Origin of the sequence: Nocardioides immobilis, assembly GCF_003515065.1 — a bacterium.
In the GTDB taxonomy this organism is placed as follows: Bacteria; Actinomycetota; Actinomycetes; order Propionibacteriales; family Nocardioidaceae; genus Nocardioides; species Nocardioides immobilis.
Map to the genome: position 1 here is coordinate 1 of NZ_QXGH01000043.1, position 56,900 is coordinate 56,900.

The 56,900-nt window shown below is 67.1% G+C and carries 50 protein-coding genes; 10 read left to right on the top strand and 40 right to left on the bottom strand.

Translation table 11 applies throughout. The features are described 5' to 3' along the window. The first annotated feature begins 499 nt into the window (after positions 1–499). Complete coding sequence (locus tag D0Z08_RS31780) at positions 500–1,021, top strand: hypothetical protein (protein WP_147381570.1); 522 nt, start codon at positions 500–502, stop codon at positions 1,019–1,021. Positions 1,022–1,128: 107 nt separating this feature from the next. Here the strand turns inward: D0Z08_RS31780 and D0Z08_RS28640 are convergent, their stop codons facing one another. Together D0Z08_RS28640 and D0Z08_RS28645 are read right to left on the bottom strand one after the other, a co-directional pair. Beyond that, positions 1,129–1,887: a S1 family peptidase gene (locus D0Z08_RS28640; RefSeq protein WP_182481554.1), complete on the bottom strand. Its 759-nt coding sequence runs from the start codon at positions 1,885–1,887 to the stop codon at positions 1,129–1,131. Between the two features lie 376 nt (positions 1,888–2,263). Further along, the gene (locus D0Z08_RS28645; RefSeq protein WP_118928706.1) at positions 2,264–2,761 is read right to left on the bottom strand and encodes a P-loop nucleotide/nucleoside kinase family protein; all 498 of its coding nucleotides are present in this window, start codon (positions 2,759–2,761) and stop codon (positions 2,264–2,266) included. 814 nt (positions 2,762–3,575) lie between these two features. On the opposite strand from D0Z08_RS28645, the gene D0Z08_RS28650 reads away from it, so the two are divergent. The 5 genes from D0Z08_RS28650 (at position 3,576) to D0Z08_RS28670 (ending at position 10,206) form a co-directional block, all read left to right on the top strand. Continuing rightward, complete coding sequence (locus D0Z08_RS28650; RefSeq protein ID WP_118928707.1) at positions 3,576–4,073, top strand: SigE family RNA polymerase sigma factor; 498 nt, start codon at positions 3,576–3,578, stop codon at positions 4,071–4,073. Beyond that, the gene (locus tag D0Z08_RS28655) at positions 4,070–5,098 is read left to right on the top strand and encodes a hypothetical protein (protein ID WP_118928708.1); all 1,029 of its coding nucleotides are present in this window, start codon (positions 4,070–4,072) and stop codon (positions 5,096–5,098) included. The genes D0Z08_RS28650 and D0Z08_RS28655 overlap by 4 nt, the downstream gene beginning before the upstream one ends. A 30-nt stretch (positions 5,099–5,128) precedes the next feature. Continuing rightward, positions 5,129–6,166: a hypothetical protein gene (locus tag D0Z08_RS28660; RefSeq protein WP_147381571.1), complete on the top strand. Its 1,038-nt coding sequence runs from the start codon at positions 5,129–5,131 to the stop codon at positions 6,164–6,166. Between the two features lie 390 nt (positions 6,167–6,556). Then, positions 6,557–7,054 carry a hypothetical protein gene (locus tag D0Z08_RS31785; protein ID WP_147381572.1) on the top strand — a complete coding sequence of 166 codons (498 nt, stop codon included), beginning with the start codon at positions 6,557–6,559 and terminating at the stop codon, positions 7,052–7,054. Between the two features lie 1,226 nt (positions 7,055–8,280). Then, complete coding sequence (locus tag D0Z08_RS28670) at positions 8,281–10,206, top strand: S41 family peptidase (protein ID WP_182481555.1); 1,926 nt, start codon at positions 8,281–8,283, stop codon at positions 10,204–10,206. An 800-nt stretch (positions 10,207–11,006) separates the two neighbouring features. On the opposite strand, the gene D0Z08_RS28675 is transcribed toward D0Z08_RS28670, so the two are convergent. Genes D0Z08_RS28675 through D0Z08_RS28690 form a run of 4 tightly spaced genes read right to left on the bottom strand, consistent with a single transcriptional unit; the run spans position 11,007 to position 15,872 of the window. Continuing rightward, entirely contained in the window at positions 11,007–11,384 is a 378-nt protein-coding gene (locus D0Z08_RS28675) for a universal stress protein (protein WP_118928712.1), read from the bottom strand. Between the two features lie 46 nt (positions 11,385–11,430). After that, the gene (locus D0Z08_RS28680; RefSeq protein WP_118928713.1) at positions 11,431–13,494 is read right to left on the bottom strand and encodes a tripartite tricarboxylate transporter permease; all 2,064 of its coding nucleotides are present in this window, start codon (positions 13,492–13,494) and stop codon (positions 11,431–11,433) included. Positions 13,495–13,504: 10 nt separating this feature from the next. Then, positions 13,505–14,704, bottom strand: a complete 1,200-nt coding sequence (locus D0Z08_RS28685) for a Bug family tripartite tricarboxylate transporter substrate binding protein (protein ID WP_118928714.1) — start codon at positions 14,702–14,704, stop codon at positions 13,505–13,507. 58 nt (positions 14,705–14,762) lie between these two features. Then, positions 14,763–15,872 (bottom strand): PrpF domain-containing protein, encoded by a 1,110-nt coding sequence (locus D0Z08_RS28690; RefSeq protein WP_118928715.1) that lies wholly within the window; start codon positions 15,870–15,872, stop codon positions 14,763–14,765. 194 nt (positions 15,873–16,066) lie between these two features. On the opposite strand from D0Z08_RS28690, the gene D0Z08_RS28695 reads away from it, so the two are divergent. After that, a complete protein-coding gene (locus D0Z08_RS28695) occupies positions 16,067–16,984 on the top strand; it encodes a LysR family transcriptional regulator (protein WP_182481556.1) in 918 nt (305 codons plus the stop codon). A 733-nt stretch (positions 16,985–17,717) separates the two neighbouring features. On the opposite strand, the gene D0Z08_RS28700 is transcribed toward D0Z08_RS28695, so the two are convergent. The 3 genes from D0Z08_RS28700 to D0Z08_RS28710 are packed head-to-tail and all read right to left on the bottom strand — an operon-like array spanning position 17,718 to position 19,381. Next, positions 17,718–18,050: a WS/DGAT domain-containing protein gene (locus D0Z08_RS28700; RefSeq protein WP_118928717.1), complete on the bottom strand. Its 333-nt coding sequence runs from the start codon at positions 18,048–18,050 to the stop codon at positions 17,718–17,720. Beyond that, a complete protein-coding gene (locus D0Z08_RS28705; RefSeq protein ID WP_118928718.1) occupies positions 18,010–18,660 on the bottom strand; it encodes a CoA transferase subunit B in 651 nt (216 codons plus the stop codon). The genes D0Z08_RS28700 and D0Z08_RS28705 overlap by 41 nt, the downstream gene beginning before the upstream one ends. Position 18,661: 1 nt before the next feature. Then, positions 18,662–19,381: a CoA transferase subunit A gene (locus tag D0Z08_RS28710; protein ID WP_245994607.1), complete on the bottom strand. Its 720-nt coding sequence runs from the start codon at positions 19,379–19,381 to the stop codon at positions 18,662–18,664. A gap of 137 nt (positions 19,382–19,518) precedes the next feature. Between D0Z08_RS28710 and D0Z08_RS28715 the strand changes: the two genes are divergently transcribed. Next, positions 19,519–20,268: an IclR family transcriptional regulator gene (locus tag D0Z08_RS28715; protein ID WP_118928719.1), complete on the top strand. Its 750-nt coding sequence runs from the start codon at positions 19,519–19,521 to the stop codon at positions 20,266–20,268. A 157-nt stretch (positions 20,269–20,425) separates the two neighbouring features. On the opposite strand, the gene dmpG is transcribed toward D0Z08_RS28715, so the two are convergent. Genes dmpG through D0Z08_RS28730 form a run of 3 tightly spaced genes read right to left on the bottom strand, consistent with a single transcriptional unit; the run spans position 20,426 to position 23,207 of the window. Next, positions 20,426–21,451: a 4-hydroxy-2-oxovalerate aldolase gene (dmpG, locus tag D0Z08_RS28720; protein WP_118928720.1), complete on the bottom strand. Its 1,026-nt coding sequence runs from the start codon at positions 21,449–21,451 to the stop codon at positions 20,426–20,428. Continuing rightward, complete coding sequence (locus tag D0Z08_RS28725; RefSeq protein WP_118928721.1) at positions 21,448–22,395, bottom strand: acetaldehyde dehydrogenase (acetylating); 948 nt, start codon at positions 22,393–22,395, stop codon at positions 21,448–21,450. The genes dmpG and D0Z08_RS28725 overlap by 4 nt, the downstream gene beginning before the upstream one ends. After that, positions 22,392–23,207 (bottom strand): 2-keto-4-pentenoate hydratase, encoded by an 816-nt coding sequence (locus D0Z08_RS28730; RefSeq protein WP_118928722.1) that lies wholly within the window; start codon positions 23,205–23,207, stop codon positions 22,392–22,394. The genes D0Z08_RS28725 and D0Z08_RS28730 overlap by 4 nt, the downstream gene beginning before the upstream one ends. A 70-nt stretch (positions 23,208–23,277) precedes the next feature. On the opposite strand from D0Z08_RS28730, the gene D0Z08_RS28735 reads away from it, so the two are divergent. Beyond that, positions 23,278–24,048, top strand: a complete 771-nt coding sequence (locus D0Z08_RS28735; protein ID WP_118928723.1) for an IclR family transcriptional regulator — start codon at positions 23,278–23,280, stop codon at positions 24,046–24,048. A gap of 20 nt (positions 24,049–24,068) precedes the next feature. On the opposite strand, the gene D0Z08_RS28740 is transcribed toward D0Z08_RS28735, so the two are convergent. The 26 genes from D0Z08_RS28740 to D0Z08_RS32440 all read right to left on the bottom strand — a co-directional run bounded on the left by D0Z08_RS28740 (position 24,069) and on the right by D0Z08_RS32440 (position 53,880). Then, entirely contained in the window at positions 24,069–24,539 is a 471-nt protein-coding gene (locus D0Z08_RS28740; RefSeq protein ID WP_118928724.1) for a h domain protein, read from the bottom strand. Next, entirely contained in the window at positions 24,536–25,057 is a 522-nt protein-coding gene (locus tag D0Z08_RS28745) for a hypothetical protein (protein ID WP_118928725.1), read from the bottom strand. The genes D0Z08_RS28740 and D0Z08_RS28745 overlap by 4 nt, the downstream gene beginning before the upstream one ends. Next, positions 25,054–26,379 (bottom strand): MCE family protein, encoded by a 1,326-nt coding sequence (locus D0Z08_RS28750; protein WP_118928726.1) that lies wholly within the window; start codon positions 26,377–26,379, stop codon positions 25,054–25,056. The genes D0Z08_RS28745 and D0Z08_RS28750 overlap by 4 nt, the downstream gene beginning before the upstream one ends. Then, positions 26,376–27,596, bottom strand: coding sequence for an MCE family protein (locus D0Z08_RS28755; RefSeq protein ID WP_182481558.1), 1,221 nt, complete (start codon positions 27,594–27,596; stop codon positions 26,376–26,378). Before D0Z08_RS28755 ends, D0Z08_RS28750 begins: the two co-directional genes overlap by 4 nt. Next, positions 27,593–28,663, bottom strand: coding sequence for an MCE family protein (locus tag D0Z08_RS28760; protein ID WP_182481559.1), 1,071 nt, complete (start codon positions 28,661–28,663; stop codon positions 27,593–27,595). The genes D0Z08_RS28755 and D0Z08_RS28760 overlap by 4 nt, the downstream gene beginning before the upstream one ends. Before the next feature lie 8 nt (positions 28,664–28,671). Beyond that, positions 28,672–29,661, bottom strand: coding sequence for an MCE family protein (locus D0Z08_RS28765; protein WP_118928729.1), 990 nt, complete (start codon positions 29,659–29,661; stop codon positions 28,672–28,674). Continuing rightward, positions 29,658–30,683 carry an MCE family protein gene (locus tag D0Z08_RS28770; RefSeq protein ID WP_118928730.1) on the bottom strand — a complete coding sequence of 342 codons (1,026 nt, stop codon included), beginning with the start codon at positions 30,681–30,683 and terminating at the stop codon, positions 29,658–29,660. The genes D0Z08_RS28765 and D0Z08_RS28770 overlap by 4 nt, the downstream gene beginning before the upstream one ends. Next, a complete protein-coding gene (locus tag D0Z08_RS28775) occupies positions 30,680–31,864 on the bottom strand; it encodes an MCE family protein (RefSeq protein ID WP_147381573.1) in 1,185 nt (394 codons plus the stop codon). Before D0Z08_RS28775 ends, D0Z08_RS28770 begins: the two co-directional genes overlap by 4 nt. Positions 31,865–31,880: 16 nt before the next feature. Continuing rightward, complete coding sequence (locus D0Z08_RS28780) at positions 31,881–32,717, bottom strand: MlaE family ABC transporter permease (protein WP_425454079.1); 837 nt, start codon at positions 32,715–32,717, stop codon at positions 31,881–31,883. A 1-nt stretch (position 32,718) separates the two neighbouring features. Beyond that, positions 32,719–33,606 carry an MlaE family ABC transporter permease gene (locus D0Z08_RS28785; RefSeq protein ID WP_245994608.1) on the bottom strand — a complete coding sequence of 296 codons (888 nt, stop codon included), beginning with the start codon at positions 33,604–33,606 and terminating at the stop codon, positions 32,719–32,721. Then, positions 33,603–34,853 carry a CaiB/BaiF CoA transferase family protein gene (locus D0Z08_RS28790; RefSeq protein WP_118928732.1) on the bottom strand — a complete coding sequence of 417 codons (1,251 nt, stop codon included), beginning with the start codon at positions 34,851–34,853 and terminating at the stop codon, positions 33,603–33,605. Before D0Z08_RS28790 ends, D0Z08_RS28785 begins: the two co-directional genes overlap by 4 nt. A 3-nt stretch (positions 34,854–34,856) precedes the next feature. Next, positions 34,857–35,777 (bottom strand): enoyl-CoA hydratase/isomerase family protein, encoded by a 921-nt coding sequence (locus D0Z08_RS28795; protein WP_220454428.1) that lies wholly within the window; start codon positions 35,775–35,777, stop codon positions 34,857–34,859. Beyond that, a complete protein-coding gene (locus tag D0Z08_RS28800; protein WP_118928733.1) occupies positions 35,761–36,585 on the bottom strand; it encodes a beta-keto acid cleavage family enzyme in 825 nt (274 codons plus the stop codon). Before D0Z08_RS28800 ends, D0Z08_RS28795 begins: the two co-directional genes overlap by 17 nt. Positions 36,586–36,657: 72 nt before the next feature. After that, positions 36,658–37,482, bottom strand: coding sequence for an alpha/beta fold hydrolase (locus D0Z08_RS28805; RefSeq protein WP_118928734.1), 825 nt, complete (start codon positions 37,480–37,482; stop codon positions 36,658–36,660). Between the two features lie 223 nt (positions 37,483–37,705). Then, a complete protein-coding gene (locus D0Z08_RS28810) occupies positions 37,706–38,320 on the bottom strand; it encodes a response regulator transcription factor (protein ID WP_118928735.1) in 615 nt (204 codons plus the stop codon). Further along, positions 38,317–43,089, bottom strand: coding sequence for an AAA family ATPase (locus D0Z08_RS28815; protein ID WP_118928736.1), 4,773 nt, complete (start codon positions 43,087–43,089; stop codon positions 38,317–38,319). The genes D0Z08_RS28810 and D0Z08_RS28815 overlap by 4 nt, the downstream gene beginning before the upstream one ends. Positions 43,090–43,209: 120 nt before the next feature. After that, a complete protein-coding gene (bphC, locus tag D0Z08_RS28820) occupies positions 43,210–44,091 on the bottom strand; it encodes a biphenyl-2,3-diol 1,2-dioxygenase (RefSeq protein WP_118928737.1) in 882 nt (293 codons plus the stop codon). Between the two features lie 103 nt (positions 44,092–44,194). Beyond that, positions 44,195–45,028: a cis-2,3-dihydrobiphenyl-2,3-diol dehydrogenase gene (gene bphB / locus D0Z08_RS28825; RefSeq protein WP_118928738.1), complete on the bottom strand. Its 834-nt coding sequence runs from the start codon at positions 45,026–45,028 to the stop codon at positions 44,195–44,197. Positions 45,029–45,041: 13 nt separating this feature from the next. After that, entirely contained in the window at positions 45,042–46,280 is a 1,239-nt protein-coding gene (locus tag D0Z08_RS28830) for an NAD(P)/FAD-dependent oxidoreductase (protein WP_118928739.1), read from the bottom strand. After that, a complete protein-coding gene (locus tag D0Z08_RS28835; protein WP_118928740.1) occupies positions 46,280–46,603 on the bottom strand; it encodes a non-heme iron oxygenase ferredoxin subunit in 324 nt (107 codons plus the stop codon). Before D0Z08_RS28835 ends, D0Z08_RS28830 begins: the two co-directional genes overlap by 1 nt. Positions 46,604–46,611: 8 nt before the next feature. Further along, positions 46,612–47,175 (bottom strand): aromatic-ring-hydroxylating dioxygenase subunit beta, encoded by a 564-nt coding sequence (locus tag D0Z08_RS28840; protein ID WP_118928741.1) that lies wholly within the window; start codon positions 47,173–47,175, stop codon positions 46,612–46,614. A gap of 62 nt (positions 47,176–47,237) precedes the next feature. After that, positions 47,238–48,620 (bottom strand): aromatic ring-hydroxylating dioxygenase subunit alpha, encoded by a 1,383-nt coding sequence (locus D0Z08_RS28845; protein WP_147381574.1) that lies wholly within the window; start codon positions 48,618–48,620, stop codon positions 47,238–47,240. Positions 48,621–48,859: 239 nt separating this feature from the next. Next, positions 48,860–51,172, bottom strand: a complete 2,313-nt coding sequence (locus D0Z08_RS28850; protein ID WP_182481560.1) for an ATP-binding protein — start codon at positions 51,170–51,172, stop codon at positions 48,860–48,862. Positions 51,173–52,099: 927 nt separating this feature from the next. Then, positions 52,100–52,372: a hypothetical protein gene (locus D0Z08_RS28855; RefSeq protein ID WP_147381575.1), complete on the bottom strand. Its 273-nt coding sequence runs from the start codon at positions 52,370–52,372 to the stop codon at positions 52,100–52,102. 54 nt (positions 52,373–52,426) lie between these two features. Then, entirely contained in the window at positions 52,427–52,777 is a 351-nt protein-coding gene (locus D0Z08_RS32435) for a hypothetical protein (RefSeq protein ID WP_182481561.1), read from the bottom strand. Positions 52,778–53,742: 965 nt separating this feature from the next. Beyond that, positions 53,743–53,880 carry a hypothetical protein gene (locus tag D0Z08_RS32440; RefSeq protein WP_182481562.1) on the bottom strand — a complete coding sequence of 46 codons (138 nt, stop codon included), beginning with the start codon at positions 53,878–53,880 and terminating at the stop codon, positions 53,743–53,745. Between the two features lie 806 nt (positions 53,881–54,686). On the opposite strand from D0Z08_RS32440, the gene D0Z08_RS28870 reads away from it, so the two are divergent. Then, positions 54,687–55,454, top strand: coding sequence for a hypothetical protein (locus tag D0Z08_RS28870; protein ID WP_118928745.1), 768 nt, complete (start codon positions 54,687–54,689; stop codon positions 55,452–55,454). A 1-nt stretch (position 55,455) separates the two neighbouring features. On the opposite strand, the gene D0Z08_RS28875 is transcribed toward D0Z08_RS28870, so the two are convergent. Together D0Z08_RS28875 and D0Z08_RS32445 are read right to left on the bottom strand one after the other, a co-directional pair. Beyond that, positions 55,456–56,160, bottom strand: a complete 705-nt coding sequence (locus tag D0Z08_RS28875) for a hypothetical protein (RefSeq protein ID WP_147381576.1) — start codon at positions 56,158–56,160, stop codon at positions 55,456–55,458. Between the two features lie 81 nt (positions 56,161–56,241). Beyond that, positions 56,242–56,595, bottom strand: a complete 354-nt coding sequence (locus tag D0Z08_RS32445; RefSeq protein WP_220454430.1) for a recombinase family protein — start codon at positions 56,593–56,595, stop codon at positions 56,242–56,244. Between the last annotated feature and the right edge of the window lie 305 nt (positions 56,596–56,900).

The window sequence follows — 56,900 nt, forward strand, 5'->3', positions numbered from 1 at the left end:
TCCCACGACCAAGACCCGGAGAACCGGCGGCACCAGCGCCGGCGATCGCGCACGCCCGAAACGGATCCCGATCAGCGCCACGGCACCGAACCGCTCAGCGAGCCGCCCCGTGAAACGTCGAGGCTAGTGGTCATCTGCGGCGGCCACCCTCCTCGTGCAAGTGGCAACCTGAGCGGCCCGTGCGCGTTGTGGAGGACCACGGCTGGCCGCCACTGTCGATTGCCGTTCAGTCGGCTCCATCTCGTGTGGTCACGCACAAGGTGTCAAAGTGGGAGGAAAGAGTCTTTGGTTCGTCCAACGAGGAGCAACGTTGATCACAAAAGAGGCAGAGCAAGGCGCTTGGCTCCGTCAATGGCTCAAGGAGTCATGGCAATCGCTGCGGTCAATACCGGCTCACGTCCCGGGGTGGCTGCCGCTCCTCATAATTTGCTACGCGGCAGTGCACGGTCTCGCACCCAGCAGTTTGGGGCCGATATCCATCGAAGACAATCAGGATGCAATGGTTGCTGTGCTGACCCTTTGCCTATATGTCATCGGCGACGTTATAGACAAGCCGCTCTGGAAATTGTACGACTTCCGCTTCGGGTCGAAGAGGTTTGAAACTGCCAGAGAGCGAGCCCGCGACAGCTTGAAAATTGGGAAGGGTAGCTATCGGGTCGCCAAGGCGCTCTGCGTATCAGCTGGCAAGTACGCAGGGTCAAGGATCGAATGGCAGAACGAAGGGGCCAAGTTTTTTCGCAGTCTGGTCCTACCCGCCTCAGCAGTGGGCTTTGCGCTGCTAGTTCGGGGGCACCAAGGGTTCGGTGTTCTCGCTCTGTCTGTTGGCGTTCTGCTGATCCCGTCCTACGTCTCGTTGAAGGCGCGCCACATAGCGAACCTGTATGAGCGGGCTGCCTGCCTTGCGACCGAAGAGTCTTGCGAGGCGCACGACCTCGGGAGATCGCGACTCGTGTTCTGGGAGGGTGAACTGGTTGGCTCCGGTTTGCCGTCGAAGCCAGTGCCTGATTTCCAGTCGCAATAGCAAGTGTTGGGCTCCGGTGCCCAGCGGAGGACGTGCGTCTTATCGCCGCGTGTCCGCGCGCATCGATCCTGACCGCGATCCCGTCCGACGGCGAAGCTGGCAAGGCCTCATCGCTTCTTGCGCGGGTGCGCCTTCTTCGGCTGCGGCGGCAACGCCTTATACCTATCGGGCTCGATGCCGTTACGGACGAGGAGCTCGACTACGTCCTGGCTGGGTGTTACAAGGGTCAACCCGACCGACTGGGCGCCAACGCCGCCCGCCAGAGGACTAAGCTTCCCGGCCACTAGCACGCCCACCAGGGCGCCGTCGGAGACCCGGTAGACCGGGCCGCCGCTGTTTCCGCCCGTGGCCGTGAGATCGCAGAGGTGCCGCATTCCTGCATCGGGATCGGCGGGATCGAGTGGGGCAAACTTGCTGGCCAGGGTGCCGGCCGTGGTCACGAGCGCGGGGGCCGCGAGCGGGAATCCGCTCGTCGCCACCTCAGTGCCGTCCGCCAGCCGGCCTTTGGCGATCTTGAATGGCCCCGTACGGCCCTCGTCCAGTTCCTCCGTGGAGCCTCCGTTCACGGGGGCGACAGTGACGGTGAGGGCGACCGATGTAGCGTCCGGAGGCATCCGGAGTTCGAGCAGTGCGAGGTCGCTTCTGGCGTCCTCATCGAGCAGGTCACAAGGGATGTAGATGAAACTGGCATGGACTTGAACATCGGCACGGTCGACATCCGGACCGGCAAGGCCGGCGTGAAGTTCCCAGCCGCTTGGCACCGCATCAATGACGTGCTTCGCTGTGACGGCGTGCCTGCCCTGCCCCGTGAGAAACGCCGACCCAATTACCCGCATCGAGCCGTCAGCGGGATTAACGACCACCATTTGTGACACTGACCGCCGGACTGCTCTGATCGTGTCTTGAAGTCGCATACCTTGAGATTGCCATGGGAGGCTGATTGCCGCGCCGGATTCGCGACCATCGCAGGGCTAGCTTCGAATCACGGTTGAATCAAAGCGCTGTCGCTCCGCTTCCGCCGCGCGCCCTTGGTGGCAGTCATTAAGTGGAGGCCTTCTGCCGGTCGGGCGTGGGCGAGCGTCGCTCCGCGAGCCGGCCACCTCGGCCCACTCTGGAGATGGTTGACTGCAGCCGCCGACTTGTGGTGCGTCACTTCGCCGCGAAGCGGCATCGTCCCATTCCGCCACCGACCCGGCATCGTCGAAGCGCCTAGTAATCCCAATTTGCGCTCGCGTTAGATCGTCAGGTGGAACCGGCGTCCCCAGGCGAACGGTCAAACAACCTCTGCTCCTCAGCATCGGGCAGTTGGAACAGACCTTCGTATGACTGCAGCACTTCCAGCGTGAGTGGAACTGAGGTGGGACCGGGTGCTGCGTTCCTAGCAGCCAGTCGTAGCCACCGTTCGTCAATCGGAACGTCAAGAACGACCAGCTCGATCCCGACGCCGTGGCCCCTGGCCCAGTCGCGTTTGGCGTCGCGATCCGACTTCAACCAATGGCCCGACTCGATGATCGCTATGCCGCCGGCAAGAGTGATGTCCCTAGCCAACCGCCACTGGAGCTCTTCCACGCGCTCGCGCACAGCGTCGTCGAAGAAGTCACCGCCCAAGAACGCGATCCACTCGTCTGGACACAAGCGAACTGCCCGCCGATCCTGCGCCAGGCCCTTGGCCGTCGTCGTCTTGCCCGAGCCTGGAAGGCCGCAAAGCAACACGATCGTGCCTCGCCTCGAGTCCGCCATACCCACGACGGGCAGCCTCGCACGAGAGGAAGGGCCGGGACGACCGACTTTTCGGCCGACACCTGCCGCGGGGCGGATGCGTCATAGCGCCGCCAATGGGAGACGGCCGGCGTTGCCAAGGCATGTGGTCGGGTGGAATCGTGTCGCTCCCGAAGAACTCCCCACGACCATCGTCCAGGTCGAGTCTCGCCGAGATGCAGCGAGGCCGGGGGAGTACCGTTGTGACCACGATGCTCGCGACCCAGGGCATCGTCCCAGTTCAGATGGTGGTTGGCTGAGACGGAACGAGAAACCCCGAGCGCCTTGCGCTCCGCGCACCAGTGCAGAGGGTCAGGGGTTCGAGTCCCCTCAGCTCCACTGTGATGAGTCGCGACATGGGTGACACCTGAGTCGCGACATGTGTGTCAGTCAGAGAGCTCCCGGCCATCGGCCGGGGGCTCTCTGAACCGTCACGGATTTTATTGCCGCTCGGTTGTGATGCTGCCGACGGGTTGTCGGGCAGCGTAGTGCGTGTCCAGATCGCGCGACGACCGCAGCGAGCCCCCGGGGCGCGGCCCAGGACGCGTCACCGCAAGGGGATCCCGCCGCTACGGGACCGGGGGGCAGGCGACTCCTCTCCACTCAAACCACTTCGTGGTCGGACGGTCCGCCGAGCCAGACTCCGCCGTAGTAGCGGACGCTGGGTCACCCGAGCAGTCAGCGGCAGATGGTAGGGCTTTGCTGCGGGGCAACCCTTTTGGGTGTAGACCGCGTAGTAGAGCGAAGGCAGTTCTGTTCAGGTCCGCTCGGGCCGGTCCCCGAAGAGGGTGATGGCATGGCCAGCGACGTGGAGTTCGACGAGTTCGTCGTCGCCCGCTCGCCCGCGCTGCTGCGCACCGCCTACCTGCTCACTCGCGACCTGCAGCTCGCCGAGGACCTGCTGCAGACCGCGCTGACCAAGGCCTGGTTCGCGTGGAAGCGGATCGACGGCGATCCCGAGCCGTATGTGCGCCGCATCCTGGTGAATTCCTCGGTCTCCTGGTGGCGCAAGCGCTGGACCCACGAGACGCCCATCGGTGTCGTGCCCGAGCCGCTTCCCGGAAGCGAGGTGCCGGTCGACGTTCACGACCTGACGCAGGCGCTGGGCCGACTGCCCCGCCGCCAGCGTGCCGTGGTGGTGCTGCGGTATGTCGAGGACCGCACCGAGTCCGAGACAGCGGCGCTGATGGGCTGCTCGGTCGGCACGGTCAAGAGCCAGTGCTCCAAGGCGCTGGCGAAGTTGCGGGCGGACGTCGCACTCGGCGTGCCCGCCGATGAGAGGAGCGCGCTGTGAACCCCGACCTCAGCCCGCTCGCCCAGCATGCTTCTCTGCTCGACGGGCAGCGTCCCGAGCGCCTCGCGGAGGTGCACGAGCGCATTGGCGTGGCCAGCAAGCGACGCCGACGCTCCGCACTTAGCGCAGCCGCAGTCGCCGCCGCAGCGGTCGTCGCGGTGGTCGCAGTGGCGACGGGTGTTGTCGACCAGCGCGGGGCCGAACCGCCCCCGGTCGCTCCGTCACCGTCGATCACGCAGGACCAAGTGACACGACGGTTCCCGGCCCTGAGTCCGGAAGAGATCCGTCGGCATCGCGATGCCAAGGTCTCCTCCGACGCCGACTTCCCTGCGACGGCATCCGCAGTGGCCGCGCGCATCTGGTCGGTGTGTCTGGATGAATGCACTCGAGCCACCACCGAGCATGTTCGCGGGGAACTGCAGACGGCGCTCGAGGTGAGCCACGACGACTTCGCGACCGGCGCGCTCTACGCCCTCGATGGGTCGGAGAACATCTCCCACGCCGTGGACGACGCGTACCTCGTTGACGGCCTCGACGGGCCGACTCTCGTCGACTCGCGAGGACATCGCCGCCCTCTCCAGCCCGGCGCGTCCGTGCCCATCACCGAGGTTGCTGGACCCTTGGTCTACAGCGGGTCGGGACTGGCATACATCGACATGAACGCGAGGCAACTGCACGTCATCGAGGGCCGATACTGGGACTGGCAGGGAGCAGCCGACACCTGGTTCTGGGGGACGGCCTGGCTCGTGCCAAAGGGAACGGTGACGCGCCAGGCGGCGGTATGGCGCCGTGCCGACGGCACGTTCGCTGTCGAGGTGCTCCCGATCGGGGACAGCGAGTGCAGTTCGGGAATGCTCGCGGCGGGGACACCCGGCACCTTGGCGGTGGTCGAGCACTGTGCGTCCCCGCGCTTGGCGCACATCAGCACGGACTACGGCGCGACCTGGCAGATCCGTGAAGTTCCGTCGGAGGTGGACTCCGGGGGCAGCCTCCCCGCCGATTGGGCCACCTGGCCCACTCCTTGACACGACGCCTGACTGCGACAGGGGACCATCATGATTCGACCCCGCTCAACGCCTGGCCAGCGCGCCGCGCTGGCGGCCATCGCCGTGCTGCTCACCGCATGCAGCGGCAACGAAACGCAGCCGTCCCCGTCGACGGGGCGCCAGGAACCGGTGAAGGAGCCTGATGTCGGTCCGACGCGACCGCTGGCCTATGCGATCGGGGGAACGATCCACTACGGCGACCGCACCATCGACGTCGGCGAGGAGGTGCAGTTCCTGACGGTGACCGATGACGGTGTGGCGTTCGTCCGCGAGCCCCTTCGCGGGCAGCCGGGCGCCAAGCCGCTGTGGTTCACCGACGGATCCACCGTGGAGCGGATCGGCACGACCTACGGGTCGCCCGCCCGGGGCTACACGGTCGAGGCCGCCGACACCGGGTCGCTCCTGATGGTGCGGCCGTCCTTCGTCGTCATCGACACCAGCACCGGGCTTCCCATACACCGCGACTCTGCCTCGTACGGCGGCACCGACGTCGTCGTGCTCAGCGTGCACGACGACGCGATCTACTGGGTCGACCCGGCCGACACTCCGTGCGAGCTCGCCGACTTCTACCGGGAGTGCCTTCGTTACCGGTGGGTGGTGAGGTACGACGTCGCCGCCGACTCGATTGCGCGGTGGACCTGGGCGCGCTACGACGAGGACCTGCGCAGCAGACCCCGCACGATCGTGGGTGAAGACCGCGGGACCCCGCCGGTTCCCGGCACGTTCCCCATGGACCCAGTCTTCGACCGGCAGGGCACGGACCTGATCGCCCGGTACTACGACGGCGCGGGGGAGTTCACGCTCAGGGAGGCGCGCACGGGCGAACCCATCCGCCTCCGGGTGCCGTCCGGAGCCACAGAGGCGACGCGCTTCGAGTTCTCGCAGTGGCTGGACGACGACCACCTCGTCCTGTTCGCCTACACGTCTTTCGGCTCGGAGCTCGCCGACGAGGGCGACATCTTCGTCTGTGCCCTGTCAACCGGCAACTGCCGGCTCGAGCTGCAAGGGCAGCCCGGGACGGCGTACCAGCTCCCTTCTCTGGACTAACCGCACAAGGAGACCATCATGGTTCGACCCAGCCCAATACCTGGCCTGATCGCGCTCGCGGCCTCGCCATCTCCGAGAACGACGGCATCGAAACGGGATGACGTGAGTTGGTCGTGGCGCCTCGCCTCTGCCGCGACATTGCTGCTCCTGGTTACTAGCTGCGGCACGACCGCGTCTGACGAGGACGCCGGTGACGGTCCCAGCGCACCATCGTCGACCGCCGCGTCGACGCCCCTCGGGACGGCAGAGCCGCAGGACCCGGTCTTGTCTCCCGGGCCGGGCGAAGTGCTTGAGCTGGACCAGCACGGGTCGGAGTACGTCTTCACCAAGGCTGGGCGCTACGCCGTACGACTGACTCCTGACCTGGTCTACGAGGTCGATTCACCGGACATGTGGGAGGTGCTCGACGGGAGGTTCTTCAGCACCAGCGACTTCTCCGGTGGACGCGGCATCTTCCTCGTCGCCGAGGCTCCGGCCGGCAAGACCTGGCTGCCGGCTCATCCCTGCCGTGACCGCACCCGAGTGCCGGTGGGACCCACGGTTCGTGACCTGGCCGAGGCGCTGGCCACCCAGCCTGTCTTCGAGGCGACCGGACCGGCGTCGGCCGCTATTGCGGGCAGGACCGGTGTGTTCCTCAGACTCACACTCCCCGACCGATTCAAGTGGACCACCTGCGATGGCGGATTCGCCGTGGGATTCACCTCCAAAGACAGGTTTCCCGACTGGTACGTGTACGGGGAGGCCGGGCTCGACGTGAGCTTGTGGATCCTCAATGTCGACGGCCAGCGGTTCGTCATGATTTCCAGGTGTGAGACCGCCTGCTCCGACAAGGACTTCGAGATACTCCGCCAGATGGCAGAGTCCGTAACCTTCATTGGGGCAGGCTGAATCCTGGCAGCGGCTGCTGCCTCGAGCCCCGAACCGGCGCAGTCGGGGCATCCGCACACGCCCGATCCGCACTCACCAGTCGGGGTGCCGACAGCGTCATACCGCCGCGAAGCGGCGATGTCCCATTCCGCTACGGATGCGCTCGGCAGCGTCCTGATCTGCGGCGGGCCACCGCGGACGAGCACAGATCCGTGTGCAGGGTCACGCGGGTCTTCGACGCCTACCGTGGAGGGATGAGCAAGGCGCAGGCGGGGCTCCGATCCGTGCTGCCCGACGTGTGGACAGCCGCTGCGCCACGGCGGACACATTTCGCGCGAGAACGCTGCGTTCCTCACCGCTTCCGGCAACGCCGGGATCTCGTTCGAGACGCAAGGCAGATGCGAGAACGAGGCGTGTGCTGACTTCGGTCGGGAGTTCGCGCCAGACGAGTGGTTTCGCCCGGATGACGGACCGGAGTGAAGGAGACCCCGCTGCTGCCGCGCGGACATCAGTCCGGTGTGCCCCGAAAGAAGCCGGTCCGTCCCGTCGCAGCGAGATCAGACGAACCGAGGGCCGGCCAGACCCTCCCGTCGCGACTGAACGGGAACCAGGTCCGCGAGTTGCCAGAAGGCATCTCGCGAAGATTGATCGCTCCCCAGGTCGTGCACACCCCAAGTAGATAAGGGCCTGTCACGGCCTCACTGCGGATGTTGACCGCAGTGAAGAAAGCTACTGCAGTCTCACCTGCGGGGGCAGCCGCCCATGGTCTTCAGCCCGCCCGCGCGAGCCGCACCGCCAGACGTCCCGACGCAGCGGGCGACGGGCGGTGCCAGCTTGTCGCGTGCCTGGGGCCTCAGCCAGGGAGCCCGACGCGGACGGTAGTGCAGTCGTCCGCGTCTATCCGGCCGTTGGATGTCGTGCGCTGTTCTCCCCCCGGCGTCGGGTTGGCGATACCCGCGGTCTGCGCGGTCCTCCCGCGGCCGTCATCGTCACCGACGCGAGCCCGACCGCTGACCCTCCACGGACTCACGGGCTCCCAGAGGGGCCCCGGACCTTGCGGCGTCGGTCATTGCTCGGGCGAGTTGCCTGTTGGGTAGTTGGAGAGCCGCTGATCGGTCGCCCGTTTGCCGATGCCCATTGGTCTTGCCGGGAACACGATGGAGGCGTCAACCACCCGAACCCGATGTATCTGGCGGGCGTCTAGAGGATCCTCAGAAGGAAGAGCCGTTCCTCTCGAGGAGTCCGCGATGTCCCACCCCGACACCATCGTCCTGACCGGAGACCACGGCCTGGGCACCGTCCGCACCATGCCGCAGTTCCGTACTCATATCGCGCAGGGTCCGCTTACCGACGCCCAGCGCCGGCTCGTCCTCGACCAGGCCGAGATCCTGATCGAGGAGCTCTACGTCCACCTGCCCCTCAAACGCGCCATGCACGCCGTCGACCCGCTGCAGGCGCTGCGCCTCCTGCGGCACCGATTGGCCGAGCTGACCGAGACGGAGTTCCACGTGCAGTTGCAGCGGATCTTCCTCGGCCTGCGCGACCTGCACACCAATTACATCCTGCCGTCGCGCTTCGCCGGCTTCGCGTTCCTCGGCATCTTCCTGGAGCGCTGCGTCGACAACGGGCGGACGGCGTACGTCGTGACGAAGACCTTCGACCACATCTCCGGCGACCCGCAGCTCAAGGCGGGGGTCGAGGTGACGCACTGGAACGGCACCCCGATCCAGATCGCCGTGGAGGCCAACGCCGCGCGGGAGGCCGGCAGCAACAAGGCGGCGCAGCTCTCCCAGGGCCTGCAGAACATGACTCTCCGCGCGATCAACATGTCGCTGCCGCCGGAAGAGGACTGGGTCGACATCACCTACAAGGTCAACGGAGCGACCCACGAGACCCGGGTGCCGTGGCGCGTCTTCGAGTCCTCCGCCGAGGTGACCTCACCCGGAACCCTGCCATCGCTGCCCACCGGCGTCGAGGTCGGTCCGCACCACTTGGTCGGCATGGACCTGCGCACCGAGCTGACCCGCCGGGTGAAGCGCCGACTCTTCGCGCCGGCCTCCCTGAAATCGGGGCCGCCCACCAAGGCCGCGAAGCCCGGCGCCCGCAAGCCCCGCATCGCGGCGCCGCTCGCGGCCGGGCCCGTCCCGACCAACCGTCCCGACGAGCTCAAGGCCCGCGTCGTCGACACCCCGAGCGGCACCTTCGGACACCTGCGGATCTTTACCTTCCACATGCAGGACCAGGACATCAACGGCTTCGTCAGCGAGGTCGCCAGGCTGCTCTCCGTGCTGCCGCAGGAGGGCCTGGTGCTCGACGTCCGCGGCAACGGCGGCGGCTACGTGATCGCGGCGGAGTTCCTGCTGCAGTTCCTCAGCCCGCGCCGGATCACACCTGAGCCGTTCCAGTTCGTGAGCACGCCCGGCACCACCGCACTGGCCAGGACGGTCGCCGATTACAACGACTGGAAGGCCTCGCTGGAGGAAGCGGTGACCACCGGAGCGGCGTACTCCACCGCCTTCCCGCTCTACCCGGCCGACGTCGTCAACAGCGCTGGCCAGCTCTACCAGGGCCCGGTCGTCCTCGTGACCGACGCGCAGTGCTACAGCGCCTGCGACATCTTCGCAGCTGGCTTCCAGGACCACCAGATCGGCCCGGTGCTCGGTGTCGAGGCCAACACCGGCGCCGGCGGCGCGAACGTCGTCACCCACGAAGAACTGCGCGCCGAGTGGACCGATGGAGCGCTCAAGCAGCTGCCCAAGGGGGCGCAGATGCGCGTCTCGCTGCGCCGCTGCCTGCGAGTCGGCTCCCGGTTTGGCCAGCCGGTGGAGGACCTCGGCGTTGTGCCCGACGCACTCCACGCGCTGACCAGGAACGACCTCCTGGAGGAGAACGCCGACCTGATTGCCGCCGCCGGCGCCCTGCTTGCCCAACGAACACCGCGGCTACTGCGCTTCACCTCCGCTGCGGCCGGCACCGGGAAGCGCAAGCTCGCCGTCACCACCGGCTCGCTCGCCAGCATCGACGTGTACGTCAACGGTCGACCGGTCGCGACGACGGCAACCGCCGACGGCAGCACTCAGATCACCGTCCCCGCCGCCGCAGGCAACGTGATCCGGATCGAGGGGTACGACGCGGCCGGGATGCTGGTCGCGGCCAGCCAGCAAGACGTCTGACCGGCAACCCGGGACGTCCGGGAGGCGACGGCGCCATATCAGACGACCTGGCAGGTTGCGATCGGGCTCGACGTTGACTTGGCATCCGCCAGAGTAGGACAGGGAGACGGCGAGAACCGACAGCCGTGAACACGGCTAGGGGTTGGCCGTGGCCGGTCTCCCGGCACTTTGGTCCTCTTCCAATGACGGTTCTCGTCGCCTCGTACCTTCATTCAACTGCCCTGGGCGGACAGACACAATGGCTATGGAGGTGCGGCTCGTGGACGCACTTCCGCCGGTCCGCGATTCCAGGCATAGGAGCGAGCCTGCTCGGCAAGGTGGGCGGCGCGCTTGTCGATCGCCACCCCGTGCCGCGGCACCAGGGGTGCCATCAGGGTCTGCTGCACGAACTGGTGACAGCTGCGAGCTCGACTCATCGCCAACTGCAGCATGAACTGCGGGCTTGACCGCAGTGAAGAAAACCACTGCACTCTGACCTGGGCAAACGTGTTCGCACGTTCTGCGGCGCGTCGCCCCGACGCTCCATGTCGCCAGATGTGGCAGGCATCGTCGAATCTCCAGCCGACGCGTACGGGGAACGGCCGCGGAGATGCGGACGGCGTTGAAGCGGAACTATCAGGCGCGGTTCTGGCAATCTGACTATTCCTGGTTCTCGCCGGAAGTGGCCGTCGAGGCCGACGATCGTGCTGGAGGAATGCCGTCGCTCCGACGAGGCCGAGGTGATGCCGTCGGCGCGTGCCCGAATGTCAGGCGCTACAACCTGTCCCAAAACTTCCTGCTGTCGCGCCTTCCTTGTCCGCTCAGGGGCCTGCCACGGTAGGTTTTACGGCAAGCACGGGGCAGGTGGCGTCGAGCAGGATCCGCTGGGCCGTGCTGCCGAAGACCAGCTTCCCGACCGGGGTTCGTGAGCGGAGCCCCAAGACCACCAGGCGGGCGTCGCGTCGTTGTGCGATCTGGACGACGGTGTCGCTGGGGTCGCCCAGGTCCCCGCGCTCGACTTCGACGCGGCCGGCGATGTCCGGCCAGCGCGTCTCAACCTCCCCCACGTCGGGCGCGGCGTCCCCTCGTACGGCGGGCACGATGATCACGGTCTCCCGCTCGCGAGAGGACTCGGCGACGGCGGCAGCGACGGCGGCGTGTCCGGGCGGGGTGTCGGCGTAGGCGACAACGATGGTCATCGGCGTTCCTTTCGATCGGTCTGTGGGATGGGGAGGGCCGCCGGGGTCACTGCAGCAGGCCGGTCGGCAGGTCGACGGGCAGCAGCGAGGGCAAGGACAGCAGCACGAGGCCCAGGACGAGGGTGTAGACGATCGCCGTCCGGGGGCGGGCGCGGGCGGCGTACAGCAGGAACGCGGGGGTGAAGACCAGCGTCGCTGCGAGGTAGCCGCCCACCATGACGAGGACCAGGAACGCTGCCATGGCTGCGAACGTGCGGGCCGCGATCACCAAGTCGTGGTGCCGGGTCAGGGCAGGGGTGTCGGCGCTGGGCCGGACGCGGGTGGCGAGCCCCGTGGCGCCGGACCCGCCCACAGGCTCGTGGACGTCCTCCACAGGATGACCCCCGGCTCCCCGCAACCTCGCGCGTGCTTCCTGACAGATCAGGACGAGGGCCGCCACCAGACCGAACCCGGCGACGAGGCGAGGCATCAGTCGCGCCTCCTCGGAGAACGACCCGCTCATCCAGAGCGCGCCGCCGAACACGATCACCGCGACGACAGCGACGGCGGCGGACCACGGCGTGCCGGCCAGCGAACCCTCCAGCTCGTCGCCGGCCACGCCCTCGCTCTCGTGCTCGTCCCGGTGACCGTCGTCGGCCGCGCCCGAGGTCGCCCGAAGCTTCTTTACCAGGGACCACAGCACGGGCACCACCAGCAGCGCAGCGAAGGCGAGGACGCCGGGGCGCGTCATCCACTCGGTTCCTTCGTACAGGCTCGCGGTCAGGTAGTAGTAGCGCTCCATCGGGATGGCGAGGACGAAGCCGATCAGGAACGGCGCACGCGGCATTCCGGTGGCCTTGAGGAAGAACCCGGCCACGCCGAGTGCGACCATCACCCACAGGTCGCCGAGCTGGCCGCCCTCCTGGTAGGCGCCGAGCAGCATCACCACGAGAAGGCCGGGCCCGAGCACGGCGAAGGGCACCTTGGTGAGCTTGGCGAGGGAGCCCGTCGCGAGGAAGCACAGGAACGCTCCGGCGACGGAGGCGATCGCGAACGCCCACACGATCAGGTACATCAGGTCGAGGTGGTCGGTGACGATGGCGGGTCCCGGCTGGATGCCGTACGTCAGCAGCATCCCGAGCAGCATCGCGGACGGTACGCCGCCCGGGATGCCGAAGAGGAAGGTCGGGATGAGGTCGCCGGCCTCGACCGAGTTGTTGGCGCTCTCGGGACCGACGATGCCGCGGGGGTCGCCCTTGCCGAACTTGCGCTTGTCCTTGGCGGTGGCGACGGCCTGCCCGTAGGCGAGCCAGGTGCCGGCGGTGGCGCCGACGCCGGGGAGGATGCCGGCCCAGATGCCGATCAGCGAGCCTCGGATGACGTGCGTCCAGTGCGTCAGCCACTCCCGGATCCCGGATCCCCAGCCGCCGGTGAGCGCGACGGGCTTTTCCGTCACGCGCCGCTGACCGACGCGGCTCGCGATCTCGGCGAGTCCGAACACGCCCAGGGCAACCGCGACCAATGAGAGGCCGTCGCTGAGGAAGAGGGAGCCGAAGGAGAAGCGCTCCTCGGCGGTGGTGGGCGAGGTACCGACGAGGCCGAGCAGAAGGCCGAGGAAACCCGCTGTCAGACCCTTGACCACGTTGCCGCGCGAGAGCACGGCGGCGAGGGAGACGCCGAGGACGGTCAGCATGAAGAGCTCCGGGCTGCCGAAGGAGAGCACCAGGGGCCGCGCCAGCGGGATGGCGAGCGTCAGGCCGACCGCACCGATCAGGCCGCCTGCCATCGAGGAGAGGAAGGCCAGCGACAGTGCACGTTTGGCTTGTCCCTGCCGTGCCATCGAGTAGCCGTCGAGCATGGTCACGCTTGCCGATGCGGATCCTGGCGCGCCGAGCAGGACCGCGGCCACAGTGTCCGAGGTGTGCACGACGGCCAGGGCCCCGATGAGCATCGCGAGAGCAGGCTCGGGGTCCATGCCGAAGGTGACCGGGAGGAGGATCGCCACCGCGCCGGTGCCGCCGAGGCCCGGGATCAGGCCGATGACCAGACCGGCCAGCACGCCGATGGCGAGCATGAGGAGTAGTGAGGGATCGGCCAGTGAGCCCAGGGCCGAGAACGCTGCGTCAGTCATGGTGTTGCCCCTAGTCGATCGTGATGTCGTAGTCGGTCTCGAGCAGCTCGAGCACGTCCTCGCGGACGCTGTCGTCCACCTGGTAGGCCTCGTCGATGCGCTCGGCGAGGTCGGGCGAGGCGTCGATCGGGTAGCCCCCGAGTACCTCCGCCGCGGACTTCTGGAACTCGGGATCGGCACCCAGGTCCTCGGCCGTCGACCGCAGCAGCTCGAGTGCCTCGTCGGGCGTCCCCTCCGGGACCCAGAGCGCCTTCTGGTAGGTGTAGGTCAGCGCCAGGATCGCCCGGTACGTCTCGAGCGACTCTGGGTCCGGCTGCCCGCCGTAGAGCTGCTCGTACACCTCCACGACGGTGGGGAGATCGGGGAAGTTGGGATCGCGCACGATCTCGCCCTCATCGTCCACCTGGCCCAGGGAGAAGAGCGGCACGGCGGTGCCGTCCTCCACCAGGGGGTCGACCGCCGGCCCGTACGACGTCGTTGTCTGGTAGTCGATGTCCACCTCGCCACGTTGCAGCGCGAGGTTGACCGGGCCGCGCCCCTCGAACCCGAACGTCGAGTCGACGTCGGCGGAGAGGAGGTCGAAGGCCAGCAAGGTGGTGAGGTCGAGGCTGGTTGCCGCGATGCCGCCGAAGACCAGTGGCTCGTCTCGGTCGACGAGGTCCTCGACGCTGCGCACGCCGGCGCCGGTCCGGGCGTAGACCACTGCCCCGGTGCCGTTGGCCAGGATGGGCCGCAGTTCGGTGAAGTCGTAGCGCACGGCTGGCATCTCGAGGAGGTAGGGCACCACCGTGGAGGCCGTGCTGACCAGGACCTCGGTCCCGTCGGGCTTCGCGGCGGTCATGAAGTGGTTGGTGCCGAGGATGCCCTCACCGCCGTCGTCGTTGACCGGGGCCAGGCCCGGGGATCCCGGCACCGCCTCGGTCAGCTCGGCTCCCACGAAGCGCGCCCAGATGTCCGTGCCGCCACCCTCGGCCAGGGGGATCATCATCTCCACGGTCTCACCGGAGTAGTCACCGTCGGTGGTGGAGGCAGCCGGGTTGAGGAGATCCCCACCGAGCACCGAGACGCCCACCGCCAGCGCCGTGAAGCCGGCCACGATCGCGCCGGCGAGTCGTGGGTTCGGCGCCGGGCGATCGGGGGCTTCCTGCGCGGGACTGACGTCCTGGTCGCCGCTCGCGGCGACGTCCTCTTTGCTGACGTGCTGGGTCATGCGTTCCTCCAGGTCAAGCGAGCCTCGCACGGACGTGCCGTGTCAAGGGAGTGGACGGTCATGCCGAGGCCGACGGCAACAGCGGTGGGTCCGGCAGCACCACGGACCCGTGAGCCAGCCGTCGGTAGGTGCGCACGACTCCGACGACCGGGACACCGTCGCGCTCCTCCACGAAGGTGCCCACGCACCCTGCCGGAGTGCCGAGTCGGAGGCCCGTGGTGGGCCGGACCGCGGGAACGAGGTCGTGCACGACCGTGCCGGAAGCGTCGGCCGCCAGCGTCAGCGCTACAGAGCCGGTGACCGGAACGGCTGGGTGGAAGCGCCCCATCGACAGCATGCGGACGGTCAGGTCGTCGCCTTCGACGCCTTGGGAACTGGGAGTCGAGACGAGCGCGAGCTTCGGGACGGCGCCCGCGACAGCATCCGAGCTCTCCGCCAGTCCCATCAGGACACCCGCTTCACGACGTACGGCGTCGAGCCGGGCCAGCAGCCCTGGGACCAGATCGAGCTCGGCGATGTCCTCATTCCCCCGCACCCCGAAGTCGGAGGCGTTGACCGCAACGACCGGAGCGCCCGCGTCGACCAGCGTGACGGTCACCCCGCCCACGGCGTCCGACAAGACGTCCTGCGTACGACCGGTGGGGAAGAGCCGACCGGTGCTCCGCCCGGCCGGGTCGACGAAACCCATGCGCACCGGAGCGCCGGGGAACGGGACGCCCGGGATGGTCTCGGACGCAGTCTCGTCGAGCACGCCTCCGGGAGTGGGCACGCGCTGCACGATGAGCTGGCTGGTGTTGGTGTTGAGAACCCGCACAGCCGTCTCCGGCTCGTCGGTGGGCACCCAGCCCTCCCGGATCGCGAACGACGCGACCACGGCCGAGCAGTTGCCACAGTTGCTCCCCCAGTCCACTTTTGCCTCTTCGATCCCGACCTGGGCGAACGTGTACTCCACGTCCACACCCACAGCCGACGACGGCGCCAGGATCACCGCCTTGCTCGTGGTCGACGTACCCCCACCCACGCCGTCGACCTGCCGGTGGTCCGGGCTGCCATAGATGCGCAGCAGCACCTCGTCGACAGACAGGTCCGGGACCTGCAGGTCGTCGCGACGGAAGACCCAGCACTTGCTGGTACCACCCCGCATCCAAGTCGCGGCGATCTCGCGCATGTTGCCTCCTGAGACGACGTCCGGACGTTCCGGACCTACTCAGATTGAGGTCGGATGAGTTGTAGCACAATCACGACTTCTCACAGCGTCGTGAAGTATCTCTTCATGCTTGACGCCTTGCCGACGTCCACCCGGGGCGGCGTGGTCGCTCAAGCAGCGCTGGAAGCCTCTTCATGGCCTTGTAGCGGAACTTCATGCACACTCGGGGGGTGCTCGACGTCAAGCGGCTCCAGATCCTGTTGGCGATCGTCGAGGAGGGGTCGGTCACCAGCGCCGCTGCCGCCTTGGGATACACGCCTTCCGCGATCTCCCAACAGCTCCTGAGGCTCGAGCGCGAGGCTGGACAACCGCTCCTCGACCGTCACGCGCGCGGCATGACGGCGACAGACGCAGGCTTGGTGCTCGCCACGCACGCCCGCAAAGTCCTCCGCCAACTAGCGGCCGCGGAGTCGGACCTCGCGGAGATCGCCGGCGTCCGGCGCGGCAGTGTCACCCTGGGAACCTTTCCCACGGTCGGCAGCTCGTTCCTGCCGCTGGCGGTCCGCCGCTACCGCGAGCTCTACCCCAACATCACGCTGACGATCAGCAGTGGTCGCGAGGACCATCTGGTGCGCATGCTGGAAGAGGGCAAGGTCGCCATGTCTTTCCTGTGGGACTACGAGTGGCAACGGATCAACAACGACGAGCTCGTACTCACCGAGCTCTTCACCGACCCCACCGTGCTGCTCGTCGGCTCCACCCACCGCCTGGCCCGACGCCGCACCGTCCGCATGGCCGACCTCGCAGCCGAACCCTGGATCATCCGCGCCGGAGGACACCCAGTCGTTGAGGTGCTGCAGCGCAGCGCCGTGGCCGCCGGCTTCACCCCGACCATCGCCTTCCAGGCCAACGACTACCAGGAGGCCCAGGCCATGGTCAGCGTCGGCCTCGGCATCGCCCTGGCGCCCAGGACCGCCACCGTCAACCAGCACCCCGACGTGCGGGTCGTCTCCCTGGGCGACACCGCACCCCCCAGGCGGGTCCTGGTCGCACATCGACCCGGCCGCGTCCGGAGCGCCGCCGAGCTCGCCCTCCACGACGTCCTGGTCGAGACCGCGTCCACCTACACCTGAGTCAGCGGTTGCGGCCGCGCGTCTCATCGCGAGATGTCGTGCTGCGGGTCTGCTGCACGAACTGGTGACAGCTGCCGTATGAACTGCGGCTTTGACCGCGGTGAACCCGCGTAACGCTGACTGGCCTTGTAATGCACTCAGCGAGGAGATGTTCTCACCGGCGAGAAGCGGAAGTGTGGAGGCCTCGGTCGCCTCCCGAGCGCTGTTGGCGTAGATGGTGAAGAGCACCGGGAGCAGGTTATCGAGCGCATCCTCTGCGCGGACATCGCCGATCATGATCCGGCTGTGCACTTCCCTGCACTCGACTGCCCTCGATACCTAGGTCCCGGTCGGTGTTTTCAGCGCCGGCCGGGGCCGCCCGTGGTCAGCAGCGGCGAGTGTGACATGCGGATCTCCCGCCAGGCCAGAGGTCGAATCGTGCCTCTGGAAGCCCGCGCGAAGGTGGCCGGTCTGACCGAACCGCCGATCTGAACGATGCACAGCCGATGAATAGGGCAAGCGAAACGGCCCCTGACCTGGGCATACATCACTCACCCGTCGTGACTGGCTTTCAGTGGCCGTCACTCAATCCGTGACCAATGCGTGACCTAATCGCCAGACTTTGCGAGTCACCATCTGGTGCTCGCCTGAACCCTGAGACGTACCCCGCCGCGCGGGAGGCGGGGTCGACACCGGCTATCTCCGGGCCGGCGAAGCGCCGGAACCCGGCCGGACCGGTCGACCGCGCGGGCCGTCAGCCCGCGACCGACTTCTCCAATGCCAAAAGCGCCTCGTCGAGGTGGACCAGCATCCGCTGCAGGCTCGGCAGTGCCTTGCGGTCGCCCACGATGCCGAAGGTCATCTGGTCGGCGTACCGCGTCAGCGTGATGTTCATGGCTTGACCCTCCGAGATCATCGACACCGGATAGATGTCGGTCATCTCGGCGCCGTTGGAGTAGAGCGTCTCGCTGGTTGCCGGCACGTTGGAGATCACCAGGTTGTGGTCCGAGTAGGCGTGACAACCGCATGCATCCGGCCGTCCTCGACTACCCGCTCGTACCCGACACGGCCTCGTCGAGTGCGGCACCGGTCAGGGAGCGCACCTGTTCGGAGTCGACGCCTGGCGCGACCTCCCGCAGGATGAGGCCTTCGTCGGTCACGTCGATCACGGCGAGATCGGTGATGATCCGATCGACCACGCCGGCTCCGGTGAGCGGGAGTGTGCACCGCTCGACGATCTTGGGCGTGCCGTCCTTGGCGACGTGGTCCGTGACGACCACGACCCGCCGGGTGCCGGCAACGAGGTCCATCGCCCCGCCCATGCCCTTGACCAGCTTGCCGGGAACCATCCAGTTCGCCAGGTCACCGTTGGCAGCGACCTGGAGTGCCCCGAGGATCGCGATGTCGACATGACCGCCCCGGATCATCGCGAAGCTGGTCGCCGAGTCGAAGAACGATGCGCCCGGCACCGTGGTGACCGTCTGCTTCCCGGCATTGACGAGATCGGCGTCCTCCTCACCGGCGTACGGCGCAGGGCCCATGCCCAGCAGGCCGTTCTCGCTCTGCAGCATCACGCTGACACCGGGCGGCAGGTGATCGGCCACCAGCGTCGGGATGCCGATGCCGAGGTTGACGTAGTCGCCGTCGTTCAGCTCCCGGGCAGCGATCGCCGCCATCTCCTCACGGCTCCAGGCCATGTCAGGCTCCCACTCCGGCGGCAACCGGCCGAGGCCGGACGACGCGCTGCTCGATGTCCTTGGGCCGGTCGCTCGCGACCACCGTTGCGTCGACGAAGATGCCCGGCGTCATCACCTCGTCCGGGTCGAGGAAGCCGTCGAGGACCTGCTCCGCCTCGGCGACGCAGGCCCGGCCGCTCATCGCGACCAGCGGGTTGAAGTTGCGGGCGGTCGCCCGGTAGCGCAGGTTGCCCTCCGCGTCCGCGACCGCGGCGTGGACCAGCGCGAGGTCCGCGACGATGCCTCGCTCGAGGACGTAGGTCACGCCGTCGAACACCTGGTGCGGCTTGCCCTCCGCGACCTCGGTGCCGACCCCGGTGCGGGTGAAGAACCCCGCGATGCCCGAACCACCGGCACGCAACCGCTCGGCGAGCGTGCCCTGCGGACAGAACTCCACCTCGAGCACCCCGTCGAGGTACTGCTGGGCGAACAGCCTGTTCTCACCGACGTACGACGCCACGACCTTGGATACCTGGTTGTTCTCCAGCAGCAGCCCGAGGCCCTTGCCGTCGATACCCATGTTGTTGGAGACAATCGTCAGGTCGCGCACGCCACTGCCGCGCACAGCCTCGATCAGGTCGCGCGGGATTCCGCAGAGTCCGAAGCCGCCAACGGCGATCGTCATCCCGTCCCACACCCGTGCCGCGACCGCGGCCCCCGGGTCGGCCACCTGCTTCGTCACGGCATCCTCCTGTGTCTGGTCGTCTGCTCAGCGGATACACCAGTTGTCCCGCCTTTCCCATGCATCAGTCAAGAAACTGGCCGCTCGGCGGATGCCTGTACTCGACCGCGTCCATTGAGTGGACGTAGCATCGTTCCGTGGAGCGCGCACCCGGCGTCGTCGAGAAGGTGGCTGCACTGCTGCGCGCGCTCTCCCAGCGCGAGGGCGGTACGACGACAACGGATCTTTCGCACGCCACGTCGGTCCCGCGCGCCACCACACACCGGCTGCTGGAGTCCCTCGCCGCCGAGGGCCTGGCCGACCGCGACCCCGCGACCGGCCGCTGGCACCTCGGCCCGGAGACCTACGTCCTCGGCATGGCCGCCGCCACCCGCTACGACCTGACCAACGAAGCCCGGGCGAGCGTCCACCGGCTGGCCAAGGAGACCGGCGAGAGCGCCTTCTTCTCCGTGCGGCGCGGCGACGAGACGGTCGTCCTTCTCCGCGAGGACGGCGACTTCCCCATCCGCTCCTACGTGCTCTACGAGAGCGCCCGATTCCCGCTCGGCGTGGTCTCGGCCGGCATCGCCATCCTGGCCCACTTGCCGGACCGCGACATCGACGCCTTCTTCGCACGCGCCGACCTCATCGGCGCGTGGGGATCCCAGCACTCCGAGACCGAGATCCGCAAGCGCCTGGCCGCCACCCGTCGTACCGGCTGGTCGCTCAACCCCGGTCACGTCGTCGAGGGCTCGTGGGGCATGGCAGCCGCTGTCTTCGACAAGGCCGGACGGCCGGAATGGGCACTGACGCTCACCGGCGTGGAGCAGCGATTCCGGAAGGAGCGACAGCCAGGACTGGGCAGGCTGCTGCTCGAGGAAGCGCACCGGCTGTCGCGCCTGGCGTAACACCAGCGACGACGACAGGTAGACGGCGGGCGGCTCTTCAAGCAGGCGGATCTACGAAAGACCGAGCAGAACGATGTTGTGGTGAACCCCCACCGGAACTCGCCGCGCGCGAGCGTGGCCGAGATGGGATCGGACCGGGGCGAGAGACCCACGCCGATCAGACGGAGGATGCCTGGTGCTCGGCGACGCTGGTGAGCGCGATGTCGTAGATCATGTCCTCCTGGCCGCCGACGAGCCGGCGACGACCGCACTCCATGAGCAGATCGCGCACCTCGACGCCGTACCGCTCGGCCGCGATCTCGGCGTGGCGGAGGAAGGAGGAGTACACGCCCGCGTACCCAAGGGTGAGGGTCTCGCGGTCGACGCGGACGGGGCGGTCCTGGAGCGGGCGGACGATGTCGTCGGCGGCATCCTGCAGCTTGAAGAGGTCGCAGCCGTGCTCGAAGCCCGCCAGGTCGGCGACGGCGATGAATGCCTCGATGGGGCAGTTCCCGGCACCCGCACCCTGACCGGCGAGGGAGGCGTCAACGCGGTAGACGCCGTTCTCGACCGCGACCACGGAGTTGGCCACACTGAGCGAGAGATTCTCGTGGGCGTGGATGCCGATCTCGGTGGCCGGGTCGAGCACGTCACGGTAGGCCAGCACCCGGGCAGCGACGTCGTTCATGGTCAGTCGGCCACCGGAGTCGGTGACGTACACGCAGTGGGCGCCGTACGACTCCATCAGCTTGGCCTGCTTCGCCAGCTCCTCGGCCGGGGCCATGTGGGAGAGCATCAGGAATCCAGAGACGTCCATGCCGAGCTCGCGGGCCGCGGCGATGTGCTGGGCGGAGATGTCGGCCTCGGTGCAGTGTGTGGCCACGCGGACCGAGCGGACGCCCAACTCGTAGGCGTGCTGGAGGTCGTGGATGGTCCCGACGCCGGGGATGAGCAGGGTGGTGAGTCGGGCGTTCTTCAGCACCGAGGCAGCGGCCTCGATCCACTCCGAGTCGGTGTTGCTGCCGGGACCGTAGTTGACCGATGAGCCGGAGAGGCCGTCGCCGTGGGCGACCTCGATGGCATCGACTCCGGCATCGTCGAGGGCGATGACGATGCGCTGGACGTCCTCGGGGGTGATCCGATGGCGGACGGCGTGCATGCCGTCGCGCAGGGTGACGTCCTGGACGAAGATGGGGGTGCTCACTGGGTGGCCTCCTTGGCTGCGGCGATGCGCTCGGCGACCTGCAGTGCGGCCGAGGTCATGATGTCGAGGTTGCCGGCGTAGGCCGGAAGGTAGTGCGCGGCACCCTCGATCTCGAGGAACACCGACACCTGGTGGGTCGGTTGCTGGGAGCTCTCGGCAAGGAGGGTCCCGACGGGCTGATCGGCAGAGATCTCGGTGATCTGGATCTTCTGCTTGAGGCGGTAGCCGGGGACGTACGCGGCCACGTCTGCGACCATCTTGTCGACGCTCTGCCGGATCTCCTCTTGGATGGCCGGGTCGGGCGCGGTGACGAGAGCGAAGACGGTGTCGCGCATGATCAGCGGCGGTTCAGCGGGGTTGAGGATGATGATCGCCTTGCCCCGCTCCGCGCCGCCGACCTCCACGATCGCTGCGGAGGTCGTCTCGGTGAACTCGTCGATGTTGGCGCGAGTGCCAGGGCCGGCGGACTTGGAGGCGATGGAGGCGACGATCTCGGCGTAGTTGACCGGGACGACCCGGCTGATCGCGGCCACGATCGGAATGGTGGCCTGGCCACCGCAGGTCACCATGTTGGCGTTGGGGGCGTCGAGGTGCTCCTCCAGGTTGACCGCGGGGACGACGTAAGGTCCGATGGCGGCGGGAGTCAGGTCGATCAGGCGCTTGCCGAGGGGCTGCAGCTTCGAGGCGTTGTACTCGTGCGCCTTGGCCGAGGTGGCGTCGAAGACGATCTCGATCTCGTCGAAGTCGGGCAGGGCCATCAGTCCTTCGACACCCTCGTGGGTGGACTGGAAACCGAACCGCTCGGCGCGCGCCAGGCCGTCCGACTCGGGGTCGATGCCGACCATGGCCGCCATCTCGAGATGCTGGCTGGTGCGCATCACCTTGATCATCAGGTCGGTGCCGATGTTGCCTGGGCCGATGATGGCCACCTTCGTCCTGGTCATGAAGCTGCTCCTTCGTTGAATGTCACGGTGACGGCACCGAGGCCGGTCAGGTTGGCCTTGACGACGTTCCCGGCGACGACCGGTCGCATGGGCCCGAGCGCGCCGGACAGGACCACGTCCCCTGCACGCAGCGGCTGGCCGAGCTCCACCGCGGTCCGGGCGAGCCACACCACCGCCTCGACCGGGTCGCCGAGGCAGGCAGTGCCGTTCCCGGTCGAGACCTCCTGGCCGTCGATGGTCATCGACATCTCCACCTCCACGGGGTTCACCTCGGTCAGGGTGAGCCGTCGGGGGCCGAGGACAAACACTCCGGCGGAGGCGTTGTCGGCCACGGTGTCGCCGAAGCTGATGTCCCAGTTCTCGATGCGGCTGCCGCAGACCTCGAGCGCCGCGACGACGTACCCGGTCGCCTGGCGCACCTGTGCCGCGTCCAGCGGGCCGCCGGCGAGATCCTCGCCCAGCACGAAGGCGATCTCCGCCTCGACCCGCGGTTGCATGACGAGATCTACCGGGATCGTGTCGCCGCCGCGGAAGGCCATGTCGTCGAAGAGCACGCCGAAGTCGGGTCGGTCCACCCCGAGCTGCCGCTGAACCGCAGGTGAGGTCAACCCGATCTTGCGGCCCACGACCCGCGCCCCGGACTCGGTTCTTCGCGCGGTGAGGACCTGCTGCACGGCGTAGGCCGTGGCGACGTCGTCGCGCCCGATGAGGTCGCGGACCGGCGGGCACGGTACGCCGGACTCCGCGGCCCGGGCGAGCCGGGCCGCCGCCGCGGCGACACCGGTGTCGGTGGAGGTGGGGGTCTGCGTCATGGCGTCAACTGTGCGGCCGGGCTCGCCACGATGACCAGCGAGTCGTCTCGCTGAGCGATACGATGCTCGGGTGGAGGAGAATGCAGGTCTCGACACCGTGCTGGGCAAGGCAGTGGCGATCCTCCGTGCCTTCCGGGTCGACGACCAGTCCGTGCCCTTGGCCGAACTGGTCCGGCGGACCGGGCTCCACAAGGCCACCGTGCACCGCCTCGCCGGCGAGCTGGTCACCAACCGGCTGCTCGACCGGGTCGTGGGCGGCTACCGGCTCTCCGGGGGGCTCTTCGAGCTGGGGATGCGGGCCTCACTCGAGCGCAACCTGCTCGAGGTCGCGATGCCCTTCCTGCAGGACCTCTACGAGCGAACCCACGAGACCGTGCACCTCGGCGTGCGGGAGGGCCACGAGGTCGTCTACATCGCCAAGATCGGCGGCCACCGGCAGGCCCGCGCACCATCCCGCGCGGGTGGCCGGATGCCGCTCCACTGCACGGCCATCGGCAAGGCCCTGCTCGCGCACAGCGACCCCGCGCTGCGCCGAGAGGTTCTCTCCGCGCCGCTGGAGCGCCGCACCCCCCACACGATCGTTGCCCCGGGTCTGCTGCGTCGCCAGCTGACCAAGGTCGCCCAGACCGGTGTCGCGTTCGAGCACGAGGAGTCCGCCCCCGGCATCAACTGCGTCGCCACGCCGGTCTTCGGAGCCGGCGAGGAGCTCCTGGCCGCCATCAGCATCACCGGACCGACCAGCCGGTTCCGCCCGGAAGCCCACGTCGCACCGCTCCGCGCGGCTGCCGCTGCCCTCACCGCCACCCTCACACGTGCCCACCGGCAACGCGTTGGTCGCTGACCTGACCGCATGCCTGGCACTCAGACTGGTTTCAGCCCTGCGATCTTCCAGTCATCACCCACGCGCGCCATGGTGACCTCGACCCGGCTGCCGGACACCGACGACCGGTCTCCCTTGGCGGTGGTGGTCTGCGTCAGGAAGAGGAGTACGACGACCTCGTCGCGGTCGCCCGAGACGACGCCGGCGGCGCTGATCGCTGCCTTGGTGCTGATGCCGCGCCGCTGTGCGGTGGGCTCGACCACCTCGGTGAGGATCTTCTCGTAGTCGTCGGTGAAGGAGCCGGTGGTCTGGTCGAGCGCCCGGTCGAGGTCCCCGGACAGGGTGGCCTTGTCATAGCTCAGCAGGACGGGGACGCGCGTCTTGGCGGCGTCGAGCGCGTCGGCACGGGCATCGGACGCCGCAGCGGCGCGGTGTGCCTGCACGCCGGCGAACAGTGCCAACGCCAGCGCGACCAGCACCACGCCGAGCGCGACAAGTCGGGATTTGCTCATGCCACGAACTCCAGTCCTGAGACCAGCCAGCGGTCGTCGTCCTGCTGGAGATCGACGCGCAGCCGGTAGTTGCGGGGTTCCGCCTCGGCGGTCTGGTCGTTCTCGACGGTGCCGACCGCGGCGACGATGACCGTCGCGCGCCCGTCCTCGAGGTTCACCACACCGGCGGAGACCACGTCACCGGTCGCCGTCACCTTGTTCTTCGACAACGCCTTGCGCAGGCGGTCGGCCTGCGCCTCGAGCTCGGTGCGGAACTCGGCGGTGGCGCCGTCGAGGAGCTTGTCCAGGTCCTGCTCCGAGGTGGCGCCGCTGACCTCGATCAGGCCCTCCACCTCGGCCGTGGCCGCGGCGGCCGCGTCCTTCTCGTCGGTCGCGCGCTGCCGTTCGTCCTGCCAGGCGAGCGCGCGGTGGCCGGCCACGGCCAGCAGGGCGACAACGACCAGGGCGAGGAGTCCGGTTTGCCAGGAGACCCGCACGCGCAGCTCAGAGAACGGCTTCCTCAGCGCCCGCTTGCTCATCGGACTGCCAGCGGTGCCAGTACCAAGATCTTCCACAGGTCTTCTCCCTTGCCTTCGCTTACGTCGAGCTCCTCGGTCTTCCCGCGATCTGCGCCGTCCCCGACGGCGAGGTCGTAGGCGACGGTGCCGCTCGTCTCGGGCCACCGCCCGCCGCGGAACGTCAAGCCGCAGTCCTCGGGGAGCGGCCCGCGTCCGGTCGAGTTCGGGCACGGTAGGTTCCTGGCCCCGCGGACCGCCCTGGGGTCATCGGCCGCCACGTCGCAGTGGGCGAGCGTGTCCACCGGGCGGGCAGTGGTGACGCTGGGGCTCCGACGGCGGTCCGGCGGCAGGTAACCCGTCGAGCAGCTCGGTGGATCGTTGAAACCGGTCCGGAGGCCGAGCGTGACGTAACCGCCCTCGATGTTCGGGTTCGTCATTCCCTGCATCCGCGCGATCGTGGCCGGGTAGACCACGAGCAGCTGGCGAAGGTCCGGGAGGTAGGTGTTGAGCACCTGGGCGTTGGTCGTCAGGTTGTGGAGCAGCATCGGCAGCGTCGGTTGGAGGTCGGTGACGGTCCTGGTCAGCGCGTCCAGCCCCCCGGGGCCGGACCGCAGGAGCGTGCGCAGGTCGGCGCTGTCCTCGGCGGCGAGTGCGGCGGTGAGGTCGTTGAGCGCGGCAGCGTAGCTGCGGGTGGTGGGTCCGAGGTCCTGCTGCGTCGCCAGCACCGGCTCGAGAGCCGCGACCAGCGAGGTGGTCGCCTCGATGTTGGCCTGGGCCTCGGTGAGCAGCCGTCCCGAGGCGTCGATGAGTCCGCCGATGTCGGGGCCGGTGCCGGCGAAGCCGTCGCCGACCTGACTCAGCACGCGCCGGGTCTGGCCCCGTGGCACCGCCGCCAGCAACCGGTTGAGCCGGTCGAGCACGGGGGTGATCTGGGGCATCTCGACCGCCCGGTCCCGGGGGATCTCGGCGCCGTCGTCGAGGAACGGTCCGTCGCCGTCCTCGGCAACCAGGTCGACGTACTGCTCGCCGATGGCGGAGGTGCTGTGCAGCTCGGCCGTCGCGTCAGCGGCTATGTCGATGTCGTTGTCGATGCGCAGGGTCGCGATCGCGCCGTTGTCGCTGACCTCGAGGTCGGCGACTCTGCCGACCTTCACGCCGTGGTAGGTGACCTGCGCCTTGGGGTAGAGGCCGCTGGCGTCGGCGAAGTCGACGTGCACGTCGTAGACGCCGATACCGACCATGGTCGGAACCTTGGCGTAGGAGAAGAACGTGAGCCCGAGGGCGCCCACCGCGATGACGACGAAGATCCGCAGTTGTCGCTTGATCAGGGGGGTGAGCATCATGGGCAGAGTCCTAGCGCTGAGAGCAGGCAGCCGCTCGGGTCGTCGGAGGAGTTCTTGTCGGGCTTGTCCTGCTTGTCACCCAGGTTGAGGTTGTCGAGCAGGCCGTCGACGGTGCCGCCCAGACCCCCCGCCGGGTCCTCGTCCTGGCCGGGATCCGGCGTGGTCAGCGGGTCCTGGACCGGGTCGCCGCCCTGAAGGGCCGGCGGGAGCCCGCCGAGCCAGGCATCGGCGAGCGTCGACCCCCGCAGGTCGAAGGTCGTGAACAGGTTCAGGTAGTCGCCCTTGAACGCGTTGCTGCCCGTCATCGCGGGGAACGGGAGACTGATCCCGAACTTCAGGGCCTCGGGCAGCGACCCGCTCACGCGGCCGAGGTTGGTGAGGATCGGGCCGAGCGCGTCGAGGTTGGCCAGCAGGGCCGACTCGCTCGCGCGGACGACGCGGACCGCACGGTTGCTGGTACGGGCGGTGTTCGTCACCGCGCTCACGAGCCGTTCGCGCTCCTCCTCCAGGATCCGGAGCCCGGGGGTGATGCGGTCGATGGCGGAGACGAGCCGGTCCTGGTCGCTACGGAGGCCTGCGCTCAGCGCGTCCAGCGACTCGAGCGCCGCGACGATCTCCTCGCGGTTGCTGTCCAGGACCGCGAGGAGGTCGTTGGTGTGCCGGATCAGGCCTCTGGCGTCCGGCACCCGGCCCTGGAGCGCGGTGGACAGTTGGCCGGTGATGGTGCTGATCTGCGAGAGCCCGCCGTTGTTGAGGAGGAGCGCCACGGCGCCCAGCACCTGCTCGGTGGCGGGGTAGGTGCCCGTCTGATCGACCGGTACGACGTCGCCGTCGGCGAGACTGCTCCCGCTCTGCTGGCGCCGCGCGACGACCTCGACGTACTGCGCGCCGAGCAGGGTCTTCTGCCCGATCGAGAACACCGCGTTCTCCGGCACCGGTGTGTCGTCCAGCAACCGGAGCTCGACGACTGCCTGCCAGTCCGCGGTGTCGATCGACGCCACGGTGCCGATCACGACGTTGTCCATCTGCACCGTGGAGTTCGGCACCAGGTTCTCGATCTGGTCGAAGTGGACCTCGACCGTGTAGCCGTCGTCCCCGACCGCCGTCTGCCCGGGCAGCGTGTTGTCGTTGGGCTGGATCGCGCACCCGGCACCGAGGAGCACGAGGGCGATGCCGCCAGGCAGCAGCCGGCGGAGAGCGGTCCGCCGGGCCCTCACCGGACACCTCCCGGCCCAAGGCCGACCAGGTCGAGCAGCGGCTCGAGCGCGTCGCGGCACTGCTGGCTGGTCGCACCCGTCCCGAGCAGCGCACCGCAGAGCAACTGCGCGCCGTTGTCGAAGCCGGCCCCGTTCACCTGCCCGGTGAGCGCCTGGTCCTGGAGGGTGTTGTGGAGGTCGATGAGCGCGTGCGGGGCCACGTGCAGGACACCGGCGAACTCGTTGGACCGGTCGGCCAGAGCAGCGGCGAGCAGGTTGAGGTCCTTCAGCGCGCCGGTGAGCCGGCCGTGGTGCCGGTCGAGGTAGTGCTCGGTCATCCCGAGCACCTCCCCCAGGTCGCGCATCGCCCCGCGCAGCGTGGAACGGTTGACCGCGAGCGTCGTACCGACGGCGTCGAGCTCGTCGGTAAAGCCCCGGAGCGCGGCGTCGTTGAGCGCGAGGTTGCGGGTGAAGGCGTCGAGGTTGTCGATCGTGCTGAACAGGTCGGAGCGGCCGTCGGAGAGCGCGGTCGCGGCGTCGTGAAGGTCGGCGATGGCGGTCCGCAACCGGCCGGAGTTGCCGTTCTTCAGGCTCTGTTCGAGGGCGATGATGGTGGTCGCCAGCGCGCCCCCGCGCTTGCCCTTGGCGGGGCCGAGGGTCGTGGCGAGGTCGGTCAGCTGCTGCTTGACGTCGTCGAAGGTGACCGGCACCGCGGTGCGTTCGACGTCGATGGTGGCGCCGTCCTCGAGCCGCTCGCCGCCGGTGAAGACCGGCGCGAGCTGGACGAACCGGCCGCTGACCAGGCTGGGCGAGACGATCGCGGCGCGGGCATCGGCAGGGATCGGCTGGTCAGCGTCGACCTCCATGGTGACCAGCACGTCGTCGCCGTCGTTCTCGATCGCGGTGATCTTGCCGACGGAGACGCCGAGCACCTTCACGTCGTCGTTGACGTTCAGACCCTCGGTGCTGGTGAAGCGCGCCTGGATCGTCGTGTTGCTGTTGTCGCCGAGCCACACGAAGGCACTGGCAGCGACCACAGCGGCAATCAACAGAATCACCACAGCGCGACGGGGCTTCATCGATCTCATCAGCCTGTTCATTGCGTGACCCCCGACAGGATCGGAGCGAGCGTCGCCGGCGAGGTGAGGTTCTGGAGGTAGACGTCGAACCACGGGCCGCTCGACACGGCTTCGCCGTACGCCGTGACGTAGCCGCGGAGCCCGGTGATGGTGCCCTGCAGGTTCGCCTTGTTCTTGTTAAGGACATCGACCACGTCATCGAGCTCCTCCAGCGCCGGACCGAGCACGTCGTCGGTGTCGCGGATCATCAGCCGCAGCTGGGCGGAGAGCTCCCGGGCGCTGTGCAGCAGACTGATGACGACGTCCTGGCGGGCGTGCACCTCCGAGAGCAGCGATCGGCCTGCGCCGAGCAGGGAGGCGATCTGCTCGTCACGGCCGGCGAGGACGGCCGTCACCCGGTCGGCCCGGTCGACGAGCGAGCGGAGCTCGTCGTCGTTGGCGGAGACCGCGGACGACAGCGCGGTGATGCCGTTAAGAGCCGGCCCGAGATCGGGGCTGCTCGCACTCAGGGTCGCCGACGCTTCCTCGAGCGCCTCGGCGAGCTGCTCCTTGTCGATCTCGGCGGTGGTCTCGGTGAGCTGGTTGAGCGTGCTGGTCAGGTTGTACGGCGACGAGGTCCGGTCGACCGGGATCGTCTCGCCAGCTTCGAGCTCACCGGAGCCACGGGGATCGAGCTCGACGGCAGCGCGGCCGAGCAGGGTGATGGTGATGATCCGGGCCTCGGTGCGATCGCCGAGCTCGATGTCGCCGTCGGTGAGGACGATGTCCGCGACGACGTACTCGTCCTCGATCCGCACCTCGCGGACCTTGCCGACCCGCGCCCCCGAGATCATCACCGCGTCGCCGCTGCCCAAGCCGGCCGCCTCGGCGAACTGCACGTGGATGACGTCGCTGTTGCCGATCAGCGGCAGCCGGTTGATGTTGAAGGCAGCGACCACGACCAGCACCAGCGTCACCGTGCCGATGACACCTCGGACCGCGATCCGGTCAGGACTCCGCCGGCTCATGATTGGCACCTCTCGGCCCCGGAGAACTGCCACGGACTGGTCGCCAGGTCGGTCCGGACCCGGACACCGCACAGGAAGAAGTTCAGGAAGTCGCCGTAGGACGCCACGTTCTGCATGGCGCGGTAGTGAGGAGGCAGCGCCGCCAGCACCTCCTCGAGCGTCGCGGACTCCTTGTTGAGACCGCGGGCGGCCACGATCAGTGCGGCGAGGTCGTCACGTGCGTCGCCGCGCGCGCCGGCCAGCAACGCCGAGGTCTCCCGTGCGAACCGGTCGATGTCGACCGCAGCATCGAGGAGCTGCGTGTCCTGCTTGTCGAGGCCCACGACCAGCGCGTCCAGCCCGTCGATCAGCGCGCCGAGGGACCCCGAGCTCTCATCGACCGCGCCCAGCACGCTGTTCAGGTTGCGGATCACCTGACCGAGCAGCTCCTCCCGACTCCCGATCGTGCCGGTGAAGGACGCGACGCGGCCGACGAGCGTGGCGACCGCCGACTGCTGGCCCTGGAGGACCTGCACCAGCTGCCCCGACAGACCGTTGATCTCCGAAGGGCTCAGGCCCGCGAACAGCGGCCGGAACCCGTTGAGCAGGGTGTCCAGGTCGAGCGCCGACGCGGTCTGGTCAACAGGGATCGTTCCGCCGACATCGAGCACCTCCGCGGACTCACGGCCCTGGGTGAGCTGCACGACGCGGTCACCGGTCAGGTTGCGGTACTGGATGGTCGCCCGGGTCGCCGTGGTCAGCTCCTGGTCGCTGCGGACGTCGAACGCCACGAGCACCGTGTTGTCGTCCTGGACGTCGATCTCCTTGACCTTCCCGACGTCGACACCGGCGATGCGCACGTCGTCGCCGACCGTCAGCCCGGAGACGTCGTCGAAGACGGCCTGATAGCCCTCACGGTCCGCTGGCCGGTACTCACCGGTGATGGCCGCGACCCACACCGTGACGACCGCGGCCAGCACCAGGAACCCGGTCAGCTTGGCCAGGTCGGCGCGTTGTCTCTTGCGTTCGACGCTCAGCTTCATGGCAGGCTCGCCCCTCCCGCGAGCAGCCCGAGCAGGGTGTCGAGCGCGGCCTGGTCGGGCGTGGGCTGGGGACCGACGTAGGGGTTCGCCCCGGTGTGGAGGTACGGCGGGGGTCGCTCGGCCTCGGCGGGCGTCACGTACGGGAGGCCGTAGCAGGCCGGACCCCGGTCCTCGCCGAGCAGCGGCAGGTTCTCCTCGTAGGCGTACGGGTCGCGCGCCGGGATCAGCCGTGTCAATGCGTAGAGGCCAGGATGGATGCCACCGACCGCACGTTCCGCGAACTGGTTAAGGGACGCGAGACCGAGGACGAGACAAGGGAGCTCGGGCGAGTAGCGCTCCAGCGTGCGGCTGACCGGCTCGAGCAGGTTCAGCGAGGTCACGATGCCCTCCTCCGAGCTCCGCAGCAGCACGTCGGCCTCGTCGCCGAACGTGGTCAGGCTGACCTCGAGCGCCCGCAGCGACGCCCGCTGGCGGACCAGGGTGTCGGAGATGTCCCCGGTCTGGTCGAGGGTGCTGACCAGGTCCGGGCGAGCCGCTTCGTAGACGTCGAGGACGTCGTCGGCGACCCGCAGGTCCTCGCTCAGCGTGGGCAGCGCGGGGTTGAAGGACACGAGGTAGGCATCGGTCTGGCTGATCAGCTCCCCGATCAGCGCGCCCCGCTGGTCCACGGCACCGGCCGCTGCGGTGAGCGCCGCGTTGACCTCCGCAGGCCGGGCCACGTCGAGCACCTGGGTGAGGTTCTCGAACGCCTCGTCGACCTCGACCGTGACCCGGGTGCCCGGGATCACCGCACCGGCCTCGATCGGCTCCGCAGTGCTCCCGTCCGGCTCTGTCAGCTGGACGTACTTCGCGCCGAACGCGGTCGGCGGCACGATCTGTGCCGTGACGTCGGCGGGCACCTGGTCGATCTTGTCCTCGTCAATCTCGAGGCCGATCATGACGGTCCCCCCGTCGTCCTCGACCTCGCCCACCCGGCCGATCTCGACGCCGCGCAGCTTGATCGCCGCGCCCTTGGCCAGGGTCAGGCCCGCGCGGTCGGCCTCGACGGTCACCACGACGTTGTCCTCGAAGGCGCCGCGGTAGTGGGCGATGGTGCCCAGGATGAGCAGCCCGACCAGGCCGAGGAAGAGGAACCCGTAGACGACCTGACGGTCGATCCGGTGCGGGTTGAGATGAGTCATCGCCAACGCCTCCCGCTCACCCGGCGATGTGGACCGTCGGTCCACCCCAGACGGCGACGGCGAAGAACAGGTCGACGAACATCGTGCAGACCAGTGACGAACGGACAGCCTTGCCAACAGCCGCGCCCACCCCCGCAGGCCCGCCCGAGGCACGGAAGCCGTGGTAGCAGCAGATCGACATGATGACCAGCGCCATGAGCATCACCTTCACCATCGCCAGGAAGATGTCCCCCGGGACGAGGAAGGTTCCGAAGTAGTGCGCGTAGGTACCAGGCGCCTGGTCATAGCCGACGACCACCACCAGGTACGTCGCCAGCCAGCACAGCTGCAACGCGATTGCGAACAGCGGCACCACGGCGATCAGACCGGCGATGATCCGAGTGGTGACCAGGTAGGGCACCGGGTGCACCGCCATCACCTCCAGCGCGTCGATCTCCTCACTGACCCGCATCGCCCCGATCTGGGCGGTGAAGCCCGCTCCGACCGTCGCTGTCAGTGCGATCCCCGAGATCAGTGGGGCGATCTCCCGGGTGTCGAAGTACGCGGCAAAGAACCCCGACATCACCGAGACATCGATGTTGTCGAAGGAGGTGTAGGCCTGCACCCCGACCTCGAAGCCGGAAGCGGCAGTCAGGAACCCGATCACCATCACCGTGCCGCCGATCAGGGCCAGGGCTCCGGAGCCCAACGACACCTCGGCCAAGAGCCGCACGATCTCCTTGGGGTACTGCTTGAGGGCCCTCGGCAAGTGCGAGTAGGCGTTGCCGTGGAAGGCCAGCTGGTCGCCGAGATCACGCAGCGACTCGGTCGGGCGTGCGAGGTGGCGCATCAGATCCGCGCGCGAGGCTGCCACGTCAGGCTCCCTTGAACTGGAAGAACAGCGCCGTGATCACGCTGTTGGCGGCGAAAAGCAGCATGAAGGCGAAGACCACGGTCTGGTTCACGGCCTCCCCGACACCCTTGGGACCGCCCTTGGCGTTGAGGCCCAGATAGCAGGCCGTCAGACCGGCCAGCAGACCGAAGACCCCGGCCTTCAGCTCCGAGGCCAAGAAGTCCGGGAGGCCGACGAGAAGCGTCAGCTCGGAGAGGTAGAGACCGGGCGTGGCGCCTTGGAGCACCACAGAGCAGAAGTAGCCACCCACCAGCCCGACAATCGTCACCATCCCGTTCAGCGCCATGCCGACGAGGGTCGACGCCACCACCCGCGGCACCACCAGCCGCTCGATGGGGTCGATGCCCAGGGTCACAAGGGCATCGATCTCCTCGCGAATCTTGCGCGAGCCGAGGTCGGCGCAGATCGCGGTCGCGCCCGCACCTGCGACCACTAGGACACTCACGATCGGGCCGATCTCACGGACCACCGCCACCGCCGCGCCGGCACCCGCCAGATCGACGGCTCCGATCTGGATGAGTACCTGGTTGATCTGGAAGACGCACACCACACAGAACGGGACCGCCACCAACAACGCCGGCCAGAAGGACACCGTCGCGATGAACCAGGCCTGCGAGACGAACTCCCGGAAGTGGAACTTGCGGGTGAACATCTGGGCGAAGACCTTGCCCACGAAGGCGTAGAAGTCGCCGAACGTCGAGAACGTCTTGAACGGCATCGACGACCGCACCGCGTCCCGCGCCAGCTGCCGCGCCGCGGGGCTCATGCCGTCGGGGCCACGCCGCGGCACGACCGGACCAGCCGGGACGGCACGCGCCCCCGCCACCGCGGTCCGGTCCGGCGAGCTCATGAGAGCTCTGCCACCCTCTCGGCGATCTCGCTGGTCCGCGGTGCCTCCACCGTGACACCCGCACGAGAGAGGTCGGCAATCTCCGAGTCGCTGAATCCGAGCTCGGCGAGAATCTCGGCATTGTCCTCGCCCTGGCGAGGCACGAACTGGTCCTCAACCGGCCCGACCGTGTCCGCAAAGTGCCAGGGGCGCCCCGGGATCCGGTACTTCTGGCCAGAGCCTGCACTCACCGTGCGGACAGCGCTCCATGCGCTGGACCAATCGCTGTCCGCGAACTCGCGCACGGTGCGGACCTGGCCGGTCGCGATCTTTGCTTCGTCCAGCTGAGCGTCGAGCGACTCCATGTCGGCGAAGGTCAAGATCCAGTCCTGGACTATGCGGCGGAGGTCGTCGATGTGCTGCAGTCGAAGTTCCGGGGTCAGGAAGCGAGGGTCGTCGGCCAGGTCGGCGCGCCGCATCGCTGCCAGGTACAGCGGGAACGACATGCTGCCCACGAAGCTCATGGGGCTGGCGAAACGCTCGCCCCCGGGACCGAGGAGGAACGGCCCGTCGGTTGCGCCGAGGATGGGACGTTCCTCTCCCAGATCGTCGTCGGCAAGCTCCACGTGGACCCGCTCGTTGATCGACAGCATCACCGCTGCCATGGCGACATCGATGTACTCGCCACGCCCGGTGCGCTCTCGCTGGGCCAGGCATGCCAGGACGGCGATCGCGGCGTGCAGGCCCGAATAGACATCGGCATGCGACAACGAATCACTGCGGAGGTCGTCATGACCGAAGTGCGCCGCGGTCGTCGCCGTCAGTCCGGTCTCGGCCTGCACGGTGGGTGCGTACGCCATCCGGGACCGCGATGGTCCGTGCTGGCCGTAGCCGCTGATCGAGACGTAGACGACACCTGGGTTCCGTGCGGACACGGACGCGTAGTCGAGCCCGAACGCCGCAAGTGCGCCGGGGCGGAAGTTCTCGACGATGACATCGGCCTCGTCGCAGAGTCGAAGAGCGACCTCTCGTGCAGACGGGACGGTCAGGTCGATACTGATGTTGCGCTTGCCGGCGTTCTGCTGGGCGTAGTAGCCCGAGACACCGCCGTCGTTGGGGTAGGCGCGTCGGGACAGGTCACCACCAGGTGGTTCCAGCTTGACAACGTCGGCGCCAAGGTCGAGAAGGGTCTTCGCGCAGTGGGGTCCCGCCAGCACTCGCGAGAAGTCGACAACCTTGACACCCGTGAGGGGCAGGCTCGAGGACATCGCTCAGGCTCCTTCGAACTGCGCCATACCGACGCCGTTCTCACGGTAGGAACGGACACCGGTGCGGAAGTCGGCGGACCCGAGAACAGCTCCTTGGACCTCGAGCATGGCCTCGTCGGCAGCCTTGACGCCCTGATCGACGGCGATCGCCACGAGGCGCTTGCTTGCCGCGTTGGCCACCGTCGGTCCGTGGGCCAGCTCCTGGGCGATCACCATCGTCGCGTCGTCAAGACTCTCGTCTTGGACGGTCCAGTTGATCACGTTCCAGCGCTCGAGCGTGCTGGCTGGGTAGCGCCTGCCCAGCATGACCATCTCCCGCGCGCGCGCTGCGCCGGCCCGTTGCGTCAGACGTTGGACCGCCCCCATCAGCGGCTGCAGTCCGACGGTGACCTCCACCGAGCCGATCTTGGCCGACTCGGAGGCGATGATGAGATCGCAGGCCAGGGCCAGCTCGAAGCCGCCACCGACGCAGACGCCGTTCACGCTGGCGATGATGGGCGCAGGGAACTCGGAGAACGCCTGCAGGGTTTCGACGAATCCCCAATCGAGAACCTCGGACTCGTCGGCTTCGAGGAGCATGTCGTCGAGATTCGCGCCGGCTGAGAAGTGACGCAGCGAGCTTCGCAGCACGACCGCACGCGCGCTCTGCTCGCGCGCCCACTCCAGGGCCGCGATGAGCTCGTCGTTCATCTCCTTGTCCATCAGGTTGTAGGGGGCCAGCCCCAGCGACAGGACGGCGACTGCCCCGTCCATGGAGCCGACGATGGCCCGGCTCTCGAAGGGCGCAAGCGCCTGCTCAGTGGCGTGTGTCGTTGACATTGGTCGGTGGTCCTCTCGACGTGATTTCGGTGCTGAATGTCGGTGCGCGGCGGGGACCACGCTTACGAGCTTCTTGGCAGGTTTCGCGTCATCGCGCAGGGACACCGATGCCGAGCGCCTTGGCGGTCTCGTCGTGGGTGGCAATGGGCCGGTCCAGTGCCCTCGCCACATCGACGGCGCGTTGGACCAGGGGCAGGTTCCCTTGGCTGAGCTCTCCCTTGCGCAGGAAGAGGGTGTCTTCGAGTCCGGCCCGGGCGTTGCCACCCAGCGCGATGCCCATCGCTGTCAGCTCGAGGTTGGCCCGGCCGATGGCGATGACCTGCCAGACGCAGTCCTCGGGGAGCCGCTCCACCATGGTGATCAGATTGGCGGGAGTGGCTGCCATGCCGCCCCGCACGCCGAGCACGATGGAGAACTGCATCGGCTCGCTCGTCAGCACGCCGGCATCACGCAGCCGCAGGGCCGCCTCCAGGTGACCGGTGTCGTAGATCTCGAGCTCGGGCTTGACGCCCAGGTCGTTCATGCGGCGCGCCATCCGCTCGACGTCAGCCGGCGGATTGCGGAACTCCCCTGCTCCGAAGCTCATGCTGCACGGGTTCAAGGTCGCCATCTGCGGCCGCAGCTCGACGAGTCGCTCGCGCTCCTCGAACGAGACGTCGAGGCCGACACCGGTGGACAGCTGGATGAGGATCGGGCAGCGCTCAGCGATCCTTTCCATCGTCTCCCGTGCGATGTTCAGGTCAGCGGTCGGCCGATCCTGGGCATCCCTGAGGTGCACATGGGCGACCGACGCGCCGGCCAGGAATGCTGCGTGGACTTCCTCGGCGATCTCATCGGGTTGGGTGGGCAACGACGGGTTGTCCTTCTTCGACGCGATCGGCCCCGTCGTGGCCACCGTGATGCTGACACTCACCTTGAGTACTCCTTATGGGCGCCGTGTGTTCGGCAGGTCTGTGTGTTGTTGGGCGCCGTGCGGTCGATGACGTCAGCTCGACAGGAACTGGTCGACGACAGCCACGAACTCGCCGGAGCGCTCGATCTGGGTCCAGTGACCGCATCGGCTGAAGACGTGGAGGTCAGCGTTCGGGAGCGTGGTCAGCATGCTGATCCCGGACTCGAGTGGGATCACCCGATCCTCACGGCCGTGGACGATCAGGGTCGGCGTGGCGAGCTGCGCCAGCTCGTCGAGGTTGAACGCGAGATCGGCGCCCGAGTGCTCGGGATCGGAGAACATCGCCCGATAGGTCTCATGGACTCCGGGTGCGACGCTGGCCTCGTGCCGGATCTGCACGAGCTCCGGCGTGATGATGGTGGGATCGACGGCGAAGTAGGTGACGAGCAGCTCTCGCATCGCCTCGTAGGAGGGCTCGTACCCCCGCAGGGCGATCAGGCCCTCGCTCGGCGTCATGCCCGGCCCGGGCGACCCCATCAGCACCATCTTCGACACTCGCTCGGGCTGCTGGATGGCCATGGCCACGGCGATCCGTCCGCCCAGGGAGTTGCCCACGATCGAAGCACGTTCAATCCCCAGTGCATCGAGGAAGCCCCACACGTGATCGACCCACGTCTGCAGCGAATAGCGAATGTCTGCCGGGCGATCCGTGTGCCCGAAGCCGACGATGTCCAGGGCCAGCACGCGGTGACTCTCGGCGAGTGGCGGGATTACGCGCTGCCAGTTCGCCCAGGCCGAGACGCCCGGCCCAGACCCGTGCAGGAGCAGGACAGGATCGCCGGAACCGACATCGTGGTAGTGGGTGGCGATGCCATTGGCTTCAATGGTGCGTCCTGCGTTCTCCGTTGTCACAGTCATCCGCTGCGCCTTCCCTCGAAATGTCGGTGCATAGTGCAAGCAACTCGGAGTTAACGCGATCGCACCCTGCCGCAGCATCCGGGAAAACTACGGATTGACGCCCCTCGGTGCTCACCCGCACGATCTACTCGTCACCAGGTGGGGACGCCGATCAGACGAGAGATCGAGACCCTTCTCCACTCAGGTTCGCCTCGCACCGCCCACGGTTTCGCATGCAGAACCGCTATTCGAGGAGGAATGCATTGCGAGCGACGAGCGCGAGCTCGGCTCGGGTGCGGATCAGGAGCTTGCGCTGGATGCTGGCCCGATGACTTTCGACGGTGCGCGGAGAGACGGTCAGTCGATCGGCGATCTCGGCATTGGTCAGCCCAGAGGCGATGAGCACCATCACTTCGAGCTCTCGCGACGACAGCAGATCGATGTCGACGTCGAGGCGCTTCTCGGGCTCCGCGGACCGGAAGGAGATGAATCCTTCCTCGGTCATGACGGCGTGCAGGACTGACACGAGCTCCTCGTCCAGACACTCCTTGGTGATGTAGCCCCGCGCGCCTTCCGCCTTCGCCTTCTCGATGTAGCCCTTGGCGCTGTACATGCTGAGCATGACGACGCGAACGCCAGGCGCGATGGCGAGAACCTGCTTGAGGAGGTCCAGCCCGCTGCAGTCAGACAGTCGTATGTCGAGCACCACTAGATCCGGCGTGAAGTCGCGCACCGCCTCTAGCAAGAGCTCGCCAGTAGGTGCTGCTGACACCAGCTCGAAATCGTCCGTCTTCTCCAGGATACGAGCTATCCCGGAGCGGATGATGCCATGGTCGTCGCACACCACAACGCTGATCATCGCGAGATCGGCACCTCCACCATGATCGTGGTGCCGTGTCCCGGACGGGACTCGACCGTCAAACGCCCACCCACGAGCCGGGCACGATCGCGCATCCCGATCAGACCGAGCGATCTGCGTTGACCGGCGACTTCGGCGTCGAATCCCTTGCCGTCGTCCTCGATGACGGCCCTCAAGGCGCTGCCTGACGCGATGACCATCACGCTCGCTTCACTGGCGCCGCTGTGACGACCGACGTTGGTCAGCGCCTCCTGCACGATTCGGAAGATGGCGGTGGCGACGGATGATGGGACAGTCGGTGGCTGACGAGTGGTGGTGAGCTCGATGCGGATCGGATAGATCTGGCGACAGTCCTCCACGTACTGCTCGACGCATCCGAAGAGACCCAGATCATCGAGCCCCGACGGACGCAAGGACCAGGCAACGGATCGAGCCACCTGAATTCCCTCGCGGACAAGACCCTTGATGTCAGCCGCGACCTGATGCGCGGTCGGGTTGTCACACTCCTGCAGAGCGCTGAGCCTTTCCGTCACGCTGGCAAAGATGTGGCCGAACTCGTCATGCAGATCGCGTGCGATTCTCCCCCGTTCGGCCTCTTGCACCGCCACCATTCGCTCCATGGATTCCCTGCGCAGGATCTCGCGTTCGATGACAGCGCCCGCCAGTGCGGCCAGGACCTCCACGGTCGACCTGTGAGTCTCGCCTTCGCCAAGCGGGAAGGCGGCCACGACAGAGGTCTCGTGGGGCCCGTCCTCGACAACTCGCATTGCGAGGCGCTCGGTCACCTTCATGTCCCAGCCTTCGTCGGACGGCTCGCCACCCCTCGCCGATCCCGCCGAAACGGACTTCGGGAGCCTGCCCTCATCGTCGGGCGTTGGCGCCTGTTCGAGGATCTGGACTCGACGCGCGGTCGTCGTGGCGAAGGTTGCGTCCCGGAGCTTGTCGAGCACCTCGTCTGCGTCATCCGAAGCCACGATGGAATTCACCGCATTGAGCAGGGCGTCGTGACGCGAAGAACCTGCACTGGCGAACGCGTCGCGTACTTGGACTGACTTCACGACTGCACCATCGACGTGTATGCCCAGCACCCGGCACTGTTGAGACACTGGTGGCAGCCCGCTGAGCGGTCCCCGGCGCGGATGAATCCCGGCGAGAGTTGCGGCCAGTGAGCACGCGGCGAGCTCGCCGTGCGCACGGTAGCGAGATGCGAAGCGGGCGGCCACCTCCAAGACGATGCGTCCCCGCCTCTTGTGCCCTCGAGAGAAGAGCCGCAAAGCCCACTCTCTCAGGACCGCTGGCCGCTCACCACCGAACACCAGCGCCGATCGACGGGCACGGGCCAGGAGCCGTCGGGCGATCTTGGACTGCTGGCGGCTCTCCTCGGTCCAGACTTCGGGACCGGCGGCGCACGTCAGACGAAGAGCCTGCAGATGTGCGGTCAGCACGGGCGCGAGAAAGTGATTGCGGAGGCCGGACGCACGGATCAGCTCATCTGCTTGGCGAAAGGCATCCAAGGCAGGCGCGTGTTGGTTGGTATGAATCAAGCGCCATGCCCGCGCTGCGTGCAACATCGCCAAGGTGTGGCGATCGCTGGGGTCCGTCAGCTGCACTTCGCGAGCAATGGTCTCGATGTTCACGTCGCCGGGCAGGCACTGGACCCAGATCGCCAGGGCAGTGCCCGCGCCGATCCGGTCGCCCCTGCGTTTGCCTTCCCAATACGCGTCGCGTGCGAGCACTCCTGCGTCGTGAAGTCGTCCCAGTCGTGCCAGGCAGAGCGCCTTCTGCCACATGGCCGCGACCTGTTCCCATCGATCGCCGAAGATGTCGAACGCAGCGACAGCGGCGTCGAAGGCTTCGATCGCCTCTTCGTACCGGTTGGCGGCATACAGAACGAAACCCCTGAAATGGTGAGACTGGGCAATGCCCCAACCGTCGCCGGACGACTGGCGCAGCTGCAGCGACCGTTCGACCAGACGCAGCGCCAGCGGCGCCAGTACGGGCGCCGTCCCGGAGATGACGGCGACGCTGGAGTACGCCTGCGCCCGTTCACGCATGCCGCCCGAAAGGTTCGCGAACCGCGCGCTGCGCAGCACTCCCAGGAGGACCCAGATGGGTGACCTGACGAACCACCATTCATAGACACGACGGGTGTGGATGTGGGCAGCGAGGCGGTCACGCTCCGTGCCACGCCTCGACTTCCCGCGCCCGAGCCGGCGAGCACACCAGCCAAGGACGAGTCGGCCCAGCTCGGCAGCCGTCAGTAGCGCCGCGTGGGAAGTGCTGCGAGGGATTCGTAGGTGCAGGTCCTGCAAGCTGCCCTGCATCCATTGCTCCGCGTCGTCGAATCGCCCTGTCTTGAAGGCAAGCTCACCGAGCAGGGCCCCGATCCGCGCAGAATCAAGTCTGGAGCGCATGCCCGCGAGAGCGTGCGCGCTGGCAAGTTCCTTGGCAGCGAGGTCGTAGTTTCCGCGGAGCAGGTGGATGGTGCCGAAGCCTTCGTACACCCGAAACGCTGAGATGTCCTCTGTCGACTCGCACAGCGCCATTCCTGCTGCTGCGATCTTGAAGTTTCGTTCCGCGACATCGAGCGCGTTGCGCCTCAGACCCGCCTCGCCCGCGCGCAGGGCGAAGGGCAGCGCCGACTCGGCCCTACCTGCACGATCGAAGTGGTAGGCGATGTCGTAGTCGGCCTGAACCTCGTCGGCCTCGAGTGCTCGCGCGGCGCACAGGTGAAGCTCGCGGCGGGCGTCCTCGGTCAAGTTGCGCAACACGGCTTCTCGTAGCCGGTCGTGGGAGAACTCATACTCGCGACCAGCATCTCCGTCGATGCCGCGCACGATTCCGCACCCGACTGCTTCGCGCAGGTACTGCTCGACCTCCGCCAGTCCCGTTCCCAAGGACGTGCTCAACAGGCGGGACGAGAACCGGCGCCCGAGTACGGCGCCCTGCCCGACGGCGTGCTCTGCTGCCGGCGTCAATCGCCTCAGGCGGGGCGAAAGGAAGGAATCGGTTTTCGCGTGCTCGATCCCCGGGCCGGGGCTCCCGTCTCGGGCCAGCTGCTGAGGCGGGAGCGTCGCCATCCGGACGTCATCGAGTATCCAGCGGTCCCGTTTGCGTGTCATGGCCGAGGAGTCGATGAGCGTCTGGAACACCAGGAGTGTCTCGAGGGGATTGCCGTGGGAATGTTCGACGACGTAGGCGATGACGCGGGATGGAAGGTGGTCGCTGAGTGATCGGATGAGTTGTTCTGTGAAGGGGTCCGACAAGGGTTCGAGCTCGACGAAGGCGATCTCGTTCAAGCCCCACGCCAACGCTTGCGCAACGGCCTCAGGCCGGCACGAGTAGATCAGCGAGACATTCGCACCGGTTCCGGGTCGTGCGGCTTCCCTCGATATCGCCGCCGCCAGGTGAGCGAGCACTTGCCAGCTGAGATCGTCTGCCCACTGACAATCGTCGAGCACGATCAACCCGGGGTTCTCTTCGGTGAAGACGGAAGTGAGGAGCCGCGCGATCGCAGCGGGGCCGGCGGCCACGGAGCTGTCGGCGAAGATCGCATCGGAGCCCGGTTGATCTCCCAGCGCTTCGGCAAGCTCAGGGGCCTGCTCGACGGCCGCTGGAGCGAGCGAACCCATCTCGCCGCGCACTCGCTCCGCCGCGAGCGGATGCGCTGTCAAGTAGTCGATGATGACGCGGAAGGGTGCAGCGAACAGCCTGAGCGGGCGAGCCGGCTCATGGTCGAACGCACCAGCACGCAGCACGATCGTGCCCGACGCCTCCGCATGCGCCACCACGGCGTCGAGCAGGCGGCTCTTGCCCATTCCGGAATCGCCGCTCAAGCACACGACTGATCCGGTCGAGCGCGTCGCGCCGTCAGCGCAGGCCATCAGCTTGGCCAGCTCGCCTTCTCGACCCACCAGCGGCGGCTCCACGTGGACGAGGGATGTGTACGGATCGACAGCCGCGCTCTGCGCGCTGCCGGTCGCGACGACCGCCTCCAGGGCAGCGAGGACATCCTCGGCGGACTGGTAGCGCAGCTCAGACTCGCGGTCCAGCAGCTTCAGGAAGATGGGGCGCAGCGCTGCTGGGACCCCGACGACGTCGATCAGGTGCGACAGGTCCGTCCCACTGTCGTCGGTTGGGTTCACCCTCCGCAGGGCACTGGCCGTGCGGTTGATCTCGGCCAGCGACTCGAGGAGCACCCATCCAGCCGCGTAGATGTCCGCGGTGAAGCCCGCCGCGGGGTGGGCTAGTCCATGTCGTTCGGCTGGAAGGTGCGGGGCCGCTGACCCCTCCAGCGGATGGGTCAGTGCAGAGAGCTGGGTCCTCGTGACGCTGGCGTCGAGCAGGATCAGCTCGTCCGTGCCCTCGGCGAGCAGGATGTTTGCGGGTTTGACTCCGCCGTGCGCTATCCCCATTCGATGCAGGCGCGCCAAGGCGAAGAACAGGTCGCACATCAGCGGCAGATACGCGTCGCTCGATTGACGCGACTGCTGGGCGGACCACTCGCGTAGGTCGAGCCCTGCGATGTAGGGCCGGACGAGGTCGATGTAGTCGTGACCCCGCTGGGCGATGTTCGTCGGGACGACATGTGGCAGCCGTGCCCTTCGAGTGGCCTCGAGCTCGCTCTCGAGCCACTGCTGGCTCCACGGCCACGTCATCGACAGGTCCAGCCGTCTGAGGACGAACTGCTCACGAGAATTACCCAGACGCGCGAGGGTGGTCGTGATGCCCGGGCTCTGCCGAAGCGGCCTCACGGTGTTCCAGTCCATGCCGAATCCCACCTAGGTCAGCGACTCTGCCGCCTATTCCGAGTGTCCCACCCGAGGCCAGGCAGGTCGATGGCCCGCCGCTCTGAGCGTTAGCGACGGGCACCGGCCTGGGGTCCGGGCTCAGTCCCCCGGCTTCTTGGTGGGCTTGTGACCCCAGTAGCTGATCTTGTCGTAGCGCACCACCGACCAGCCTGGTTCGACGCTACGGGCGCCCCAGCCGTACTCGACGGCGAAACCGGACGGCGTCCCGCCGTAGAAGGAGAACATGTGGTCGTTGGTGTGGCGACCCAGGCTGAGGACGACGGTCTCGTCCTCGACGAACCGGTCGTAGGCGAAGCCCACGTCATCCATGCTCGTCGTCTCGAGCATGAAGTGATGGACCTTTTTCGGACTCGGAATACTGGCGAGCGCCAAGGTGTGATGCCTGCCGTTGCAGTGCAGGAAGTGGAGGGTGGTCCCCATGGTCTCGGAGATCTGCCAGTCGATGATGTCGGAGAGATGGAAGCCCAGCGCGTCGACATAGAAGCTGAGCGCCGCGTCGATGTCAGGCACTGCGAGCACGTAGTGTCCGAGACCTTGGTCGTCCGTGAGGAACCCGTGGACACCGGTCGGCGAGTTGAACGGCTCCTCGAAGAGCTCGGTGGCGCCGTAGTAGATCTCGACCCGAGAGCCAACGGGGTCTGAGCAAGAGAGCAGACCGAGGACGCCACGTTTGGCTGCGGCGTCTGCGGTCTCCGTGGTCACCTCTACGCCATGGGCTTCCAGACGCTTGCGAATGGCCGCGAGCGACTGTGCGCTGTCGACCTCGAAGCCTGCGAAGGAGATGTCGTCCGAGGTTCCCTTGTCAACCTGCAGGCGCCAGGCGCGCGAGTCGATCCGGAACCGCGCCGACGCTTCGTCGCCGGACGCCTCCATGACTCCCAGCTTCTGAGTCATGAACGACCGCCATGCCTGCACATCTGATACTTCGAAGCCCAAGTAACCGAGCCGTTGAACGCTCATTGTCTAACCTTTCAGGAGCCGGCTTCCGCCGTGGAGAGGGACACCGGTCGCCAGGCGGCGCCGATGGAGAACACGCCGTTCGGTGCGCAACGCGACCGACGGCTCACTTCTGCCCGAAGTGCTGGTCCAGCAGCGCGCCGCGGTTCGTCCCGTCCAGGCCGCGCACGCCCATGCCGCCGTCGAAGTTCAGAACGCTCCCGGTCAGGGGCACGGTGTCCGCGCGCGTGGCGAAGAAGACGTAGGCTCCTGCGCTCTCCGTAGCGGTGGCCATCCGGCCCGTCGGCAGGACGCCGGCGAGCATGTCAGCGAGCGGAATCGTCGAGATGCTGGTGTCCTGGAGATCAAGCGACTTCAGCCCTCGGAGGTCAGTTCCGCCGAGACCGCCGGGCGCGATGCCGTTGACTCGGATGTGAGGACCGAGCTCAAAGGCGAGCTGCTTGACGAGTCCCACCACTGCGTGCTTCGCAGCGGTGTAGAGAGCACCACCACCGCCGGGATAGAAGCCTGCGTTGGAGACGGTGAAGGTGATGCTGCCCTTGCTGTCGTACAGCGCAGGAAGAGACGCCTTCGCCGCGAGCAGGTATCCCTTGACGTTGATCGAGAACATCTCGTCGAATGCCTCTTCGATGACTTTGTCCGGCGTGTCCACCAACGCGGTCGAATAGTCCCAAACACCTGCGTTGGGGATCAGGCAGTCGAGCTTTCCGAACTGCTCGACGCACTTCGCGGCGGCTTCTCGGTGGCTGTCGAGGAACCGTACGTCGCCCTCGATCACGGCAACCGCGTCACCGTGGGCCTCCTTCAGCGCCGACAGCCCGTCGGCGGATCGGTCCAGAACAGCAACGCGCGCACCTTCCGAGACAAAACGATCGACGATTGCCCGCCCCAGACCGGCGCCACCGCCAGTCACCAGCGCGACTTCATCCTTGAGCTTCATTGCAGTTCTCCTTCTAGTTGACGGTGGCTTTGCTACGAGCCGCTTGATACAGCTGGCGCAGCTCGACACCGGTGTCTGCGAGTGTTTCCTGACTCACCGAGACGTCGGCGTCGACGAGGCGGCTCGCCATGGCGAAGTCACGCGGCGCACCTACCGAAACCGCTGCTGCCACGTGGCCGTCGTCCACCCTGAACAGCAGCGCTGGACCGTCGTCGAGATCGCCTCGCGCGACGTAGTCCCCCGAGCCTTCGATGTCCCCGACCATCTGGATGTGGTGGCCAGCAATCTCGGTCCACGACAGCGGGATCTGTGGTGAAGGAACGGGCTTGCCGAGCATCGCGGACGCGACGCTGGCCGCCTCCTTCTGGCTGTTGATGTAGGTCTCGAGCGATCGTCGACCGCCCGTGCGCAAGGGCCAGGACGCCACGTCTCCAGCGGCGTAGACCCCCTCGGCGCTCGTGCTCCCGACGTCGTCGACGACGATGCCGCGGCTGCAGCGAAGGCCGGCCTGCTCGGCGAGCGTGGTCTCAGGCTCCGCACCCACGCACACGATGACGCTGTCCGCGGACACGAACTGACCTGCGGTGTCGATCACCCCGGTGACCCGACTCGTGCCCGTGAACTCCGTGACCCCCGTGTTCAACCGGATCGCGACACCGAGCTCTTCCAGCCGATGCCGGCACCATCGGCCGATTCGTCGGCCGAGCACACGTTGGAGCAGCTCGTCCGATGCCTCCACGACGGTGACGTCGAGTCCGAGCTTGCGAGCAGTGGTCGCGACCTCGCACCCGATCAGCCCTCCCCCCACGACGACCAGGTGCTGGCCTGGCCGCCACTGCTCGCGGAGTTCATAGGCGTCGTTCGAGGTCCGCAGAGTAGCGACGCCGGGCAGATCCGCGCCGGGGATGACCGCGGCGCGCGCACGAGCGCCGGTCGCCAACAAGACCCGATCGGCCCGGAGCGCCACGCCGTCATCGAGCACCAGCTCGCGCCGGTCGAGGTCCAACCGTTCCACCGTCCTGTCGAGCACGAGCTCGACACGAAGATCGCTGTAGCAGTCCACCGGCAGCAGCGGAGGAGGGTTGCTCTTCTCTCCGACCAGAACGCTCTTCGACAGGGCAGTGCGGTCGTAGGGATGCTCCTTCTCTGCGCCGATCAGGTAGAGACGCCCGTCATAGCCTTCGGACCGCAGTGCCTGCACCGCGGCGATACCCGCGACGCCACCGCCTACCACCACGATGTTCGAGATCATCAGGCTGTCGCATCACTGTCGAGCTCGACGAGCACATCGTCTCCCTCGACCTTGGTCACGAACGTGCGAAGGGCCACGCAGGCGGGCAGCGCCTTGACCTGGCCTGTTCGTACGGAGAACTTGGCCCAGTGCAGCGTGCACTCGACAATGTCGTCCTCCAGGTCGCCGTCGGCGAGCGACCACTCGTCATGCGAGCAGGTGTCCTGGACAGCGAAGAACTCGCCGCCGACGTTGCAGACCAGGATCGGCTCCGGGCCATCTTCGAAGCGAAGCATGTCTCCGGGCGACAGGTCGCTCGGGCTACAGATCCGTGTGAGAGACATCGGGAGACCTAGAAGAAGAAGCTGAGGTTGTTGGACAGGACGGTGCTCTGGTCCAGCAGGATGGTTCGCCGCGCGATCTCGAACCCGCTGTCGCCGTCCGTCCTCCGCAGCAGGTCCTGCCGTTCGCCGGCGAAGATGTCGACCTGACGCTCCAGACGGTTTCGGTAGACGACGAAGACGTTCGAGACCTGGTACTCGCCGGGATGCTCCCCGTCGACGACCATGACGTTCGAGATGATGTGCCGGGTGCGCGAAGCCGGATTCTCCGACCAGCTCACGTCGGAGGTGATCTTGCGGAGACGCTGGCGCATGTAGACCGCATCTTCATCGAAGTGCGCATAGTCGTTGGGTCCCGTGTATTCGTGGTGGGACTCACGCAAGACGCGGGTGGTCCGGATCGGCATGCAGTAGCGGATGTCGTCCGCCAGAAGCGCGAACCATTCCGGGAATCGCCGATCATTGAGAAGCTTCGCTTCCCAGTAGTAGAACTGCTCGATCTCCTGCTGCAGCGCCACGTCTATGGGCGCCGGCTTGGCGAGGAAAGGGGTGGTGGGTGATGTCGTCTCGATCATGGCGGACCTATTTCTTGGCCGAAGAGTGGGTCGGGTAGCAGACGGTCGAAGCCGCGGCTCGGTTACGCGGACGCTGCGTCGACCTGCGGAGTACGAGTGGCGTTGAGGGCCGCCCAGTCAGGAGAGGTCATCATCCGCACCCAGTGCGTGTAGAGCCCCCGAGCCGCTTCCTCGCTGTACACATTGCTGATCGTTCCGGGATAGGACGGGTGGTCCTCTCGCGTCTCCCCCAGGCCCATCTCCGCATTGAACGGCCGGCTGCGAGCCATGTGCCCGCGCAGCACCTGCTGGATCTCGACCCAGTTCTCGCCGTCGTCCTGCTCGAAGACGCCCGCCGCAGAGAAGCTGCGCATCGACTGGCGACGGAACTCGTCCTTGATGTCGTCGGGTGCGTCGGCATCGACGATGGTGAATGCCCAGACCTCGATCTCGTTCGGGCCGCGGGGGTGCCATGCGCGGACCGTGTTCAGGCCTGGCAGGAACGAGCAGTTCGGGAAGATGGTCATGTGCTCCGCGGTCACCTGCGCGCCACGCTCGATGCTTCCCAGACGCTCAGAAGCCTTCTCGGCGGCCGGTCCCTGAGTGTTGTACTCAGCGATCTTCGGCCCGGTGATGGCGAGCAGCAGTGCCGGGTCGTTGATGTAGAACCCGGTGCCGTGCCCACCCCAGGGCGCGCGGAACTGGATGCCGGTCGTCGGGGGCGCCACGTCGGTGATGTCGATCTCCTCGGGCAGCCCCGCCAGGATGCCGGACAGGTGAGCGGTGGTCGCCGCGTGGTACATGTCGCTAGCGAACTGTTCGGCGGCCAGCTTCCAGTTGCAGGGGATGACCCACTTCTGGACACCTGGGATGGCCTCGGTGCCTGCTTCGGTCCGATCCAACATGTGGTCCATGTAGAACTTCGCCTCGCCGAGGTAGGTCTCGAGGTCGGGGGCGTCGGCGTCCCAGTTGGCGAAGATGAGTCCCTTGTACGTCTCCACCCGCGCCTTGAGGGGGCCCCACTCCTCCTTCTTGAGGTTGGGGAAGGCCTCCTGCTGCATCGGAACGCTCACCAGGTTGCCGGCGGTGTCATAGGCCCAGCCGTGGTAGCTGCAGGTGAACGACTTGGCGTTGCCTCCGTCGGCCCGACAGATCCGCATGCCCCGGTGCCGACACTGGTTCAGGAAGACACGGATGTCCCCGTTCTTCTGCCGCGAGACGATGACGGGGTCCTCGCCCATGTAGTTCGTCATGAAGTCGCCGGGCTTGGGGATCTGGGTCTCGTGACCCAACATCAACCAGGAGCGAGCGAAGACGCGCTCCAGCTCCTGCTCATAGATGGCCTGGTCGGTGAAGATCCGGGGATCGAGACGCCCATTCGTCTCGTCCACCAGCGCCGCGATGTCGGCGTCGGCCCACCTCGAGCTCTCTCCTGCTCGCGTTGATCCAGACTGCAAGTTGGTCACCGGTCTACCTCTTCGTCGGCAATGGAATTCGTTCGGCCGTGAGTCGAGCGTGATGTCAGAGGATCCGATTCATGGACGGAGGACGGCGGCTCTCCGTGTCCCTCATCACGCTTGAGAACCATCGTGTGGCGTGCCTCACCGTTGGGGCATCCGGGAAAACTACGGATCCGACAGATCTGTCCGGAACGGGCGGCCGTGACTCGGCGACTCGGTGTGTGGCGGTCCGGGTGGCCGTCAGGTCAGTCAGTACGAGTCGCGTACCAGGTGGCGATCTGGGTTCGTGAGCGGAAGTCCATCTTGCGCAGCACGTGCTCGACGTGCGCTTCTGCCGTACGCGTCGAGATCACCAGCTTGTCGGCGATCTCCTGGTTGGTCAGCCCCTCGGCCACCAGGGCTGCGACCTCCTGCTCGCGCCTGGTCAGCAACGACTTGGTACGCCGGGGCGCGCGTTGTGCGGGCTCGTTGTCCACCAGCTCACCGAGGGTGTCGTCGAGCGAGGCCGAGGCACCCTGTCCGACCGCCTCGACGTAGGCCGGGTCCCCGAGCGCCTTGCGGGCGGCGGCCTCGCATTGTGCACGCTGCGCGGTGAAGAACTCGGAGCCGAAGAGGTCGGTGCCGAAGGTGGACCACAGCCACGATGCGGCTCCCACGAGTCGGGCGGCCCGCAGCGCCTGACCCTTCGCGGCGAGCACCCACGCCAGCGCGTCGAGGGCCAGGGCAAGCCCGAGCAGATCGTGGAATGGCCGCTTCATCTCGATGCTCCGCAGCAGCGAGGTCTCGGCCTCCTCGAGCTCTCCCGCATGGAAGCTGACCAGCCCGCGACCCCAGACGGCGTATGAGCGCGCCCACTGGTCACCGTGCTCTTCGCTGCGCGAATGGGTCTCCTCGAACAAGCCGGCAGCGACTGGCAGGTCGCCCTGCAGAGCGTGCATGGCGCCGTAGTGGACCAGGAGCAGGAGCCTCCAAGCCTCGGAGACCATGATATCGGCGTAGAGCGTTCGGGCGCGGAGGAAGAGATCTTCCGCCTCCGCAGCCCTGCTGGCGAAGAAGGCGGAGAGCGCCCGCATGTGCACGCCGTAGGCGACGAGGTCCGGTCGCGCGAGGTCGCTGGCGAGCTGTTCGCACTCAGCGGCCGCCTGGTCCGCCCGGCCGGTGTCTCCTTGGAGCGCGGCGACCCCTGCTGCGGTTCGAAGAGCGAGAGCACGCTCGACGGTCGGTCGGGTGTCGGCAGCGAGGAGCCTCTCAAGCCAGAGGCGGCCCTCGGAAAGATATTCGCCGGCAATCCAGTGGAACCAGCATTCTCCGGCCATTCGCTGGCCGACGCGGGCGTAGTCGGAGTGGGTTGCGCAGAACTCCAGCGCGGCTCGGATGTCGGACTGCGCGAGGCGCAGCCTTGCGGTCCACTCGACCTGGCCCGGCCCGAACCATTCAGCGGCCGCATCGGCCAGCATGCCCGAGGTCCATGCACAGTGGGCGGCGCTCAGGCTCTCGAGCTCCCCAGCCTCCGCGAGGCACTCCGAGCCGAACTCGCGGAGCGTCGCAAGCATCCGGAACCGCACCCGGCCGTCGCCCTGTTCGTTGACAACGACGGACTTGTCGACCAGGCCGAGCAGCGCGTCCAAGACCTGATCGCGGGGCAGATCCCCGCCCGAGCACACCTCCTCCGCCGCGTTCAGGTCAAAGCCACCCGGAAACACCGAGGCCCTACGCCACAACAGCTTCTCAACGGGGGTGCACAAGTCGTGGCTCCAGGCAACCGCGGCGAGGAGCGTCTGGTGGCGAGGCGCACCGACGGTACTGCTCCCCTTGAGCATGGTGAACCGGTCGTCGAGTCGCCGGAGGAGCTCGTCGATCGTCATCACCTTGAGTCGGGACGCCGCCAGCTCGAGCGCGAGCGGCAGTGCCTCGAGCGTTGTGCAGAGGCGTACGACGTCGCGGATGTTCGACGCATCCACCTCGAATGAACCAAGCGCCGCCCGCGCCCGGGCTGCGAACAGCTCGATCGACGCGAAGCCAGAGATCTGGGGCACGTCGGCGAACTCGTCTGCCGGAACCGGCAGCGGCGCGAGGCGGTAGGTCGCCTCGCCTGGCACTCCGAGCGGCTGGCGGCTGGTCGCGAGCACCTGGACCCCGGGCACCTCCCGGAGCATCGCATCGACGAGGCGAGCGACCCCGACAACGAGATGCTCACAGTTGTCCACTACGAGCAGCGTGTCGCGGCCGCGGAGGTACTCGATCAGCACCGTCTCCGGATTCCTCGCCGAAGAGTCGGGCACCTTGAGGGCCTCGAGCAGGACCTGGCCGACCAGCGACGGGTCCCGCAACGAGCCGAGCTCGACGAACCACGCGCCGTCAGCGAAGTTACGACGGGCCGAACGGGCGACGTGCAGTGCCGTGCGCGTCTTTCCGATGCCCCCGGGTCCGGTCACCGTGACAAGCCGGTGGGAAGCCATGAGCTGCCGGATCTCGGCCGTTTCCTGTCGGCGGCCGACCATCTCGTTGATCTCCAGCGGCAAGTGCCCGACGACCTTCTCGTGACGCGACGACCCCATTGCCCTCAGCTCTGCCGGCTCGGATCCACTGGTCGGACATTCGTGCTCGAATGTACTCCCGGCACCGCGCCGGCCGGCAGCGTTCATCGAAGTTGAGGAAGTCATCGGGTCGACCTCCACGAAGGGTGAGCCTCCGGTCCGCTGAGGTGGGCCACCGGGCTTCGGTCCGGGACTGTCCGATTCGCCCCAACGGAATGCACGTGAACGACGCGCCGCATTGCCGATGCAAACGGAGGAGTGCAAAACGGCCCGCGATCTGCGTTTCCGCAGGTCACGGGCCGTTTTGCCTTGCTCCCCCGGTTGGACTCGAACCAACAACCCTCCGTTTAACACGAGCACTTTCACTAACGTTCGCAAGCGACCAGAAATGACTCCTGACCTGGGCATACACCGCTCACACGTCGTGACTGGCTTTCAGTGACTGTCACTCAATCCGTGACCATAGTGTGACCAAGTCGGCAGACTTTGCCAGTCACGTCGAAGCCCTCCGGGCTGGGTGGCGGTCGTCACCTGCTGAAGTCTGTCCAGGTCGAGGTGGCGTGCGAGGGCACGTCCGGGCCTCGCGTCGTGCTCGACGTCAACCTGCGTCAGGGTGCGTGTACCGCCAACTGTGCGACCTCGGGGCCGCTAATCCCCAAACCAGCGTTACTCCCGCGTCTACCGCGGGAGAGCCGAACTGATCGACCACCTGCTCGTATCCAGTGCGCTCGCCGGCCGGGCAACCGAGCTCACCCCCGGCACCGGGCAGACGCCCTCGACCACCGACTACCCCAACGAACGCAAGAACTCGACCGGCTCCGACCACCGACCCGTCATTGCGACCCTCGACCTCTGATCAAAGGGCAGCCCGTCCATCGGATTCGCGAACGAGGGCCTTTGGCCCGGCGCGACCCAACCCGCAGGCCACCGAGGCGCACGGCCTGGCCATCAGGCGACTCCGAGAGACCAGCGGAGAGCCAGAACGCAGGCGCGATCGGTGTCGAAGTCGAGGAAGGCGGCAGCCAAGGGTGCCGGTAAGCACGCGGCGACGTCGCCCGCACTAGCCAGCATATTTTCTCCGGACTCAAGGAACCTGATCGCAGCCGCGATCTCACGGGCCACCACGATCAAGTAGTCACTGCCGTCGATCTTTTCTTTCGCGACGCCCTCTTGGAGATCGCCCAGGTAGTTGTCGCCCAGGTGCCAGCTGAGCGCGGTCACCAAGCCCGCGACCTCTCGAGTCTCGATCCCATCCCGCGACGCCTCCACGCACAGCTATACCAGGAAGGTGAGCCTGCTCACCGCTTCCACCACGGTGCCGACCGGGACGCCGACCGGAACCTCTGAATCCGCGCGCAGTGGATGGAAAGGATGTCCGCGCCAGTGGACATGGGTTGCAGCGACAGACTCGTTGAAGTCGGGATGCTGCCAGCCCAACGGGTTGACGAGCGAGTGCACCTCACCGTCGTCACCGGCGGCGGCGGCCGTCGGTCCACAACCCGCCTCGATCAGGAGGCGCTCGTGCGCCTCGCTCCACGAGATCGACAGCCCGTGACGCTCAACATGAGCGATCACCTCTCCAGCCGCGTCAACCGCCCACTCCTCTACATCCTTGCTGTGCTCCACGGCTCCGCTCCTCTCACGTGCAATCCGATCCCGGAAGTGCCCGGACCTGCCAAGGACAAGCAACCGCGAACCCGGCAGATCGGACACCGCGGCACCGCGCCACCGAGACAAGTGGCAACCCACGTGCAGGAATCCACTCCCTACCGATGTTGGCCCCCGCAAAAGTTCAATAGGGAGAGAGCACCAGGGTCGAGCGAGGGCGGTGCCGTGGGTCTCAGCAGGAATCGACCGCAGCGCGCGATGGGCCGGTACCGGCGAGCAGGCACTCCCCCGCCGCCAGCAGCGGCCATCCGGGTAGCCCTTTGCGCCCACTATGGGCGCCCTCTTCGCCCAGTTGGTCCGTCGAGGGATGGCGTCTTTGATCACTTGAGCCTCGCTCTCAAGGAGCGACCTCTCGCGTTCCACCTCGTCGGGAATGATGGTCCAGCCGGCCCCGCGAAGCGAAGGATGATGTGAAGGCGGAAGTGAAAGACCGTTCGGAAGGCGACTTCGGCGTCACAGAGGAAGAGGTTGATCCCCTCGCAGCGCATGCCGGAGCGTCGCAAGTCTCCGCGCCATGTCGTGACCCGACCGGCCAAACATGAGCGTTCGTGACTCCGTCGAGGTCTTCGAGACCCACCGCGTGCTCGCGTGGCACGAAGAGAATGGCCGGGTACGGCGGGGTGCAGGTGCAGGGCCTATTAGGACCACAACGGTCTCGTCCTCGTAGACGAGGCTTGCTTCCGCTTGGCCGGCGACGATGGCGCAGAAGATGCGGGCCTGCATAGGTGCCGCTCCGGTTCAGTCGTGGGGGCCGGATGGTGCCAGGCAGGCTGTCTGTGCCATCAGGTTTCCTGTTGGCGCCGTCGAAGAGAACTCCGCCGTTGCGCGGCCCAGTGCCTGGCGGTGCTCCATAGGGACACACCCAGTAAGCCGACCCGCGTGGTCAGGCCCCTTGCCCGGCGGCAGCGGCCCCGATCCAGGGGTCAGCAGAGTTCTAGCGCTGCGTCGATGAGTGGCAAGACAATCTGGCCGCGCTTGGTGATCGGCCGAATGTTGGGGTAGTCGTGCGAAGCCTGGCCGTTGAGTGCGTACTCTTCCCCGTCCAGCGTTGTGAACGTCACGGAGCCCGCGTCCTCACCGAAGCTCTCGGGACACGCCAGGAATCCTGCGTCAACGGTCAGTGGCCACGCGAGCCCGTATTCGTTACTGGGGAAGTCGTCCCGTGTAACGAAACCGTCCTCACCGCGATAGTCCTCGTACGGATCCTCAGGCTCCTGCGTCTCCTCAGGTGTGGGACTCGATGTCGGGCTCGCGGTGATGGTCGCGGTGACGGTCTCCGTGGCAGTAGCGGGTGACGGTCTCAACAGGCGAGGTCGACTTCTCCGATTCGCCACCGCACGCTGTAGCAGCAAGAACCAGCGCTATCACTGCGAGCCCCCGATTCATGCGGACACCCTACTGTCGGCGTACTCGGAGACGCTCCGCCGTCGAACGCGAAACGTTGGGTTCGGGTACGAACAGGCGGGGCCAGAGCGGATGCCAGCGCACCGCGAGGCAATTCCAATGAAACCCGCGTTGCCGCTGCACGGCCCCGCCTGCGACGCCCACGGGAACGGAGAAGGGTCTCGTGGACAACGGGGCGAGCGCCTACGGCGCTCCGTGCTCTTGGTAGTACGCGCGGACGCTCATCTTCGTGATCCGGCCGTGCTCGTCGTTGACGAGCATCCCCTCACTGATGAGGCCCTTGACGAACGACGCGGGCTTCTCTCACACGCGGGCGAGCTGGCCCGCGCTGTAGACCGACTCTCCGACCTGACTCTGGCTCATTGCTGGTCCCTTCTGGTGGCTACTGGCTGAACCAGTGTGCAGAGGATCGGGCCCGGTCTGGCAGGGCGGAAACGTCGGACCCACGCAGTACGGTCGCGGCATGGATCCGACGACGTGGGAAGCCGCTGAGTGGGGCGCGTTTGGACAGGTTGGAGCACTCGTCGTCGCGACCATCGCTGGTGTGCTCGTGTGGCTCCAGGTTCGACATGGCAGGCAGGTTCGTGAGGACCAAACTCGTCCGTACGTGATCGTTGACTTCGAGTTCCGCGGGATCGCCGTGATGATCACGGTCAGCAATATCGGCACGACTCCCGCGACCGACGTCCGGATCACCTTCGACCGCCCCTTGGAGAGTCCAACCCAAGGCTTGAATGCCAACCGCTTCGCGTTGTTCTCTGAACCGATCCCGATGCTCGCCCCTGGGAGAAAGATCAACGTCCTCTTTGGCAAGGGCCCCGACTTCTTCCCGGCAGATGAGAGCGTCCCGCTTCGCTATGTCGCCACAGTGACCTACAAAACCCTGGACGAGGGTCAAAGACCTTGGTGGCACCGCGAGCGGAGGCCTTACGACGATCCCCCGCTTGTGCTCGACTTGCAGCCCTTCAAGTACACAGCCATCGATCGCGACGACCTCCACAACATTGCCGAGAAGATCAAGGGCATCGAGCAGATCATGAGTAGGTGGACCTCGCGAGGGCGTCTGAATGTCAACACGATCACTCAGGCCGAGGTCAGCGCTGAGGACGTGGAGTTCTTGGAGGCGCACCGGGCCGAGAGAGCATCGAACCAGGGGGAGGAGTCCGCGCCACAACCTCGGAGCGGGTTGCGCGGGTGGATCTCAAAGGTTCGCGGACGCGAGAAGGGCTAGCTCAGGCCGCGCCGTCGTCCCAGTCTTTGAAGAAGGTGTAGTCGCGCCCGTACAGGACGCGATTGAACTCGTCTTCGTTCATCTGCTCGAGTTCCTCGCACCGGTTGTAGATGCCCTTGTTCACGTGTCGAAGGTGTCGTCGGGTCACGCACGGGAAGTCGGGCGCTCCACACGCGCACCCGTCGCCTTCCTCATCGGGGCCATGAGCAACGACGATCTCGACGAGCGCGGCCATCCACTTGTTGCGCTTGGCAAATGCATCGTCGCGCTCCCGGCTGAGTTTGTTGGCGGACTCGCGGTATTCGTCCACCTTGCGACGTGACTGCTCGACGTGATCCTCGTGCCGCTGAAGGGTTCGCACGTAGGACTCGCCGGATTCTTCAAAGTGCAGACGACATTCGGCGCAGAGTTGATGAGACTCCTGCAGCGGCTTGTAGCGGAACACGTAGTCGCAGCACGTGCAGGTGGCGAACTTGTACTCGTCCTCGCGCGGTGGCACGGCGGGTCGCTCAATGATGGGTTGCACTCGTCGCCGCTGGACGTGCCCGTTCGCGTGCCATTCGCGAATCCGGTACTCCTGGCCGTTCGTCAGTAGTGCCGTCGCCCGGATCACGTTGATGCCTAGGGCGTGCGCGGCTTGGACCACGTCGAGACTGCTGATGCGCAGCTCGTGGGCCAGGTCGCACACGCGTATCCGCTGTTTCATACGTCCATTGTGAAGTTGTGCTCCGACACATTTGGTCCGGCGCGCCCAAACGTGTGTGCGAAACACCCTGTTCGCTGACGATCAGAACGGGGCACTGCGCTTTCGCAGACGAGTGACGTTCGATGCTGCTGCCCATTCCAGATCGAGGGCGTCGCCCAGGCCTCGCGATTCCTTCTTGAACAGGTGGATGTAGACGTCGAGTGTGAACGAAGCCTTCTCGTGACCGAGCCGCGCTGCCACTTCAATTGAGCGGCTGAGCTTCCCGCATCGCCGGCCGATCAAGGTTCTTCGCGCTGTAGCCTCGTCAACCAACCAACGAACGTTCCAGCCTTTGTGCGCTAACTCGGATGTGATCCGTGCTCGTTGAGCTTCCAGACCGAGGCCGCTGCTCGCCTGTTCCTCGGTGCTGACCCTGAGATACCCGATGACTTCCACGTCGATTGTTCCTTGCTTCTCGCGAACCCCGTTTCGGGGCTAATGGCGATGCAAGGTGCAGAGGTTCGCCGAGGAAGCCAACAGGTCCCGGCGTTCCACTTCGGGCCGTGTAATGCGTTCGGTCGTGTCGGACCCCGTTGGCAGACTGATGACGTGAGTGCAGTCAAGGTTGAACCCGGAGGGGGGTGTCAGATGGTCTGTGTAAGCGATCGGTCTCAGCAAAGGAACGATGATGACTGCTGTGACCGAAAGGACCGGGCGACCGGACTACAAGAAGGCCGCTGACGCGAAGCGTGGTGACAGGG

Bases quoted from the DNA above. Each gene is read 5' to 3' on its own strand.
- D0Z08_RS31780 (WP_147381570.1), top strand. From the start codon at position 500: ATGGTTGCTGTGCTGACCCTTTGCCTATATGTCATCGGCGACGTTATA.
- D0Z08_RS28640 (WP_182481554.1), bottom strand. From the start codon at position 1,887: ATGGTGGTCGTTAATCCCGCTGACGGCTCGATGCGGGTAATTGGGTCG.
- D0Z08_RS28645 (WP_118928706.1), bottom strand. From the start codon at position 2,761: ATGGCGGACTCGAGGCGAGGCACGATCGTGTTGCTTTGCGGCCTTCCA.
- D0Z08_RS28650 (WP_118928707.1), top strand. From the start codon at position 3,576: ATGGCCAGCGACGTGGAGTTCGACGAGTTCGTCGTCGCCCGCTCGCCC.
- D0Z08_RS28660 (WP_147381571.1), top strand. From the start codon at position 5,129: ATGATTCGACCCCGCTCAACGCCTGGCCAGCGCGCCGCGCTGGCGGCC.
- D0Z08_RS31785 (WP_147381572.1), top strand. From the start codon at position 6,557: ATGTGGGAGGTGCTCGACGGGAGGTTCTTCAGCACCAGCGACTTCTCC.
- D0Z08_RS28670 (WP_182481555.1), top strand. From the start codon at position 8,281: ATGTCCCACCCCGACACCATCGTCCTGACCGGAGACCACGGCCTGGGC.
- D0Z08_RS28675 (WP_118928712.1), bottom strand. From the start codon at position 11,384: ATGACCATCGTTGTCGCCTACGCCGACACCCCGCCCGGACACGCCGCC.
- D0Z08_RS28680 (WP_118928713.1), bottom strand. From the start codon at position 13,494: ATGACTGACGCAGCGTTCTCGGCCCTGGGCTCACTGGCCGATCCCTCA.
- D0Z08_RS28685 (WP_118928714.1), bottom strand. From the start codon at position 14,704: ATGACCCAGCACGTCAGCAAAGAGGACGTCGCCGCGAGCGGCGACCAG.
- D0Z08_RS28690 (WP_118928715.1), bottom strand. From the start codon at position 15,872: ATGCGCGAGATCGCCGCGACTTGGATGCGGGGTGGTACCAGCAAGTGC.
- D0Z08_RS28695 (WP_182481556.1), top strand. From the start codon at position 16,067: ATGCACACTCGGGGGGTGCTCGACGTCAAGCGGCTCCAGATCCTGTTG.
- D0Z08_RS28705 (WP_118928718.1), bottom strand. From the start codon at position 18,660: ATGGCCTGGAGCCGTGAGGAGATGGCGGCGATCGCTGCCCGGGAGCTG.
- D0Z08_RS28725 (WP_118928721.1), bottom strand. From the start codon at position 22,395: ATGACCAGGACGAAGGTGGCCATCATCGGCCCAGGCAACATCGGCACC.
- D0Z08_RS28730 (WP_118928722.1), bottom strand. From the start codon at position 23,207: ATGACGCAGACCCCCACCTCCACCGACACCGGTGTCGCCGCGGCGGCG.
- D0Z08_RS28740 (WP_118928724.1), bottom strand. From the start codon at position 24,539: ATGAGCAAATCCCGACTTGTCGCGCTCGGCGTGGTGCTGGTCGCGCTG.
- D0Z08_RS28745 (WP_118928725.1), bottom strand. From the start codon at position 25,057: ATGAGCAAGCGGGCGCTGAGGAAGCCGTTCTCTGAGCTGCGCGTGCGG.
- D0Z08_RS28750 (WP_118928726.1), bottom strand. From the start codon at position 26,379: ATGATGCTCACCCCCCTGATCAAGCGACAACTGCGGATCTTCGTCGTC.
- D0Z08_RS28760 (WP_182481559.1), bottom strand. From the start codon at position 28,663: ATGAGATCGATGAAGCCCCGTCGCGCTGTGGTGATTCTGTTGATTGCC.
- D0Z08_RS28765 (WP_118928729.1), bottom strand. From the start codon at position 29,661: ATGAGCCGGCGGAGTCCTGACCGGATCGCGGTCCGAGGTGTCATCGGC.
- D0Z08_RS28770 (WP_118928730.1), bottom strand. From the start codon at position 30,683: ATGAAGCTGAGCGTCGAACGCAAGAGACAACGCGCCGACCTGGCCAAG.
- D0Z08_RS28775 (WP_147381573.1), bottom strand. From the start codon at position 31,864: ATGACTCATCTCAACCCGCACCGGATCGACCGTCAGGTCGTCTACGGG.
- D0Z08_RS28785 (WP_245994608.1), bottom strand. From the start codon at position 33,606: ATGAGCTCGCCGGACCGGACCGCGGTGGCGGGGGCGCGTGCCGTCCCG.
- D0Z08_RS28790 (WP_118928732.1), bottom strand. From the start codon at position 34,853: ATGTCCTCGAGCCTGCCCCTCACGGGTGTCAAGGTTGTCGACTTCTCG.
- D0Z08_RS28805 (WP_118928734.1), bottom strand. From the start codon at position 37,482: ATGACTGTGACAACGGAGAACGCAGGACGCACCATTGAAGCCAATGGC.
- D0Z08_RS28810 (WP_118928735.1), bottom strand. From the start codon at position 38,320: ATGATCAGCGTTGTGGTGTGCGACGACCATGGCATCATCCGCTCCGGG.
- D0Z08_RS28815 (WP_118928736.1), bottom strand. From the start codon at position 43,089: ATGGACTGGAACACCGTGAGGCCGCTTCGGCAGAGCCCGGGCATCACG.
- bphC (WP_118928737.1), bottom strand. From the start codon at position 44,091: ATGAGCGTTCAACGGCTCGGTTACTTGGGCTTCGAAGTATCAGATGTG.
- bphB (WP_118928738.1), bottom strand. From the start codon at position 45,028: ATGAAGCTCAAGGATGAAGTCGCGCTGGTGACTGGCGGTGGCGCCGGT.
- D0Z08_RS28830 (WP_118928739.1), bottom strand. From the start codon at position 46,280: ATGATCTCGAACATCGTGGTGGTAGGCGGTGGCGTCGCGGGTATCGCC.
- D0Z08_RS28835 (WP_118928740.1), bottom strand. From the start codon at position 46,603: ATGTCTCTCACACGGATCTGTAGCCCGAGCGACCTGTCGCCCGGAGAC.
- D0Z08_RS28840 (WP_118928741.1), bottom strand. From the start codon at position 47,175: ATGATCGAGACGACATCACCCACCACCCCTTTCCTCGCCAAGCCGGCG.
- D0Z08_RS28850 (WP_182481560.1), bottom strand. From the start codon at position 51,172: ATGGGGTCGTCGCGTCACGAGAAGGTCGTCGGGCACTTGCCGCTGGAG.
- D0Z08_RS28870 (WP_118928745.1), top strand. From the start codon at position 54,687: ATGGATCCGACGACGTGGGAAGCCGCTGAGTGGGGCGCGTTTGGACAG.
- D0Z08_RS28875 (WP_147381576.1), bottom strand. From the start codon at position 56,160: ATGAAACAGCGGATACGCGTGTGCGACCTGGCCCACGAGCTGCGCATC.